The following is a 57,671-nucleotide window of genomic DNA, read 5'->3' as shown; positions in this document are numbered from 1 at the left end:
AGTTCCTTATGGTATTACCGTAGATAATGCATTGAAAGCTAAAATTTCAGGTTTGAAACAGTTGAAACGTGTTATGTACACTCCGTATGTGAAGACTTCTAAGGGTAATCTTTATATTACATTAGATAGCGAGGGTAGATACAAAATGACTTCTGATGAAGCTAAAGCTAAGAAGTTCTATCTGAAAGAAAATAATTTCTATAAAGCTGAATCTGTAGAAGCAGCTCGTCCTTACTATGCATTCATCAATGTCGCAGCAACTGATTCAACGAAAATTGGTTCGGCTGACGAAGATCTGAGCGTAATCTTGAAAGATAATGTGCTGGAAGAAACAAGAACTTCTGCATTTGCAATTGTAGAAAATAACGCTCCTCTGTATCGTCGTTTCAATACTGCATTAGATGGTGCTGTAGAAGGCCAGGAAGATGCAGCTAAGCTTCTGAAGTTCAAAGAATATTATCGTGGTGAATATCTGATGGATGAAAACAATGAGAAATTCAAGAATGAAGGAGTTTGCTATTTGGGTATCGAAAGAGAAGATAAAGTTAATCCGAAAGCAGGTTTGTCATTTGTGGTTGATACAGCGACAATTGAAAATGCTCCTAATGGAAAGATCAAACCGCAGTATTTCATCTATGTGAGTCAGAGTGAAAAGATTGCAGAACCGGCTAAACCTTGTGAACTGGATCACGAACACCTGAACGGTATTACAGAATGGACTTGTCCTCACGCTATTCCTGCAAAACCAGGCTTTACAAGAGCTAAATATCTGGTAAGTTTCGCTGATTCTCTGAAGGCTAAAGATGCAGATAAGTTGTATCAGTTTGGTGACTATACTCGTGTCGGTTTTGTGGATGCTATGCATATTGGTGATAGCTTGTATGTTTTGACAAATGGTTTCGAAGAACTGGCTAATGCTGATTTGGATACGGCAAAAATTAAGGCTGCTTACAAAGCTGCTAAAATAGACGCTGACTATATCATTGATTTGAAATCTGAATTGAAGAAGGATGCTCACAAGAATTATACTTGGTCATTCCGCTATATCAATCCGGATAAGGCAGCTACTGCAACAGTAGAAAACTTGGATGTTGCATTCCTGATTGAATCAGACAAGGAAGCAAGCGATTTGGATGTTGCTCCTATTAATGGTGCTTGGTTGAAGAGCCAGAACGGTTGTTTGGTTCTGTCGGATTCAAAATCATCTACATTTGAAAATGCAAGAACCGGTGGTGATAATGCATTGGTATTCAATGTCGAGATAGGTTCAGAGGATGATATGGCAACGGATAACGAAACAATTGCTACATCAACAGTATCAGTAGTTGCAACTAACGGTGCCGTAATCATCAAGGGTGCTGAAGGTAAGAAAGTTGTTATCAGCAACGTTCTTGGACAGACTATTGCTAATACGGTAATCACTTCCAGTGAGGCTACTATCGCTGCTCCGGCAGGTTATGTGACTGTGGCTGTTGAAGGCGAAGCTGCTGTAAAAGCAATCGTAAAATAATAGATAATTCTAAAATTACCACCATGCGGTCGGGTAGAGACACTGTATGCAATGTCTCTACTACCTGCCAATTAACCTGCGACGGGCGAACAAGTGGTAGTATTAATACTAAAGTAATAAAATAAAGTTCATCTGTCAGTATCCCTGCGAAGAGAGAAGCCAGATAAAAAAATATCCCCCGATGGAAATTCCGTCGGGGGATATCATTATTTAATGATGAGGTTACTTATTTAATCTCAATGTTTCTCTGTAATTTGGCCGTTTCTACAGGCGCTTTTTTAGGAATATCTACGGTCAATACGCCATGTTCTACTTTAGCGCTGATCTTTTCTTTGTCAACATCATCCGGCAATATCATTGTCTGCTGGAATTTAGAATATGAAAATTCGCGGCGTAGATAACGTCCGTTATGCTTTTCGTCTTTATTCTCGTTTTTCTTTTCCATTGAAACAACCAGGCAGTTGTCATCGTCAATACGGACATTGAAATCTTCCTTAGTCATTCCCGGGGCAGCCAATTCAATCTTATAATCTTTTTCGCTTTCAATTACATTGATAGCAGGTGCTGTTGAATTAGCTTTTTCCATCCAGTCGTTATCGAAGAAATCATTGAAGATACTCGGTAACCAATTTTGATTTTTTCTGATCGGCATCATAATTAAATCTCCTATTTTTAAGTTACACATTCAATAATTTACTGAACTCCGGGCTCTTTCCGAACCCTTCGTTCAGCTATCAATAAGCAAACTTTGTGCCAGTTGGATTTAATGCCTAATTCTGTCTTTTTGTCATTTATTTAAGCTGTATTTGACAGAATTGGTGACATATTGTAGTGATAATCCTTGAATAGCTATTAATTTGTTGCCCCTTTCTTGACTTTGTCGGTGATATGTTCGACACGGTCACCGATATATTCGGCTTCGTTAACGCCTTTATCGACTACGTCTTTGATTTTCTTTTTTGCTCTGTCGGCCAGCTCGCTCATGTCGTCGTGGATACATTTGAATTTACCGTCGTCTTCCATTTTGCGAAGCACATAGCCGATAGCGATACCGGCAGCAATACCAATCAATACATTTTTCATAATTGCTTAATTTTTAAATGATTCTTTTTGTTTAATGTCTCTTTGTTTATGAAACAGTGTGTCAGGCTGTATTGTTCAGGCTTTAAAAGTGAAAAAGATATATGAAATTGTAAAGTAACATTCCCCTGTCTCTTTCCGCTGAAAGGGGAGGGGAATGCTAAAGTTAGGAAGAAGGTTTGGTTGTTTTCTTAGTGTTTTTCAAAATAAGGAATAAAGTGTGTTTCATTTCGATAGCAAAAGTAGGGGGACGGCATTACAGAATTACTACATATGCTATACAGTTTTATTAAATAAAACCGGATTAATTGACTCCCGATATTGTTTGCTAATCGAAATACTGTATTTTTGCAGAAGAACAATTAAAAATCAAAAAACAGAAAGATGGCACAATACAAGAGAATTCTCCTGAAGTTAAGCGGCGAATCGCTGATGGGAGGTAAACAATATGGTATCGACGAAGTTCGTTTGAATGAGTATGCAGCACAGATCAAGGAGATTGCAGAGATGGGTGTCCAAATCGGCATTGTCATAGGCGGAGGTAATATCTTCCGTGGCCTGAGTGGGGCGTCCAAAGGGTTCGACCGGGTGAAAGGTGATCAGATGGGGATGCTGGCAACGGTAATCAATAGTTTGGCCTTGAGTTCTGCGCTGGTTGCACAGGGAGTAAAGGCAAAGGTGTTGACTGCTATCCGGATGGAGCCGATCGGTGAGTTTTATAATAAATGGCGTGCTATCGAATTGTTGGAACAGGGTAATGTGGTGATTATGTCCGGCGGGACAGGCAATCCGTTCTTTACAACCGATACAGGTTCTTCTTTAAGAGGTATCGAGATTGAAGCCGATGTGATGCTGAAAGGTACACGTGTGGATGGCATCTATACGGCCGATCCGGAAAAAGACCCGACTGCGACTAAGTTCTCAGATATTACTTATGATGAAATATACACTCGTGGCCTGAAAGTGATGGACCTGACAGCGACCACCATGTGTAAAGAAAACAATCTGCCTATCATTGTCTTTGATATGGATACCAACGGGAATCTGAAGAAGGTGATGAGCGGCGAGAATATTGGGACGTTGGTGCATAATTAGAAAAATGTGAAATACTTCCTATCCATATTATTCCTTTTATGCCTGTTGCTTGCCGGTTGCGACCGTGCCGATAGGGAAAAGAAATATGTGATAGGAATTTCCCAATGTATGCTGGATGATGCCTGGCGGCAGCAAATGATTCGGGAGGTGGGGATTGAGGCATCCAATTATGATAGTATTAAAGTTGTTATTAAGGATGCCGATAATGATAATGACCGACAAATCGAACAGATACGCGAACTGATTGCACAAAAGGTGGATGTCCTGATTATTTCACCCTTCGAGTCTGCGCCGATAACAGATGTGGCCGAAGAAGCATTCCGTGCAGGCATCCCAACGATTATCACTGACCGTAAAGTAAACACGAACCAATATACCACCTTTGTCGGAGCGAATAATTATGATCTGGGTTTTGCTGCCGGAACATATGCCGCCAAACATTTACCCCCTCATGCTACTATTCTTGAAATTTGGGGAATGATGGGTTCTTCTCCCGCCCAGGAACGTCACAACGGTTTTCGGGATGCCTTGCAGCAACGGACGGATTTAACCTTTCGCCCCGTGGAAGGCGACTGGCGGTATGATGTCGCAGCCAAGCGCTTGAAAGAGATAGACTTTTCACAACCCATCGACTTTGTATATGCTCATAACGATATGATGGCTATTGCCGCCCGTGAACATTTTCTGGCAATAGACCCGGTGCGCGGTAAGGAATTACATATTATAGGGATGGATGCCGTGGCCAATGCCGGACTGGAAGCGGTGGCGGATGGACGGATTAATGTCTCTTTCCTATATCCGACGGGCGGTGAACAGGTGATACGGACCGCCATGCAGTTGCTTAGAGGGGAGAAGGTGGATAAATATATTCCCTTGTTGAGCGGTTTGGTTGATAAATCGGCTGCCCAGACCCTGTTGCTTCAATCTGAACGGTTGAGCAATTATCAACAGCGTATCGAGACACAGCGGAGCCGTATGGATGAACTGCTGAACCGTTTTAATTTTCTCCGGGATTCATTGAGTGTTATCACGCTTTTGATGATTGGCTTCATTTCTTTGTCGGTCTATGTATTTTATATTAACCGTAAGATACGGCTTAAAAACCGCGAACTGCGTGAGATTAATAAGAAAGAGGAAGAACAACGCCGTAAACTGATATCCCTGAATGCGGAGATAGAAGAGGTGACAGCCTCCAAACTCCAGTTCTTTACAAATATATCCCATGAAGTACGTACCCCGTTAACACTGATATTGGGGCCGTTGGACAGGTTGCTTAACTTATTGCACGACTCCCCCTACCTTTCAGACCTGGAGTTGATTCATAAGAATGCGGGGCGTTTACTCCGCGTCATCAACCAACTATTGGATTTCCGGAAGGTGGAGAATAAGCAGGAGAAACTGAAGATACGTGAGACGGAAATCGTTTCGTTCAGCAGTGAGGTGAAGTCATATTTCAATAGTATGGCGAAGGTGCGCAATATTACCTATACTTTTGCCTCGGACATGAAGAACTGCCGTATCTGGATTGATGCGGATATGATTGAGAAGGTGTTGGTGAATTTGTTATCCAATGCATTTAAGTTTACGGCCGAAGGGGGAAAGATTGGGGTAGCGCTGGAAGAGTCGGACGAATGGGTGACGATACATGTCGAAGACAATGGCTCGGGTATCCAACCGGAGAATTTGCCTTATCTCTTCAACCGTTTCTATTCGGAGAACAGCCGGGTGGGGACAGGTATCGGTTTGCATCTGGTCCATGAATATGTGAAGATGCATAATGGAGAGGTAACAGTGGAAAGTGTCCCCGGACAGCGAACCGTTTTCTCCGTTTGCCTTCGGAAAGATAAGACGCAGCTGAACGGCGAATATATCACGGAATTGCCCGTTTCCCATTTGGCGTATGATGCTTCGAACCTGGATGATTCCGAAGAGAAAACGTTGCTGGCACAGAAATATCCTTATTCTGTTTTGGTCGTTGAAGACGATGATGAGGTCCGTGCATTCCTGGAAAAGGAATTATCGGAGAACTTTCGCGTACTTACTGCTGCCAATGGAAAGGTTGCTTTGAATCTTCTTCAGGAGGAAAATGAAATATCGCTTGTCTTATCCGATGTGATGATGCCGGAAATGAATGGCTTCGAACTTTGCCGCAGTATAAAAACGGATATCGCCATCAGCCATATTCCCGTTATCCTGTTGACAGCCTTGTCGGATGAACGTCAGCGTATGTATGGCATATCGGGCGGGGCGGACGGTTATATCCAGAAGCCTTTCCATGTGAACTTTGTAAAACTCCGTATGATCCGTATCCTCGATGAACAAAAAAAGTTGCGCGAAGCATTGCTGAAAAAGCTGCAAAGCAGTAATATGCTGATGGCGCAACCGGAGAAGGTGGAGAATATGGATGATCTGTTTCTTCGCCGGTTCCTGACACAGATTGAAGAGATATATACCGATTCTGAATTTAATGTGGAGAAGTTGAGTGATACGCTCGGTTTGTCGCGCGGCCATCTCCACCGTAAGATAAAAGACCTGACCGGAACCAGCCCGGTCGATTTTCTCCGTAACTACCGTTTAAAGAAGGCTGCCGTTCTTCTGAAACAAAAGCAATACAATATCAACGAGATTGCTTACCAGACAGGTTTTTCGTCTCCCGCCTATTTTGCCAAATGCTTTAAGACCGTTTATAACCAAACCCCGAAAGAGTATCAGAATACATCAGAATAGGCAACATTTTGTGAGTGCCGGTCACAAGAGGCTGTGAGGACGTCTCAAAGCCTGCTTCAACGCCTCCTCAAAGCCTGCTTCAACAGTCCCTCAAAGCCTGCTTCAACGAGCTCTCAAAGGAGGCTTTGAGGAGGCCTCAAAAAAACAACTTCTTTTTCCTATCACATTTGTCGCATTTATCTGACGGATATTATACTATTGGAATGAATTTCAGGGTATGTGACGAATGTGACAGGATTGGCTCGTTTTGTTATATCCGATTGTTTTCAGTGCCTCTACATTTGCTTCCGAAAACTTGTTAGCAAGAACAACATTAAAACATTCTATATGAAAACAGTTGCCATGATTACCATGAAGAAGTCTTTCCTTTTATTAGTTGCCGGCTGTACTTTGTCAGCCGCAACATATGCACAGGAAGCGGTAAAAGATACCGTTCAGGTGAATAAGGAAAAATCAAATGAAACGAACAGCCGCAATGTGATGCTGAATGCCTCCAGTGCGAATGGTCCCCGCGAGATATCCATCGGACTGCCCGGTGGGGATGTCAATGTCCTCGAAAATGGTTTGCCTGTCGTCTACAGTTCCAATCCTCATAATGTAAATACCCATTGGCGCGGTGACGGCAGCTTGGGGCATGTCGGATTATTGAAGATTTCGGAAACGGCTATTACAACCGGTACTGTTGGATATGCGGTAAACTCTCATACGCAACTCGGGACGGAAAAATTCCGGGGTAAACTGAATTATAATACGAATCATTTCGGCAAGCAGCAAATCGACTTGAATATCAGTGGTAATGCCGGAAAAGGTTGGTTTTACAGCGGAAGTATTTATCAGGATTTCGACCCGGGAACTTTCAAGCTGCGTTTTGCTTCCAATCAGGACCGTACCCAGATTTATAAAGCAGCCATCACCAAACGCTATAATCAGGACCGCGGTGAACTATCGGTTATTTATCATTACAGCAACAGCCGCTGGCCCTCGAATGCCGCGACCAATGCCCCTTTTATGTATGTGGGCGACGGAAGTGTGAGGGAGATTCCCGGTTTTAAACTGGGCACAAGTTCTTACCTGCCGACAACGGGCGAGATGGTTTATATGGATATGCGTTCCGGTGAATTGAAGAAGACCAACCTCTATGATGCCTCCCTGAATAAAGGCAACCAGATTAGCCTGCATCATGCTTATAAATGGGACAACGGACTGAAATGGATTGTGAATGCCAAATACGACCATGCTCTCGGCTCTTATGTCTATCAGACGCCGATGTCGCTGGAAAAGAAGACTTCGGTAGACGGCTACTCCCTGAAAGACCTGGAAGGCAATCTGACTCCTTATGAAGGCTATGTGCAAAGCCGCATGTCTTGTCTGAATCGCGGTAATATAGATGAAACCTTCCTGACTTCCGAACTGTCGCACGAATATAAAAACGGAACCTGGCGTATCGGGTTGAACCAGTGGCATTATAAGATTGATTATGCCTCCAATACCACCATGTACGACCATACAGTGGAAGAATATCCGAGCCGGCTGATGAAAGAAGGTTATACTGATGGCATTTACTACGACTTCAACAAGAATGCTTCCGAATATTACAAAGGATATGAAAATAAACTGGCCCTTTATTTTACCCACGATTGGGATATCAACGACAAAATCAATGTCTACTATGGTGCCCGTTTCGAATATCAGAAGATGCACGGTCAGAATGCAGCGGTCTATCTGAGGAATGACAGCGTATTGGGCCGTTTCCCTAACTATCATTTGGGTGCGGCTTATAATAAGAACGGACAGACCGGAACCGTCGCTCCGCAGGATTTCGATTATAACTGGTTCAATCAGGTCTATACGTTTGCCCTGACTTACAAGCTGACCGGGCAGTTCGGTTTTACAGGCGATTTCACTTATAATACGCAGCATCCTGCCATCTCCAGTTTTGCCCCGTCCGAATTGCCGAATGTGGAGAAAGTATCCATTCCATTGGGACGTGCCGGTATCTATTATAATAATAACTGGTTGAGCCTGACGTCTTTGTTTTCTTATATCGGAAAGACGAACAACAACTCTACCCTGAACTTGATTAATCCGAACAACTCGAAAGATATCAACGCTGCCCCACTCAGCTACGATATTAAAACTATCGGTTGGACGACCGACCTGATTGCCAAGTTGTTCAGAGGCTTCGACCTGCACTTCCTGTTTACTTACCAGAATCCGACTTATAAGAAATATGAAACAGGCGTGAATTTCTCGGACGGCAGCTACGCCGGTATCAATGCAACCGGCAACATCGTGACGGAAATACCGAAAGTCCTGCTGGAGATTGATCCGAGTTACACCTATAAAGACTTCCGGGTTTGGTTGAGCGCCCGTTATTTCAGCAAGACGTATGCCAATATCAACAATGCCTATTATTTTAATGGCCGTTGGGAAACATTCGGAGGCGTTAATTATAAGGTAAATAAGTATCTTAGCCTGGGAGCGACAGTCGTGAATATCCTGAACCAGACCGGAGCACGCGGCAGCATTTCGGGAGCCGAACTGGATAAGAAGGAGGATGCCTCCAAGCATAACGGGCAGTGGATGGCCGGCAGCTATATCCGTCCCTTCACCGTAGAATTTAGTGCAAACATTACATTTTAACAATTAATCTATTATCATATGAAAGCAACGATTTTAAATAACAGTAAGAATTTCCTGATGGGTTGTGCCGTATCAGTAAGCCTGGCCGCTTGCCAGTCCGCTTCTAAAGAAGGATTTACATTGGAACAGCAGGGCGATACACTAACGCTTGTCCATATTACGAATCCGGGCAAATACCTCTTGTTGCCGGTGGAAGAACATACCGGTGAAGGGCAGGTGTGTCTTGTGACGGGGAATCCGGCGGATACGGATATGGATATCCGTCTGGCTAAAAAGGAAACGGATTATTTCGTCCCTTTCGAACTGCCTGCCGGAGCAAAAGAGGTGGTTGTCCGTATCCGCAAAACGCCGAAGGATGCCGTGTGTTGGAAAGAGATGAAACTCTCCGACACGTTCGATACGGCCAACCGTGATAAATACCGTCCTCTTTACCACCATACCCCGTTGTATGGCTGGATGAATGATGCGAACGGACTGGTTTATAAGGATGGCGAATATCATCTTTACTTTCAGTATAATCCTTACGGTTCGGTATGGGGAAATATGCATTGGGGGCATTCCGTAAGCCGTGACCTGGTTCATTGGGAACATCTTCCGGTTGCTTTGGCCCGTGATACGATGGGGCATATCTTTTCCGGCAGTTCCGTTGTGGACAAGGATAATACGGCCGGTTACGGTGCCGGTTCGATTGTCTCCTTCTATACTTCCGCCAGCGATAAGAACGGACAGATACAATGTATGGCTCACAGTAGCGATAACGGGCGTACGTTTACCAAATATGAAAAGAACCCTGTCCTTACCCCGTTCGACGGCCTAAAAGATTTCCGTGATCCGAAAGTGTTCTGGTATGCTCCGGAAGAGAAGTGGGTGATGATTGTGTCTGCGGATAAGGAAATGCGGTTTTATTCTTCCAGGGATTTAAAAGACTGGACGTATATGAGTGCTTTCGGTGACGGGTACGGTGTGCAGCCGAGTCAGTTCGAATGCCCGGATATGGTGCAACTGCCGGTAAACGGAGATGTGAATATCAAGAAATGGGCGCTGATTGTCAATATCAATCCGGGCTGTTTGTTCGGAGGGTCGGCTACGCAGTATTTTATCGGGGATTTCGACGGAACAAAGTTTGTCTGCGATACGAAACCGGAAGTAGTCAAATGGATGGACTGGGGAAAAGACCATTATGCGACAGTCTGCTTTTCCAATACCGGCGACCGTGTCATTGCCGTGCCCTGGATGAGCAATTGGCAGTACGCGAATATTATTCCTACGCAGCAGTACCGTAGTGCTAATGCTTTGCCTCGCGAATTGACCATGTATTCCGAAGGGAAAGAGGTGTATGTGGCTGTGAATCCGGTCAGGGAACTGGAATCGCTCCGGAAAGAGACACGTGAGATTCCTGCTTTTACGGTTGAGGCGAATAAAGCTGTCAGCATAGATACGCTGTTTGCCGGAAATGATGGCGCATTCGAGATAAATATGAATGTAGCAACCGGTGAATCGAGTATCGCAGGCTTTCAGCTGGTGAACGGGAAAGGTGAGTATGTGGATATTTATCTGGACCTGAATGCGAAGAAGCTGGTTATGGACAGGGTGCATAGCGGTATCGTGGACTTTGGAAAGAATAGTGTTCCGCATGAAAAGGAAGCACACGATAACCGTATCGCCAACTCCATTAATTATGTGGACGATTTTGCTTTGGCGACCTGGGGACCGTTATCTCCGGCACAGGAACATACGCTCCGGATATTTGTAGATAAATGTTCTGTCGAAGTTTTCCTCGATGGCGGAAAGGTGGCTATGACCAACCTTGTTTTCCCGAACGAACCTTACAACAGTCTGAACTTTTACAGTAAGGACGGCTCCTGCCGGATAAATTCGCTAGTCCTTTACAAATTAGGGCTTTGATAATTGAAAATGATGTTTTTCAGGTGTTAAGTGACATTTGTTATACTTTATGTGCGTTTTGTTATCGTTTATATTATAAGTATCTCATACTTTTGTCAGACAACTTGTGAGTATAATTTAATAGCATGAAGAACAGTATGAATTACGGAAAATTGTTAACTTTATCAGGAATGATGTTGGTTCTCTCCGCCGGTATGAATGCGGAAGATATTACATTGAAGATTACGAAGAGATATTTGAATCTTCCGGTTTCCCATCAGCAGGAACGTGCGGTAATGACATTGGCTGTCGATGGGAAACGGGTCCGGTCCTTTGATATCCGACTGGCTCCGGCGCAACCGGATTACTGGGTGTTTTGCGATGTATCCTCTTTTAAAGGGAAACAGCTGAAAATCTCTTATCCGGGAGAAGTTGCCGGACTGGACAAGATTTATCAGGCAGATGAAATAGCCGGACAAGACAGTCTTTATAAAGAGACAAACCGCCCGCAAATCCATTATACCCAGCGCAGAGGATGGAATAATGACCCGAACGGCCTGATTTATTATGAAGGCGAGTATCATCTTTTCTATCAGCATAATCCTTACGAACGGGATTGGGGCAATATGCACTGGGGGCATGCGGTGAGCAAAGACCTGGTTCATTGGGAAGAATTACCTCTTGCCTTGTTTCCGGATGAACATGGAACGATGTTTTCCGGTTCGGCTGTAATCGACTACAACAATACTGCCGGATTTAACAAGGGAGGAACTCCTGCCATGGTAGCCATCTATACGGCCGACAGTCCGGAAAAGCAAGTCCAGTGCATTGCTTACAGTCTCGATAAGGGAAGGACCTGGACTAAATATGAAGGTAATCCCATTATTGATTCGAAAGCCAAATGGAACAGCCACGATACACGTGACCCGAAAGTCTTCTGGCATGAACCTTCCGGAAAATGGGTGTTGGTGCTGAACGAACGTGACGGCCATTCAATCTATAACTCGGATGATCTAAAAAACTGGACTTACGAGAGCCATATTACCGGATTCTGGGAATGTCCCGAACTGTTCGAACTACCGGTCGACGGGGATGTGAATAATACGAAATGGGTGATGTATGGTGCATCCGGTACTTATATGACGGGGACGTTTGATGGAAAAACATTTGTCCCCGAATCCGGAAAACATTATTATTCTACCGGAACAATCTATGCCGCACAGACTTATAATAACATACCGGCATCGGACGGACGCAGGATACAGATTGGCTGGGGTCGTATCTCCCATCCGGGTATGCCGTTTAACGGGACGATGTTATTGCCTACCGTCCTGTCTTTGCGGACAACCAAAGAGGGAATCCGTCTGTTCAGTGAACCTATAAAGGAGCTCGAAACCTTGCAAACGTTGAAAGGACAGTGGAAAGACCTGACAGCCGGGAAAGCCAATGAGTTAATGCAACCTTACAATCAGGCGGATTGCCTCCGCATTCGGGCTACTTTGAAATTGTCGCATGCGACGAGTGCCGGATTGAGCTTGTACGGACAGAATCTGTTGGATTATGATATGAACTTCAATAGGGTTAACGGCGTTTTTTATTCTCCGGAAGATATGACCAGCATGGAAATCTCTGTCGATATGATTCTGGACAGGACTTCTGTTGAAGTATTCGTAGACGGCGGTGCCTATTCATACTCTATGGAAAGAAGGCCCGACCACGCAAACAAGACGGGATTCAATTTCTGGGGAAATAACATTGAAGTCACGAACCTGGAAGTCTATTCGCTTAGTTCGATTTGGAATAAATAAAATATAAAATCATGGAAAAGAATAAACCTGTAGTAGTCGGTATCGGCGAACTCCTTTGGGATGTCCTGCCAACCGGAAAGCGTGCCGGAGGTGCCCCGATCAACTTTGTATATCACGCCACACAAATGGGAGCTGAGGGATATGCCATCAGCGCAGTAGGAAATGATTTGTCGGGAACGGAAATCGTTCAGGAATTGGAAAAGAATCATATCTCCAACAGCTTGGGAACAGTAGAATATCCGACCGGAAGTGTGATGGTGGAACTGAAGGACGGTATTCCGACCTACACAATCATTGAAGGCGTTGCCTGGGACCATATTCCTCTAACTCTGGGATCTATCGACCTGGTAAAGAGGGCGGATGCCATTTGTTATGGCACATTGGCTTTGCGTTCGCAGGCATCGAAAGAAACGATTCTGTCTTTATTGTCGTATGCACGTGAAGATGCTTTACGCTTTTTCGATATCAATATCCGGCAATCGTATTACTCCAAGGAACTGATTGGAACGTTGTTGCATAAAGCGAATGTCTTTAAGGTGAATGACGAGGAACTGGTATTGCTTCGCAGCATGTGTGATTTGGAAGGTACGGACGAGGAAGTGTGCCGTAAGATGTTGAGGAAATATAACCTCAGATATGTGGTTCTGACAGCCGGAAGCGCTTTCAGTTCGATTTATTCGCCGGATGAGCAGTCCACCATCCCGACTCCTAAAGTACAGGTTGCCGATACGGTAGGAGCAGGCGATTCCTTTTCCGGGGCGTTTGTCTATTCCATATTAACAGGGAAATCCCTGCGTGAAGCCCATCAGCTTGCTGTCGAAACGGCCGCTTTTGTTTGTACACAGGAAGGGGCATGGCCTCCTTATCCGAATAAAGAATAATCATGAAAGAAAAAGGTTTATATATAAAGTTGATCCCGGTCATGCTGGCGTTCTTCGCTATGGGATTTGTGGATCTGGTGGGAATTGCTTCCAACTATGTGAAGGCCGATTTGAATCTGACAGATTCGGAGGCGAATATCTTTCCGTCACTTGTATTCTTCTGGTTTCTGATTTTCTCTGTTCCAACCGGAATGCTGATGAACCGGATCGGACGGAAGAAGACCGTATTACTTAGTCTGATCGTTACATTCTTCTCTTTGCTGCTCCCAATCTTTGGCGATGGTTATATGCTGATGCTTATTTCCTTTTCTCTGCTGGGTATCGGTAATGCTTTGATGCAGACGTCTTTGAATCCGTTGCTTTCAAATATCATCAGTGGGGATAAGTTGGCCAGCAGTCTGACTTTCGGACAGTTTGTAAAGGCTATCGCTTCTTTCCTGGCTCCTTATATCGCGATGTGGGGCGCAACGGCTGTGATTCCTTCTTTCGGCCTGGGCTGGCGGGTGCTTTTCCCGGTTTATATGGTTGTTGCAGTTATTACAATCCTTTTGTTGGGAGCAACGCAGATAGAAGAAGAGAAGCCGGAAGGGAAACCTTCGACATTCGGAGAATGCTTTGCCTTGTTGGGTAAACCTTTTATTTTGTTGTGTTTTATCGGTATCATGTGCCATGTCGGTATTGATGTCGGAACGAATACAACGGCTCCGAAAATCCTGATGGAGCGTTTGGGAATGGGATTACATGATGCATCGTTTGCCACCAGTCTTTATTTTATCTTCCGTACGGCTGGTTGTTTTCTGGGTGCTTTTATCCTGAGTCGCATGTCGGCCAAGATATTCTTTGGCATTAGCGTTGCAATGATGGCGCTGGCAATGGTCGGATTGTCTTTGTTCCACAGCAAAGAAATCATATATATATGTATAGGGTTGATTGGATTCGGAAATTCGAACGTGTTCTCGATTATCTTTTCGCAGGCAATCCAGTCCATGCCCCAGCGTAAGAACGAGATATCCGGACTGATGATTATGGGGCTGTTCGGAGGTACTGTCTTTCCCCTTTTCATGGGCTTCCTGTCGGATGCAATGGTTTCGCAATTGGGGGCGGTGATTGTATTGAGCGTAGGAGTTTTGTATCTGGCATTCCTTTGTCCTAAACTGAAAGTTGCTTGATGATGAATCAGACATCTCATAAAGAAAAAATCAGGCCCGGATTGTACGGTTTGTATGATCCGGGCCTGAACTTAAAACTGTTTAACCGTTTTATTCCCAACTTATAGACAGAGCATTGTAACCTTTGGTCTCATCACTATTATAGTTGTAATGATATAAACGTCCTTTCTTTGTTTTTAGGTTCAGATACGTATAACTTGCACCTAAATAAAGATAGAAAGAATTGATGGAAATATCCGAGCCGGTCGGGAAACACGGAATAGGTATCTTTTCTGTATCGTTATTATAGAAATACCAGGCTGTAGCACTTGACTGATAGCCGCCCACCGGTGAAATGACATAAGTAGTCGGGTCTACTGTAAAGACTAGATCCGTCTTTGAATTTAGGTAATTTTCAATCTTATATTTGTCGGTTCCTTCCATTTGCAGAATGTCTTGTTTGAATTCAGGAAAGATTGAACCGAATTTGAATGTTGCATTTTTGATCGCAACCTGCCAACAGGCAACTAATACTGAGCCGATGAATTTATAGGAACCATCCAGTACTGCATAAGGATCGACATATTCATTGCCATCGATTTCGATACGGTAAGAATAAGTTGTCGCTGTTTTTGCATTTGGGAAACTGATTTTTACAGCAGAAACACTTTGCCCTGCCGTAAACTCGACATTTGTGGGAATGGAGAGCACTTCATCCTGACTGATTATTTTAATGGGAACGGAAGCTGCCGATGCTGTTTGTGTACGTCCTACTTCCAATGTTATGGCATATTCTTCTGATGCGTCGATAACTTTGGTTGCTTCATTTGTATTCAGGAAATAAACCTGCATGCAATTCGGAGATGTTTGCGGGCCGGGTTCGTAGGAGTCATCGTCGCTGCATCCTGTAAATGCAAGTCCGATCAGGCCGGTCAGCAGGTATATGATGTTTTTAATCGTTTTCATAAGATTATTCATTTACTGATTTGAAAATAAATAGATTGATTATTCGGACCATAGTTTGATCACCATCGTAGGATCCGGATTATTGATGATACCGATGTTTATCCTTTCTTCTGTTTCCGTGATATAAATATTCAGCCATGGGGCCACATAGCCAAGAATAGAATTGAAACGTTGTGAAGCAACATGATTAGTACCTTTGTATCCGCGAAGTACTTGCATTTTCAGACGTTTGTAATCAAAATAGACAATGCCTTCTCCCCAGAACTCAACACGTTTTTGTATCATGAGTTTATCTAAGAACTCATCTATACCGGCTAACTGTCCGCATTCATAGGAACCGTCCGTATAGCGATATTGATTCATGAATTTTTCCAAAGCAGATACGCCGGCTTCCATACTTTGTGTAAATGCAAGTGCTTCAGCTTCGATGAAATACATTTCTTCGATTCTCATGACCGGTACATCTGTTGCAGCCCCGGTTTTATAAGTATCCATTTCACCGGAACCCGGACGGAATTTAAAACCGGTATATGCCGGAGCCTTTGCCCAGATTTCATCACTCAATAACGTATGATATTTTGCTGTTGGAGCTTTACCGGCATCTTCGGGTGCAATCCAGGTTACTTTCCGCCAGTCGGCATCAGAGATTTGTTCAAAAAGACTTTTGCTGATCATTCTGTAGGTGTCATATTTATAGTTTGCAACACCAAATGTTGTCTCCGGCGAGATATTACCGATAAAGTTCTTGTAGTTTGAGTTTACTGAATTAGTTCCGATAATGATCCCCAGCATCCATGAGTTTTGCGAATCGCTTTTGTTAAAACCGGAAGTTGTATTATGCCATTGATCTTGCGTTAATGGTGAATAGACTCCGGAATTGATGGCCTTGTGTGCATATTCCAGGGCTTTGGCGTAACAACCTTCAGCCGAAGATACGCCCAACGGAGCCAGATCCTGTAGTTCGGAATCGCTTTCATGTGACATTTGTGTGGATAAATCTTCGGGATAGAGACGGAAACGTGTCGCTATTTCCAGCCAGGTACGGGCTTTTAGTCCGTAAACAACATTCAGATCCGGAGTATTTCTGGCTTTACGTGTGAAGTCAGCCAGATATTCTTCTGCTCTATTCAAATCATTCAGGATAAAGCGATACATCTTATAAAAAGGTGCACGGGGATTGTTTTGCGAATTTTCTTCAGTAGTATTTTCGGAAACAATCGGAACGGTCAGACCATAAATCTTCTCGGCAGAGGCTTTGCTATCCAGATTAGATACACCGGTCTGTTTATATTCAAACATGCAGGATAATTCCAGGTAGGCCATTGCCCGATAAGCCAGTGCACTACCCAGATATTGTTTAGCCGCTTCGCTGGCTTCCGCCGGGTCGACGGTTCTGATCGTGCTATGCGCATTATTGATCAATCCGTAATAAAAATACCATATAATTTGTTGATAGGTATAATTTCCCAAATAATTTGTACTGGCCCATGGATTATTAAAATAATCATATCCTGTTTTACTTACGGGGAAATCGTTGCACATCACATCCCGTGAAGTCATAATAGCGGGATAACCGTAATCTGTAGATCCGGCACTTGATGCATTGAGAATATTATAGGCATTCATATGAGCTGCCGTTGCATTTGCCAAGGCTTCCAGTGCGGTAGTCGATTCGGCTACTTGTTCTGTTGATGCCACATCTGTGGGAAATGTCTCTTCGATACAGCTGTTGAATAAAGAAGCTGCTGCGCAAAAGGCGATTGTTGTTAGATATCTTTTTTTCATCTTTACTCTCTTTTTCAAATTAGAACTGAACACTTATACCTCCTGAGATACTCCGGATTGGAGAATAGGATAGCAGGGTTGTACTTCCACTGAAGCTGTTACGAGGATCGAATCCTTTACGTTTTGACCAGTAGAAGAGATTGTCTCCGGCTACATACACACGCAATTTGCTTAAGTATATAGATTTAACCAGTCTGGTAGGAAACGTGTATCCTACATTAATATTTTGCAAAGTGAGCCAACTGGCATTGGTCAGCCAACGATCGGATGCGTTTGATGTATTGGTATCCGCATATTGCCAGCGAGGTATATTAGATGTTGGGTTATCTTCCGACCAGGCGTTTTGTACATCTTTATGAATATTCTTTCCTGTTGATCCGGCAATAGGGGAGCCCATTAAAGAAGCATAAGCTCCATCGTATGATTGTCCTCCGATGGAATAAGTGAACGATACTCCCAAATCAATTCCTTTATAAGAAAAGTTTGTTCCGAAACCACCATACAGGTCGGGAAGAGCATTTTTGCAGAGATGATAATCGGCATCACTGTATGAAGTTGTTTTCTGCTCATTTCCATCTTTGTCGGTATAATACCACATCTGCTGGCCTTCTTCGGATACACCGGCATATTTTTTCAGACGCCAGCTATACATTGGGAGACCTTCTCCATAGAATTGATTACCGCTTACATACCCTTTATAGCCATCAAGTTCAGCTCCTTTTCTGCCTTCTGCCAGATAAGTGATCTTGTTTTTATAATGAGTCAGATTCAAATTGACAGACCAGTTGAGGTCTTTAGTCCGTATAGGGGTGACTGTCAGGTCCAGTTCGACTCCTTTGTTTGTCATATCGCCGATGTTATCGTAATATCCGCTGTATCCCATGGAAAGAGGAGTCCCTAGCCAGCACAGCATATTGGTTGTTTTACGATAGAAATAGTCGACGCTTCCGTTTAAACGTCCCTTGAATAGTTCGAATTCCAGACCTGTGTTGAAGTTACCGTTCGTTTCCCAGGTAATATTCTTGTTTCCTTTTGTTTTGAAAACGAGAGAGATAGATCCATCGGAGTCCTTGATGTCATATGTGTCCGTATATCTGTTGTATCCAATATCGTCATTACCTTGTGATCCGTATGAGGCTTTATATTTCAACATATCGATCCAGTCTTGCTTGAACCAGTCTTCTTTGGTGAGAATCCATGCGCCGCCCACCGACCAGAAATTACCCCAGCGGTTATCCGGATGGAAACGGGAAGATGCATCCCGGCGATAAGAACCGGACAGGAAGTATTTTTCTTTATAATCGTATTGGGCACGTAAAAAATAACCTTCTGTATTATAGTCCTTTGTTTCTGAATCGGTACTATTGAGTGTAATGGCACCTCCTAATTCCTGGTTCCCAAAATAGGAATACATATTTGTTTTACCTCCCCATACGTAAGCATAATTATATTTGTAATTTTCATGTCCGATCAAAGCGGAAATGCTATGATCGCCAAACGTCTTGCTGTAGTTCAATAACTGTTGGAAATTGAATGTGGTAGTACGATAATGATATATATAGACGTATCCGCCTTGTCCGGCATAATAGCCATAGAAAGGTTGGGTAGTATATGTTTTACGTCGTTCATAATCCGAAACGCCCAGGTTCAGCGTGAATTTGAAATCGTTTAAGAATGAAACATCCATAAATCCGCTGGCATTGACAGAATTGCCGTTTGTTTTGTTTGTCTCTAACCTGTCTGTTTGCAATGAGTTCGTGTTGGGGAGTACAGATCGTTCCAGACCTGCGTTATTGCCTTTTCCGTAATCATATACGTTTCCATTTTCATCCTGCATGATATTTCCTTGTGCATCGCGGACATAAACCGGATAAATGGGGGCAATTGTGGTGACATGTCCGAATATGTTGGTAGAGCTCAGATCGGAGGCGTCTCCGCCTGCAATGCCGTTTGTTATATTATGGGTATAGCTGATATTACCTCCGGTTTTTAACCATTTTTTTGCCTGATAAGAGGCTTTCAGACGACCGGAATAACGTTCGTAATCGGAATTATAGACTACCCCTTCATTTTTCAGATAACCTAGTGACAGGTAGAACTGGAGTTTCTCCGTACCTCCGTTTATGTTTAAATTATATTCCTGACGCAGGGAGGAGCGATAGGCTTCATCCAACCAATCATCAGGAGTTAATAAATAATCTTTGCCATTGTAGTTGACAATATTTCCTAACGTGGCGTTCGGATTCAGCCGGCCGTTTTCACCGATCAGATATTGTCCTTCCGGTACGTTAAATACTGAATAACCTAACCCTCCGTTGGCAGACGATTGTGGTATCATTTCATTGGCCTGTTTGTGTGCGTCATAAGCGCTTAGACCTTGTCCGCGCAGATAATAATTATAAAGACCCAGGTAATGTTGTTCATAGTATTGCCCGGGATCGGTAATATAATCGTATGTTCTGGCAGCGTTCGTATTGACGCCCCATTTGGCATCTAAGGAAACAACTGCATCTCCGGCCTTAGCTTTCTTGGTAGTGATCATAATCACGCCGTTCGCACCGCGGGCACCATATAAGGCATTCGAGGCAGCATCTTTCAGTACAGTCAATGATTCGACATCTGCCGGATTGATATTATTCCAACCGCCCTCATAAGGTATTCCGTCGAGAATAACCAAGGGATCTTTGCCTGCATTAATTGAACTTAGGCCACGGATACGAATACTTGGAGTTGCTTCAGGTGCTCCCGTTGCATTTATCATTTGTACACCGGCAACTTTACCATTTAGCGCGTCTACCACATTGGTAACTTGCCGCGTGCCTATATTTTCTGCTTTTACTACACCGGCAGAACCGGTAAATGCTGATTTTTTTTGCTCTCCAAAAGCAACGACAAGTACTTCGCCCATTTGTTGAACATCTGTTTGTAAGGAGATTTTCAAGTTCGGTTTAACTGTAACTTCCGCAGGCAACATTCCCAGAAATGAAATGACCAGAGTCTGTGCAGAACTTGGTACATTTGATAAACTGAACTTTCCGGCTTCGTCGGTGATAGTTCCAATACTTGTACCTTTTATCTGTACTGTAGCACCTTGGATAGGCTCATTGTCTTCCTCAGAGAAAACGATGCCGTTTACTGTGATTTTTTGGGCAAGGGCCAGAGTAATACTAGCTAAAAGGCTTCCTAACAATAAAATAAGTTTTTTTTTCATAATGGATTATTATAGTTTAATATATTCTTCCTTTCTGTGCTTATCAAGGAACTACTAGTGTATATTCTTTCATATGCAAATATAAAAGTTTTTATTATAAAACAAATTTATTTTTATAAAATGATATTGTTTTTCTTGTTTTACTTATTATTTGTCTTTTTCTACCGTATTGGTGTTTCAATATTTTTCGTGGCATAAAAAACATATTGTGTAGCGTGATTGATTGAGGGATATGTATTTTGTGTACCAAGTTCTGCACAGACTAATTCAAATTTTATTTAAATAAAAAGAGTAAAACGCCAATTGTTTTGTAAGTTTGTTCACTACTGTTTGTCTCTTCTTTTTTAGTTATTACTATTCTTAAATATATTCCCTTGTTTGTGAATAACTTATCGCTTATTTTCTTATATTGGACTCTGTACATTTTAGCGGCCGATAATTATCAGCCTTATGGCTTATAATTATGAGCCAAACGGTTGACAATTGTCAGCCAATCGGCCGATGGTTATGAACCATTGATTACTTAGGCAACTAATTTGGATTAGTACCTATAGTAATAGAAAATATATAGGGGAGAAAATATAAAAGATGCCGAATCATTTTATACTTGTTTGCTAGGTTCAAAAACTTTACTACTTTTGTTTATCGAAAAAAACAGAAAACAAAATATCAATCAGTTATGGCAGATATCAAGCAGTATGTAAATGCAGCAGAAGAGAAAATGACGTTCGCAATCGATTATCTTGACGAACAGTTGGCTCATATCCGTGCCGGAAAGGCTAATCCGAAGATCCTTGACGGAGTGAAGGTCCCTTATTACGGAGGTCTTGTTCCTCTGACTAATGTGGCTTCGGTAAATACACCGGATGCAAAAACGATTATCATTACTCCGTGGGAAAAGCCGCTTATCAAAGAGATTGAAAAGGCGATCATGAACTCGGAAGTAGGTATCACTCCTGAAAATAATGGCGAAATAATCCGCTTGGGGATTCCTCCTCTGACAGAAGAACGCCGTCGCATGTTGGCTAAACAATCTAAACAGGAAGCCGAAACGGCAAAAATTAGTGTTCGTAATGCGCGTCGTGATGCGATCGAGGCAATAAAGAAAAGTGTGAAAGCCGACGGAACTCCCGAAGATGTGGCAAAAGATGCGGAAGCGGAAGTTCAGAAGGTGCACGATAAATTTATAAAGAAAGTAGATGACCTCTACGCTGCTAAAGAAAAAGAAATAATGACTGTATAACTTGTAGGGGCGAAACATTTTTCGCCCTTCTTTTTTTATAAGAAAAAAATTAGGAATGAAAGGACTGGTAATAAAGAATACAGGTAGCTGGTATACCGTACGCACCGATGACGGGCGTGATGTGGAAAGTAAGGTAAAAGGAAATTTCCGTTTAAAGGAGATACGCAGCACAAATCCTGTCTCTGTCGGTGACCGGGTTGATATCGATATCAATAATGAAGGTACGGCGTTTATTACCAAGATAGAAGACCGTAAGAACTATATTATCCGGCGGGCTTCCAACTTATCTAAACAGTCGCATATCATTGCGGCCAATCTCGATCAGGCCATGCTGATCGTAACTGTCAATTATCCGATTACTACAACTGTTTTTATCGATCGTTTTCTGGCCACGGCTGAGGCTTATAGTGTGCCGGTAAAGTTGGTTTTCAATAAAATCGACCGTTATAAAGGGGAAGATAAGGAATATCTCGACGCCTTGATTAATTTATACACAACGATCGGTTATCCCTGTTCTACCCTATGTGCTAAAACGGAAGAAGGTCTCGATGCGCTTAAAGCGGAACTGAAAGATAAGATAACTCTTTTATCCGGTCATTCGGGAGTCGGTAAATCAACGATTATCAATAAGTTAGTTCCCGGTGTTAATCTCCGGACCGGTGATATTTCCGAATATCATAATAAAGGGATGCATACGACAACTTTCTCTGAAATGATCCCGCTGCCGGAAGGAGGCTACCTGATTGATACCCCCGGAATCAAAGGTTTTGGTACGATAGAGATGGAGACTGCTGAAATCTCCCACTATTTTCCGGAGATATTCAAATTCTCCGAAGATTGCCGGTTCAATAACTGTAGCCATCGTCATGAACCGGGCTGTGCTGTTTTGCAAGCGCTTGAAGATCACTATATCAGCGAGTCCCGCTATAAGAGTTATCTCAGTATCTTGGAAGATAAAGAAGAAAGCAAATATAGGGAAGAGTATTAAACGGCCGGGAGGCTCATCCCTGTGATTTTGCGGTATAGGTCGAGTGCATAAACATCCGTCATTCCTGAGATATAATCAAGTACACATTGTATTTTGCCATAAGTTGTTGGTGCATTCGTGTCATATTGTTCCGGGATGCGCTGTAACAATAATTTACTGTATGCATGGCTCTGATTCATGACAGCTTCTGTCAGGCTGTCGATCAGGTGGCTGAAAATATGGTAACCGGCCAGTTCTATGTCGAGTACTTCTTTGGCGCGGTAAATCTTTTTGTAAGCCGTTTTTGAACAGGTGGCATAGGCTTGTTTGGCTTGTTCTTCAATCTGTTCAATAAGTGGGGAGTTGTAAGTCCCATCAAGTATCCCGTTTTCATTTTCAAGGAAGACACGTGAACATTCATCCACCAGTAGTCCGATGATGCAGGAGCGTAGATAGGCGATCTGTTCGTTCGTATCGTCTACCATTTTCATGACACGGATGATATGGTCCAGTCGTTCTCCTTCAAAAAAGTTGAGCAATAGTTGAATGGCTTCTTCTGTTGTAAGGATGTGTAGTTTGCAGGCATCTTCTATATCCATGATCTGATAACAGATATCGTCGGCTGCTTCTACCAGATAAACCAGCGGGTAACGGACAAATTTATTCTTGTCTTCCGGATTGTGGTTTATTCCCAATTCGGTCGCTATGCGCATATAAGTCTCTTCTTCCGACTGGAAAAAACCAAACTTCCCTTTTTTACCTGAATGAACCGATGCATAAGGATATTTGACGATAGAGGCCAATGTGCTGTAAGTTAAAGCAAATCCGCCTTTTCTCCGGCCGATAAACTGATGGGTAAGCAGGCGCATGGCATTGGCATTGCCTTCAAAATGAAGAAAGTCTTCCCAACGGCCGCCGGCGGAACGAATTTCATCTTCCAGATAACTGCCGTTCCCTTCCAGGAAGTAAGCGGAAATAGCTCTCTCTCCGGAATGTCCGAATGGCGGGTTGCCCATGTCGTGAGCCAGGCAGGCTGCGGAAACAATGGAACCTATTTCCGGAAAGTTAATACTTCCGTCGGGATATTTTTGCATCAATCCCTTTGCTACATTATTACCTAACGAACGACCTACACAGGAAACTTCCAGGCTATGTGTCAGACGATTGTGGACAAAGATACTGCCCGGCAAAGGGAATACCTGCGTCTTGTTCTGTAATCTGCGGAAGGGGGAGGAGAAGATCAAACGGTCATAATCCCGCTGGAAGTCTGTACGTTCATGTTTACGTTCATGATATTCTTCCATTCCGAAACGTTTACCTGATAATAATTGGGTCCAGTTCATATTGCTATATTAAAAGTCTTATTTACAAAGGTAGATATTTTGAGAGAGAATTGAGGATTTAAGGACTTAAATAAATATTTAAATTGAGTTCTGTCAGAACTCTGTTCGTTAAGGTTAAAATTGTGTGAATTAAAGTATTTGTGTGTTGGTAGACTCTTTCGAATTGTGTTAAAATAAGGGAAAAGATATATTTTATTTGAACAATTTACATATTAGGCGGTTATATAATCACAGTTTTATAGAAAATGAGATGCTATGTTATATGAGTTCTGACAGAACTTAGTTCTTGTATTTGAAAAATCTAAGAAAGTGTTAATCTATTAGTTAAACTTATGATTTTGTATTATGAAAATTTTAATTATTAACTTGCCTAAACAATCTATTTTATGAGGAAGAGCTTAATTTTATTTGTGCTGTTCTGTATAGGAACATGCATAAATGTGCTGTGGGCACAGAAGCAAGTGTCAGGTGTGGTGATGGATAAAGATCTTAATGAACCGTTGCCAGGAGCAAATGTTGTTGAGAAAGGAACAACAAATGGAACGATTACCGATATGGACGGTAAATATTCGCTGCAAGTTGCAGATAATGCGATATTGGTGTTTTCTTATATTGGAATGGAAACGCTGGAAGAACCTTTGAATGGGCGTTCGGTAGTAGATGTAACTATGACTACAGGTGCACAAAAAATTAATGAAGTTGTAGTGACTGCGATGGGTATTCAGCGTAAAGCAAAAAGTTTGACTTATGCTACCCAAAATGTCGGAGGAAAGGAGTTGACCCGGGCGAAGGAAACGAATATGATCAACAGCTTACAGGGGAAAACTTCCGGTTTGGTTATCACTCCGAATGCCAGTGGTGCCGGTGGTTCTTCAAAAATCCTGTTGCGCGGTAATAAATCTGCTCAGGGAAATAACCAGCCTCTTATTGTTATTGATGGTATTCCTATGTCAAATCCGGAAACAAGCCAGCAGGGAAGCGAGTATGACGGGCGTGATGGTGGTGACGCTCTATCCAATTTGAACCCTGATGATATTGCGAGTATCAACGTTCTGAAAGGTGCGTCTGCTGCTGCGTTGTATGGTAGTATGGCAGCCAACGGTGTAATCATGATAACAACGAAGAAGGGACGTGAAGGGGCTATTCGTATCGATTTCTCCAGTAATATAACAATGGAAACGACATTGGCTGCTCCTAAGTTGCAGGACCGTTACGGTGCTGTAGTTACGGGTGACCAGTTAAGTGCCAAGAGTTGGGGGGAGAAAATTACAGGAAAAGCTTCCGGGGCAGACCGTTTGGGTGAATTTTTCCGTACTGGTGCCAATTATATAAATTCTATTTCTATAAATGGTGGTACAGAACATAGCCAGAGTTACATATCGTATGCTAATACAACGACTAAAGGTATCATGCCTACGAATGATTTTTATCGTCATAATATGACAGCCCGTCAGACATTTAATGCTTTTGATAATAAGTTGAAGATCGATGCTTCTCTTAGCTATATTACTCAGAAGATTATCAACCGGCCTCATGGCGGTAACTATTTCAACGCTTTGACCGGCTTGTATTATTTTCCGGCGAATGGAGATTTCAAGCATTATAAAAATAACTTCGAAGTCTATGATCCGTTGAATAGTTGGAATGCACAGAACTGGTATACATCTTTAGATGCCGATCAACAGAATCCATATTGGGTATTGAATAGAAATAAACGGACAGATAAACGTGATCGTTTCATGGCTTCGGGTACTGTGAAATACAATATCACAGATTATTTGAATGTACAGGGACGTTTGAGCCTTGACCAAACGAAAGACTTTTATGATATGAAGGTTTTTGCAACGACCACATCGGTATTGGCGCCTCCTAATGGCCGTTATAAAAGAGAAACCTTCGATGCAAAACAATTTTATGGTGATTTACTGGTTAACTTTAATAAGACATTCAACGAACAATGGGAAGTGAATGCTTCTGCCGGTACCAGCTTTACAGACTTTAAGACACAACGTTTGTATATAGACAGTGACAAAGGTGGATTGGTTTTGCCGAATTACTTTGTTCCGGAAAACGGTGCGACAAATGGTATTCAGCGTAGCGAATCTCCGCGTAAACGTCTGAACTCCGTATTCTTTACAGCTCAGGCAGGGTATAAAAGTATGATTTATCTGGATGTAACCGGACGCAATGACTGGTCGTCTACTTTGGCTTATACCAATAATATCTCTTATTTCTATCCTTCTGTCGGTTTGACTGCCTTATTAAATGAAATGATCCCGATGTCGGAAAAGATTAATTTATTGAAGTTCCGCGGATCTTATAGTATAGTGGGTAATGATATGCCGGCTTATATTACAAAACCGAAAGATGGATTCAATTTAGGACAGTTGGAGCCGAATAATAAAGTGCCTTTCAAGGAAATGAAACCGGAAAAGCTGCATTCTATGGAGTTTGGTGCTGATTTGGCTATGTTTGACAGTCGCCTGAACTTTGATATTACTTACTATAAGACAAATAGTAAAAATCAGTATTTTCAAGTTTCTTCTCCGGTTGCCAGCGGATATGACGCATTCTATATTAATACCGGTAATATCCAAAATCAGGGTTTTGAATCTTCTGTCAGCTGGACACAGGATTTAGCGGCCGATTTAAGTTGGAAGACTGATTTTAATATTTCTTTCAATGATAATAAAGTGAAAGAACTGGATCCTGCTTTAGGTAAATACGTAACTATCGGTGAAGGGGCCGGTTTCCGTTTTATTCTGGAAGAAGGCGGTTCTTATGGTGACATTTATACCCGTACACTAAAACGTACGGATGATGGTGTTGTTGATCTGGATGAAAAAGGGAATATCCAGTTAACCGATTATGAATATGTTGGTAACGTAAATGCTAAATGGCAATTAGGATGGGGCAATACATTTAATTATAAAGATTTCTCTCTCTATTTCCTGATTGACGGAAAGATCGGTGGTAATACCGTAGGTATGACACAGAGTTATCTGGATAGTTATGGTGTTACGGAAACTACAGCCGATGCCCGTGATAATGGTGGTGTCGACTTAGGAAACGGACAGAAGATGGATGCAGAAAAATATTATTCTGCTGTAGCCGGAAAAGATAAAGCCGGTGACCAATATGTATACTCGGCTACCAATTTTCGTTTGAGGGAACTTTCTTTAGGTTATACATTCCGCAATTTGTTTGGTGTTTCTAAAAATCTGAGTTTATCACTGGTTGCGCGTAACCTCTTCTTTATCTATAAGGATTCGCCGCATGACCCGGATATGTCTATTTCTACCAGCAATGGATGGCAGGGCTTTGATATTTTTGGCTTGCCTGCTACCCGTAGTTATGGATTCAATTTGAAAGCAACATTCTAAAAAGGAGAACAATTATGAAGAATATAATAAAACAAATCATAGGAATAGTTCCGGCTACACTGTTTTGTGCAGTGCTGGGATTTACAGCTTGTACTGATAACTTTGAGAGTCTGAATGATAACCCGAATGGATTGAATCCGGAAAATATTCCGTTGGTTATGCGTTTTGCACAGCCGCAGCAGTCAATCTATCTGAATTATCTGAATCGTGATTATGAATATCAGTTGCAACAGAACCTGAATGCGGATTTGTATTCCGGGTATTTGGGTACACCGAACGATTTCGGCGGAAATAACAACAATAATACCTATGTAATGAATGACGGTTGGAATAATCAGGCATTCACCACCGGTATGATTAATATTCTTAAACCAATCAGCCAGATTCTGGATCTGACGGAAGAAACTGATTATATTGCTATTGCAAAAATCATCCGTGTTGCAGCTATCCACCGTGTATCGGATATGTACGGACCTCTGCCATACAGTAAAGCGATGAAAGGCGGAACAGTAGTAGGTTACGACAGTCAGGAACAATTATATAAGACATTTTTGGAGGAACTGACCGAGTCAGTGAACGCGTTGACAACATTTGTCGATACTAACGGAGATCAGCCGGGACGTATTACTTTCGACGTAATGTGTGGTCAGAGTCATACCCGTTGGATTCGTTTTGCAAATACACTTCGTTTGAGATTGGCAATGCGTATGGTAAAAGTAGATCCTGCAACAGCAAAGAGAGAAGCTGAGGCGGCTGTAAGTCAGAAATATGGCGTCCTGACAAGTGCAGATGCAAATATAGAGGTGAAGGATAAGGGATTGACAAATCCTCTCCGGACAATTGCCGTGGATTACAATGACAGTAGCCTCGGAGGTTCTTTTGAATCAATAATGAAAGGATATGATGATCCTCGCTTGCCGGAGATGGCTCTTCCTGTAGGATGGAACGGTGATCTTGATATTCATGGAAAAGACGGTAAGCCTTTGAATAAAATAGGGCAATATGTAGGTATCCGCCAGGGAATTCCTATTGACGATAAGAATAACTATAAAATGTATTCTATCCCTAAGTTTGATGTGAAGGATGCAGATAAGTTAACGACAAAATACCCTTTACCGATCATGAAGGTTGCGGAAGCTTATTTCTTGCGTGCAGAAGGTGTTTTAAGAGGTTGGAGTATGGGCGGCGGCACCGCACAATCTTTGTATGAAGAGGGTATAAAGGCCTCGTTCGATGAATATGGCATTTCTGCCGATAAATATGCTGCATATATTGCTGATGATGTGAAGATGGCTGCCGATTATGAAAATCCTTACGATCCGGAATATAGTTGTCCGGGTGTTAACAAGGTTACAGTGAAATGGAATGAAGCTGCTGATAATGAAACTAAATTGCAGAAGATTATAACTCAGAAATGGATTGCTATGTTCCCGGAAGGGCAGGAAGCATGGAGTGAATTTCGTCGTACTGGTTATCCGAAACTTCTTCCGGTAGCAGACAATCGTAGTAAATTTATTCCGAAGGGTGAATTTATTAAACGTTTGCCGTTTACATTAAATGAACGTAATACAAATCTGGAAGCTGTCGAAGAGGCCCGTACTATGCTAAAAGGACCGGATGATCCTTCTACCCGTTTATGGTGGGATGTTGAAGGTGGTAACTTCTAATCAGGAAATATAAAAAAGAGGTCCGTATTTCAATTGAAATGCAGACCTCTTTTTTATGTAGTTACTTTTAATAGATCAATTCCCCTTTCCCTTGGCGTACAATCTCAAACTCATCCGTGGTACAATCTACAACCGTTGAGGCTTCGAAACCACCGTAGCCACCGTCGATAACGATGTCCACCGTATTTTCATACTTTTCATGGATCAGTTCCGGATCGGTCGAATATTCGATCACGTCATCGTCGTCATGAACAGACATGGTCAGAATAGGGTTTCCCAGCTCCTTTACTAGGGTCCGGATAATATTGTTATCCGGTACACGGATACCGACTTCTTTCCTGTTTTTGTATATTTTCGGCAATTCGCTGCTTGTCGGCAGGATGAAGGTGAAAGGACCGGGCAGGTTCTTCTTCATCAGCTTGAATGCCGTGTTGCTCACTTTGGCATATTCGCTCAAATTGGAAAGGTCGTAACAGATGATGGAAAGGTTGCTCTTTTGAGGATTGATACCTTTCATCTGGCAGATCTTTTCAACTGCGCGGACATTCAGCGCATCACAGCCGATCGCATATACTGTGTCGGTCGGGTAAATGACCAAGCCTCCGTCGCGAAGGACGTCGATAACCTTGTCTATTTCCCTCGGATTGGGATTTTCAGGGTATATTTTTATTAGCATAACTGTCAGCTATTTACGGCTGGTTAGCCGTAAATAATATTTCCGTTCTCGTCGGTAAATTCTTCTAATCCTTTGCTGTACTGGTTCATGGCGCGAAGGCTCATGCCCATGCTTGAGAAGCCACCATCGTGGAAAAGGTTCTGCATAGTAACCTTGCGGGTCAGGTCGGAGAACATCACGATGCAGTAATCTGCACATTCTTCGGCCGATGCATTACCCAGCGGACTCATCTTATTGGAGAAATCCATCAGATGATCCATACCTTTCACTCCGCTACCGGCTGTTGTCAGGGTTGGCGACTGAGAGATCGTATTGATACGTACTCCCTTCTCGCGTCCGTAAATATAACCGAAGCTGCGTGCAATCGATTCCAGCAGGCTCTTGGCATCCGCCATGTCGTTGTACCCGAAGAAAGTGCGTTGTGCTGCCACATACGATAAAGCAAGTACCGAACCGCAATCGGCGATAGCATCCTGCTTTTTGGCTACCTGGAGCATCTTGTGGAAAGAGACGGCGGATATATCCAATGTCTTTCCCAGCATATCGTAATCCAGGTCATCGTATGTACGTTTTTTGCGCACGTTCGGACTCATACCGATAGAGTGCAATACGAAATCTATTTTTCCTCCCAGTATTTCTACTGATTTTGAGAATACCATTTCCAGATCTTCCACGCTAGTGGCATCTGCCGGCAGCACTTCGGCGTTCAGCTTTTTAGCCAGGGCGTCAACTTCACCCATACGTACGGCAACCGGCGTATTACTTAATGTAATAGTTGCCCCTTCTTCCACAGCCTTTTCTGCCACCTTCCAGGCAATCGACATCTCGTTCAGCGCACCGAAGATAATGCCTCTTTTACCTTTCAATAAATTATGACTCATACCTTTATTTAATTTATTTACGGCACAAAAGTACATAAAATGTGCAAGATGGGCAACTTCTTTATCATAAACAGCGGTTTCAGTCCAAGAATACTGACAAGCATGTATCTTTTTCTGAAAAAAGACTCCCAAGAAGTATTTAATGAAAAAGATCTTCTTGGGAGGTACATTTTTATTCCGATTGTAATGCGGAATAAGGATCAATTATGCTGAAAAAGCGTAAAAGTTAATATCATAATTAATAAATCGATTAATATCCTTCGGTTTGTTTCACCAATGGATCTTTTGTCATAGTTCCCGTATCAATCGGCCAAAGTAATTTATAAGCTTCTGATTGGCTTAGTCCGCTTTGTGTGAATGCTAACGGATTACCAGAGGCATCATGCATACGGCGTACATCAAACCATCTTTTGCCTTCACGTACAAATTCTTTATCTCTTTCAGAAAGTATTGCCAACTCGTTTTCTGCAAAACTCTTATTTGTATAGCTGGGATAAGCATTTCCTGTATATGCTCTTTCTCTGATTTTATTGATTTCAACAGAAGGGTCTGATCCTTGCATGTTTTTAATTTCAGCTCTCATCAGTAATAAGTCGGCATAACGGTACAGAGGCATGTCGTCGCTGTAGTTACGTATATTATTGTCAACTGTTCCCAGAAATTTACGTAATACGACACCGTGTTGTGTTTTATCCTGATTATAGAAATCCATGAATGTCGTATATTTTCTAGTGTCATTTTCATCGTATGATTCAAACAAATCCCATTTGTATTCGTTCGCCAGAATACATCTATCACCTACATTTAATGGGTCGTTCATCGGAATCCCTTCTTTATCATACCAACTGGCCATCATTGGGATATCATACATGAATCTTCTCAAATTCTGTTCTGCTTCTCCTTTCTCATAATGTAAAGTAAGGATAATTTCATTGTTCCCTTTATTGTTGTAAGCAAAAATATCTTGAAATGAAGAGAGTAAACCAAACTTACCGGAAGCCTCCACTGCGGTGAGGGCCTGTGCGGCTGTAGTAAGATCATCAGAGGGGGATGCAGGAGGGTTCCCGTCGGTTTTTACTTTTGCCGCCCACAAGTATATCTCTGCTTTTAGCATTAGCGTTGCTGCCTTCGACCATGTTTCGCGTTTGGATGTTAATGTGAAATTATCATCCTTGAAATAACTTTCGGATAGATTGATTTCTTTTTTCAAGAAATCTAAAATTTCAGCTTCTGTACTTCTGGCTGTGTATAATTCATTCGGACTAGTTGCACCTGTTGCAACTTTCGGTTCAGTAACCAGAGGAACTCCACCCCAGGTTCGGAGCATATAGAAATAGTAATATGCCCGGATTCCATGAGCTTGTCCTAAATAAAAATCTGTTTTCTCTTTGGATAAGAATGGTAATCCGCTTTCCACTTTGTAGATAAACATATTTACATTAACCAAATTGCCATAGAAACCGTCCCAGTTGGAAAATCCGGGAGAACTTTCCTTTAAATTGTGAATAATCATATTCACATTATCCATGCCTGTTCCAAAAGTACCGTTTTCAATAAAGAGGCCGCCTCTTTGTTCTCCCATTAGAAAGAATGTGTTGGCTTTATTCCTTAAACTTGTATGCATACCGGACATGAATCCGTTAACCTGTGATTCGTTTTTCCAGAAATTGCCTTCCGCATAGTAATCTTCCGGAGCGATATCCAGTGAGTCACATGATGCAAGTATCAGCATTATACATATAGTGAGATAGTTAATAATATTTTTCATAATTCTTCATTTTTAGAAAGTTAATTGTGCACCAAATACAATTGAAATAGGTAACGGATAACCGGAGTTTGCGAATCCGCGTCCTTCCGGAGTATATACATTGGATTTCAGATAGCCCAGATTTTGTCCCGTGACAGAAAAGGTAAGTCCTTGTACGTTCACTTTACTTATCAGACTCTGTGGAAGGGCATAGCTAAGCGTAATATCACGAAAACATAAATAATTGCCTTTATGAGCAAAGAGAGTGCTACCCCTGTAGTTGTTTTTTATAAGACCGTCAGCACGATCGTATCGTGGATATTTGGCGCCAGTGTTTTCTGGTGTCCACGTATCTTTTACATCTTCCAGTGTATTAAATTCTCCCTGGTTATTCGACAAGAATCCGGGGCGGATATTATCGTAGATCGTATGCCCTAAAGCAAAATCTAATTTAGCGTAAAGAGTTAACCCTTTCCATGCAACAGTAGTGTTGATACCACCTGTCCATTTAGGGACCTGGTTGCCAAGAGACGCTTGGTCATACTGGTCGATAATGCCATCTCCGTTTATATCTTTCCATTTGATATCCCCAGGGGCGAGTTTGTAATTTTTTGCTTGATCCTCAGGAGATAGTTTGGCATATTCTTCCGGGCTGTAGGCATCTCCATAATAGGTCGTAATATCTTGTTTTATACCTGACCGGTTGATTTCATCTTCACTTTGGTAAATGCCTTCAGCTATATAGCCTACCATTTGACCGACACGTTGGCCTTCCTGGGTTCCACCGATCCAGATCTTTTCGTAAGTGCCGTCTTCCAGCTTTTTGCCGCTGTAAACCTGCTGACCTCCCTGACGGTTGTTCAGGTTGCCATTGTCCGGTAATTTTGTAACAATACTTTTGATGAAAGTGATATTGCCACCAATATCCCATTTCCAGTCTTTTGTGTTGATAATCTTTACACTTGCATCTATTTCCAAACCATTGTTGCGGACGGAACCGTTGTTTGTCAGAATTGTATTGTAGCCTGATGATCCGGGAAGATCTACATTGGCGTACAGGTCGGAAGTTATGCGATTGAAGAATCCTACACTTAGATTGTATTTATTCTCCATAAAGCTGGCATCGACAGCTGCATCAAATGTTGCGGACTTTTCCCAGCGGATTCCCGGTGTTGGCAAATTACCCATTCCAAAACCTAAAGTCCCGTTATATTTACTACTTGTTCCATAAGAACCTTGTAATGTATAACTACCGATATAATCCGGGTTTACATTTCCGTTTTGGCCGTAACCTGCACGCACTTTCAAGAAAGAAAGTACATTTCGGCTATTTTCCATAAAGTCTTCTTTTAGAATATTCCAACCCAATGATACTCCGGGGAAAAATCCCCATCGGTTATCCAACAGTTTTGAATAGCCGTCTTCTCTGAATGTAAAAGAGAGCAGGTATTTGCCATCATAATCGTAGTTGATTTTACCGAAAGCTGACATAATACGTTGGCGTTCATGCCAGGAGTCAACACCTCTTTTATTCGCTTCCGAACTGGTATATCCCAGGTCCATGAAATCATCTGTCGGAGCTTGCTGGCCGGATGCAGAGAATCCTTTTTTTCTCCAGTCATAAAATTCATAGCCTACTAAAGCATCGAAATTATGCTTCTGAAAACTCTGTTGCCAACCGGCAAGTACATTATAGGTTTGAGTCAATTCTCTTTCGAATTTGGCACTGGTGGATCGGGTTGTATTGATTGTTCCCGGTCTTTCCATGTAATCCCTATCCATCGATTCATAAAAACCTTCGTTATAATACCAGTTACCGACCAGTTTTAAATAAATATGTTTAGTAATATCGAATTTGAATGTTTGTGAGAAAGACATTTTGTCTGTATTATTTTTTCGGGTGAATTTGCCGGCGTTAAAATTGGGATTACCATCTTTAGAGTGTACCCCCATTAACAATTCTCCATCTTCATTATATCCACGCATTGTAGGCGGTACACTCAACATGCGACCGAAATATTCAGCAATGCTTTGGTTCATATTGACCGGATCACGCCAACGTGCATCTGCAAAAGAAAAGCCGGAGTATGAAGTAAACCAATCAGTCACTTTGTAATCAGCATTTAATGTAGCGTTAAGTCGTTTGTACCAGGTGTTGATAGGAAATCCTTTTTCATTATAATATCCCAGTCCTAAATAATAAGAAGCCTTGTCGTTTCCACCGGTGATTGAAATATTATAGTCTTGTGTCAGTGCTACTTTACGGAAAGCTTCGTCACGAAAATTTGTTTCGGTGTACAGTAATTCATCACCGTATACCGGATCTGTCATCGTTCGCCACCCTTGATTTAATTTGTAACGGTTTTGATCATTTAAGATCATCGTGCTATAGATGGCTCTGGCATCCTTGTTTCCGTCCAGAACAACTCCTGTGTTCGGGTCATAGATTAAGTTGCCGGTACCGTAACCGTTGGCTTGTTTTAATAAAGACATCCAGCTTTCGGTAGTGGAGTTTCCCGAAGAGGCCGCATTTTTAATGCCCATACGCTGCCAGTGAAGGTAATCTCCTGCATTCAGGAATTCAGGTAAATATCCCATATAACTCAATCCTTCTTTCGCTTTAAAAGAAACTTCCGCCTTCCCTTTTTTACCTCTTTTAGTTGTGATGAGGATTACACCATTATTAGCACGGGCACCATAAATGGAGGTTGCAGCAGCGTCTTTTAAAACTTCCATCGATTCTATGTCTTCCGGATTGAAGTCACTGATTGTACGTACAATACCATCAATAACATATAGAGGGCTTCCACTTCCGTTTAACGAAGCTCCTCCACGTAGAACAACAGTAGGTACACTTCCTGGTTTTCCTGAGTTTTGTTGTACAACCAGTCCGGAAACAGTTCCTGCTAATGCTGCTGCCGGGTTAGCCTTTATGCCAATGACCAGGTCTTTTTCATTTACTTTAGATATTGCCGAGGTTACTTTAGAGCGAACCTGTGTTCCTCCGTAACCGGTAACGACCACTTCTTCCAGTTGTTGTGAATCTTCCGCTAAAGTTACTTTTAGTATTTGTTTGTCGGTAGCAGTTACTTCCATCGTTTTATATCCGATGAAAGAGACCTCTATTTTGGAACCGGCATTTACTTGTATCGTAAAATTACCGTCCATATCTGTGACAGTTCCGTTCTGTGTCCCTTTCTCGACGACAGATGCCCCCGGTATGGTCATGTTATAGTTGTCATAAACAATTCCTTTGACGCTTATTTTGTTTTGTCCCCATGCCATAACAGGTAGTAGGGTAATAAGCAAAAGAATCCATGCATTTCTTTTCATAATATTTTTATATTTAGTTTATAGTAAAAAGTTTTTTATCTTTTTCTTTGATTGATAATATCAATGGATTAAGCCAGCATAATTTATCGCTGTGTGAACAATTCATTTAATTTGTTTTGCTAGGAATGATGTTCTATGATTTTTCTAATATCCATAGGCATAGATTTTTAGTGAGACAATATGATTTTTATGTGTATTCTTTATTCCCTTTTGTTGGGTAAAAATAAATTTCTTAAAACCTAATCGGTTTGGATATTTGTTTTCAAATCCTAAAAACTTCTTGGCTGATAGTATAAATGATATTTCCGGTAACTTATAGGTAATTATTCTGAACGTTAAGGGCAATGTGTTTTGGGTATTATTGTATAAAATATTATATATTTTGAAGGAGGTATTTGTTCTGTTATTCCTCCGATTGTGTTGATAAATACTTAATTCTTTTAGTGTGTATAGTTTGTGTGTCAGAGATATTATTTGTTTTGTTATTTGAGTATTGAAACAAATAATATTAAATATTAAATTAACATAGTTCACACAAGACTCTGGTATAGTGCGAACCTTAAAGTTGATTTTGTGGATATTTTAGGCGATTGTTTATATACGCTTTGTATTTCAAGTAGTTTGTGTAGGAGTGTGTGATATCTGAGGAGATGTGTCTGCATATGATATACTATTTTTTGTCTTTGGAGTATTCTTCAAGAAAGCCTTTTAAAGGTAAATATGAAATATATTTTCATTTAAAGTATTTATTATTAAAAATATTTATTTATATTTGCATTGTATTTAAATATTAAATATGATATTGACGGGGCAAAGTAAAAATGAAGAAAAGTTCCAGTTAGTACCTGATTCCTACTTAAGTAATACAACAATCTGATTTTTTTTGTAAAATGAGACTTATGAATAGGAGAGTAGAATATTATTCAATTTCGTGTAATTTGCTTTGTATCAGCGCTCTGACGGGATGTCCTAATGGCGGAATACAGCCTTTTTTATTCTTGATAAAGGAGAGGGCTTGTAATGATCGACCAGAGTCTTGTGTGAACTACGTCTAATTAGTTGTTTAAAGAACTAATTGGCTTCTGGTTGAAAATTGTTATTGATAATATGTCAGAATTGTTTTTGGGAGAAGAATAAAAAATAAAATCCCGGGTATAACCAATCTTATATCCGGGATTTTATTATTTGATAATGTACAGTTATTCCCTGTAATAAACTCTTTTTACCCGTGGAGAAATTGAAGTAAGTATCTCGTAAGGTATAGTTTTCAGTTTGTCGGACAGTTCGCTTACCGGAAGTTCTTCGCCGAAGACGATGACCGGGTCGCCTTCCTGGGCGTCTGTGTCGGTCACGTCGATCATGCAGGCATCCATACAGATATTTCCGACGATCGGACAGCGTTTTCCACTGATGGAGACTTCGCCTCCCCGGTTACTGAAATGACGGTCCAGGCCGTCGGCATAACCGATCGGGATAATGGCGATACGTGAATCACGGTCCACATAAGTACGGCGGCTGTAACCGATGGAGTCGCCAGCCGGGACATGTTGTATCTGAAGGATGGTGGTACGCAGGGTACTGACATTGCGCAGGCCTTTTATGCCGGAAGCACTTACACCGTATAGTCCGATTCCCAGACGGACCATATCCATTTGATAGTCCATGAAACGTTCGATGCCGGCAGAGTTCAGGATATGTTTGATGACTTTATACTCCAGGCCGTTTTCCAGTTCGGCAGCCGCCAGGGTAAATGTATCCAGTTGTTTCTTTGTGAAATCATCGAAGATGGATGAGTCGCTTCCCACCAGATGGGAGAATACAGAACGTGCCGTTACGCCACTTTGTTCTTTCAGTCGTTCACAGATCGCGGGGACGTCATCCGGTTGGAATCCCAGACGGTGCATTCCTGTGTCTATCTTGATATGGATCGGGTAGGAGGTGATTCCCCGGCGTTCCGTTTCCTTTATCATGGCATCCAGCAGGCGGAAGCTATATATCTCCGGCTCCAGATTGTTTTCAAACAAGACATTGAAACTGCTGAACTCCGGATTCATTACGATAATAGGGATTGAGATGCCCTCTTTACGGAGTTCCGCCCCTTCATCGGCAACGGCAACAGCCAGGTAATCGCAACGATGTTCCTGTAACGTTTTAGCCAGTTCGTATGAACCTGCCCCGTATCCGAACGCTTTTACCATACAAACCATCTTGGTTTCCGGTTTCAGCTTCGAACGGTAATAGTTGAAGTTATGCACAACCGCGTCCAGGTTTACTTCGAGGATCGTTTCATGCACTTTCTTTTCCAGCAACTCGGAGATACGTTCGAAGTGGAAGTGGCGTGAGCCTTTTATCAGGATCAGTTCGTCTTTGAACTTCTTGAATGTCGGTGATTTGAGGAACTCATCCGTGCTGAGGTAAAATTCCTTTTCGATATCGAATGCACTGCCGTATTCTTTCAGGTCCCGTCCGATACCGATAATCCGGTCGATGTTTTTACGGCGAACCAGGTCGGCAACCTTTTTGTAAAGCGACTTGGGCAAGGTGCCTGATTGCAGGATATCGGAGAGGATCAACGTACATTTCAGGTTCTTGTCCACATGACGGCTCTGTTGGAAGTCGAGGGCGATATCCAGCGAGTTGATATCAGAGTTGTATGTGTCGTTGATCAGCATGCAATTGTTGATGCCTTGTTTTACGTCGAGACGCATGGCGACAGGCTCCAACCTGGCAAATTTGTTTGCATCATTTACGCTGGTCGGCTTTAAATAAAGCATTACTGCCAGACAATGGATCACATTTTCGATGGAAGCATCGTCGGTGAAAGGAATGACATATTTCTGAGTTAGCCCGAGCAGTGTGCAAAGGATGACTGTTTCCGCCTCTTTCTTTTCGATCTTCTCGATGTAAAGCGGCGCTTCGGAATCTGTCCGGCTCCAGGCAATCGCCTTATGTGAAAGGCAGGCCGATTCGATACAGTTGGATATAAACGCATCATCCCCATCATATATAATGGCTTCGCATTCATTGAACAACGTCAGTTTCTCCAGGCATTTCTGCGTGGTGGAAATGAAATTTTCCTGATGTGCTTCTCCGATATTGGTAATAACACCGATAGTCGGTGAAATGATCGGGCGCAGGTTTTCCATTTCATCCGGTTGGGAAATGCCGGCTTCAAAGATTCCCAGCGTATTCTTGTCGCTTATCTGCCAGACAGATAGCGGCACGCCCAACTGTGAATTGTAACTGCGCGGCGAGCGGACAATATTGAATTCCTTGTGCAATAGTTGATAAAGGAACTCCTTTACAATCGTTTTTCCGTTACTGCCTGTAATGCCGATCACCGGGATATTGAACTGTTTCCGGTGATGGGTAGCCAGTTTCTGAAGGGCTTTCAACGTATCTTTTACCACCAGGAAGTTTGCTTCTCCGAGCGATTCGAACTCCGGAAGCATTTCGCTCACTACAAAATTGCGGACGCGCAGTTTGTAGAGTTCCTTTATATATCTGTGTCCGTCGTTGGTCTTTGTCTTAAGGGCAAAGAAGAGACTTTGTTCCGGAAAAGAAAGCCGGCGACTGTCAGTCAGCAAAATGCTGATGGTACTATCCTGCAAGTTGTTTGCCTGCGCACCGATAATTCTGACGATTTCTTTTATTGAGTATTCCATTCTTTACATTAGTTTAGACTTTATTATTTCCATCTCTTTTGTACTATCAAAGGAAGGAAATTTCTCGTTAATTCGTTTCATCTTTAACAAAGTTTGCGAGATGAAGCGTTTATAGGCTTCACTTTCGGGCTGGAACGGGCGGTGATTAATAGCCTTTTGGATCTCTGCCCATTCTTTAAGAAAGCCTTTCGTTTCATCGGATAAGAAATTTTCTGTAAAACGTTGCCAAATATAATCAACAGCGAGCTCCGAAGGATGCAGCATGTCGGTTGCATAGAAGCGGTAATCGCGCAGCTCGTCCATCATGATTTCGTAGGCGGGGAAGTAAGCGATCCGTTCCGAATAGGCCGTCTGGAGCGTATCGGCTGCCAGTAGCAAAGTGGCCTTACTGAGTTGATTGCCATGTGCCCCGTCCTTCCAATGGCGTATCGGACTGACGGTGAAAAGTATCTTCAGGTCCGGGCATTGCTTCCATAGAGAGAGCAATAATTCCTTCCATTCCGACACAATCTCCGCCACGGATAGCATCGAGCGGTCAAACATTTTCTCCGGTAGCTTATGGCAGTTTGCCACCACCTGGCCGGAGCTTTTCAGCCGGTAGACATAGGCAGTCCCCAGTGTAATCACCATATATCCGGTCCTCCTGATTTCTTGTGCCGAGGCAAACAACCTGTCGTTAATATTTTCCAGGCACTCTGTTTCCGAGGTGGAAGAGAAACGGCTGTGGTGCGTAAAACTATGATATACGCCTTCGTGCCGGAATAAATTATTTGCTGTAAACCGCTCCGGATGCAGCAGCATTCGCAATGCGGCAGCGATGGATGCCGGATTATACAGTGTTCCGAACGGATTAATATCGACATTGAACTTGTTCTCAGCCAGCTTCGCCCCGATATTTTCCGCAAAACAGGAACCGAGCAGTAAGATGCGTTTCTGCCAGGAAAACCGGAAAGGGGGCTTGGGGATTTTGATAGCGGTGTATAGTTCCATATTATTCCGTTGGGTCGTTAGGTAACGGGCCGGCTGTTGGTTGCTGGGGCGAACGCCTGGTGTAGAAAGCCCGTTTTCCGCACCAGCTCTTTTGTATCTGATTGTCTTCAAGCAGCTGTTCCAGATCTTTTTTAGTCTTTTGCCGCGTGCATTGGTTTAGGCTGGCAGCAACCGTCAGGTTGATTGTCCCATAGTTTTTTATATACCACAGGATACGTTTCTGCCGGATATCGGCATTGTAGTTTTTTTTCTCGCTGGTCCCTTCCCGCCGTTCGATACGAACGCCCCGGAAACGTTTCTTCAACTCCGGATCAGCACGGAACTCCACGTTCTTAAACTCAATGGATGCCGAGCGTATATCTTTTTTGTTTTCCACCTGCTGCTTGCATCTCAGCGTCACCGAAAACGTACCGATCCCTTCCAGATGTACGCTCTGGCTATTACTGAGGCAGAAGTACAACCGTTCGCTGATTGCCTTGATTGCCCCTTTGATATCGGCCGTCGTGAAAGTGCTCATGCTCTCGATCATCCGCGCCAGTTCGTTGGTATTGACGGTCTGGATATTGATAGCTCTGGCATGTAACGTCGGCTTCTCTTCCCCATTTTTGGGGGGATTGGCAAATAAGTCGTATTCAATACTCATATTCCTCCTGATATTTAAGGTTTAACGTCATGACTATTAAGGATTTTTCTCCCTAATCTTATTTATGAAACAATTTCTTTTCATAAATGTAAGGTTAGGAATACAAATATGTAAGGAGTACTTTACTTTTCTGTAATGTATTCCTTGCATATTTAAAAGTCCGTACCAAAGGTAATAAATCTCCTGATATAAAGAATTAATTATCCAGGGCTTTTTTCTTAGTTCCGTTGGATGATTTGTGAAGTATTGTAAAGTGCTGAAAGAAAAGCTATATAGTTATATATATAGATGTACGGGCGTACATTATATTATTCGGTGCAAAATATGCGAAAAATGATATATAAATAGTTGATGAGTAGTGAGATGAGTGGAAAAATGGTGTGACGAGAAAAATCGTTCCTTTTTTCTCGTCAACAAAAGTAAGAATTAGTTTCATACCAACCATTCTTTTTAAGATATTTTTTATCTGTCTATATGCTTTCTTATCAATTGAATAGCAAACAAAGTACAAAATAGGGGCTTTCACAAACGAAAGGAAATGCCCTCCCCAAAAATGGCGAGATTAAAGGAACGATTAAACTCGCCATTTATCAAGAAAGCGGGGCGTTTCAATTGTGAATTGAACTTATTACACTTTAGTATTAATATTAAATTTTAAATTATGAACAAAAAGTTTTCTACTCTTTTGGCAGGTGTAGCATTGTTAGGTGCAACATCTGTTTTTGCAGCAGACAACGTTACTTCTTTAGTTGAAGGAACCAATAGTGGTTTGTATCAACTGAAAACAGACGGCGGTCAGTTCTTGTCGATTAATGAAGACGGAAAGTTAAGTGTTGTTGATGCTATTGAAGCTGACAATGTGGCAAGTACTTTGTGGTGTGTCACTGTTACAGAAGAAAATAAGGGAAAAGCTCCTTATTTTGATTTTGTAAACAAAGGCGCTGAAGCATTGCTGTCTATTACAATGGAAGAATTTGCTGCTGGTGCTACAGCAACAACTGTTGCTCCTGAAGTTGGTGGTGAGGTCAGTGGTTGGGCATTTTCTCCTACTTATGAAACTCTGGTAAATGAAAAGCCTCTGTATTCTTATTTTACAACAGACTCTGTAGTAGGATTCGTTGTTGATAATGGTACTGTAGTTTTAAAGAAAGACTTAGCAAGTAATGCAGCTACAACTTTTACTACTACTTTCTCTTTGGTTAAAGCTGATGCTGTTACTTTGAATGCAAAGCAGATCAACACTAAACTGGGTATTCAGAAAGAAGATGCTGGCGTTAAGCTGACATTTACTCCGGATGCAAACAAAACAAGTTTGAAAAATCCGTTCAGCCAGGAATTTTTCTTAGCTGCTGATGCAGAAGACGAATTTGTTTATATTACAAGAAAAGAAGACGCTAAAGCTTTGTTTGTTGATACTGCTTTCATCAACACAACTGGTTCTATGTTCCTTGCATTTAATTATATGAATGATCTGGATGCATTGAAAGCTAGCTCTTTGAAAGAGCATGGTCAATTCTTATTCACTTATTTCCCGACAAATGACTCTTTGGTTATTCAGGTGAAGACTATCATTGAAGCTCCGACTGCTGATGGTTGGAAGGCAGCAACACCGACTACTATCACTGCTAATGCTGATGACAAGAACTATGTAACAGTTCAGGATTTGGTAAAAGAAGATCAAATTCGTGTTGTAACAATCGGTGAAAAGAAAGAAACTGATATCGTATTAGGTTTCACTTCTTGTAAAGAAAGCGATACAGACAGAGTATCTTTGGAAGACGGTGTATATTTCATCCGCAATGCTAAAACTAATAAATATTACGCATCTCCGATCCATATCGATGGCGCAAAAGAAGAATGGGTGAGCGTTGACGCTGACGAACAGAATGTTGACCACATGCCGGCTTACCAGTGGGTTGTTCTGAAAACTAAGACTTCAGAATACTTCGCTGCTACTTCTCCGGTGGAAGTTGTAAACCGTGAATATGCAAGCTTGAATGGAACTTATCAGTTTACTCAGGCTACCGGTTCTTCTAAATATTTCTGTGCAGATCTTGCAGCTGACTCTTTAGTTATTACAAAAATTACAGATGCAAATATCTTAGGAGATGAACATCTTGGTTACAAATATCTGACTAAGGATGAGTTGATGATTACTAACTATGCATTCAACTACTTCAACCCTTATACAATGGAAAAATACATTGCTCAGGTGGCTGGTAGCAACAAATTGAATGTATTGCAGGATACTCCGACTTATTTCGAAATCAAACCGGTTAATGGTAACGTAGCAGCTGATTATGGTTATAAAGTAACAGCAGACGTTAAAAAGAGAATTAATGGTTTGGCTCAGTTGAAGAGAGAGTCTTATACAATCCACACTAAGAATGCTGTTATTGCTTTAGGTGAAGAAAATAACTTTGTGATCACAGATAAAACTGCTGCAAGCAAATTCTTCTTCAAAGAAAACAATCAATTGGATGCTACTTGCTATTATGCATTTATTGATGCTGCAAATCTGGAAGAAACAGATAAATCATTTAAATTTAAAGCCGGTGTTGCTGACCAGAGCTTAACTGCCCTGTTGCAACAACAGGTTATTGATGAAGTTAGAACATCTGCTTTCTCTATCGGTTTAACTGACCAACCTCTGTATCGTCGTTTCAACAATGTTAAATTGGATGGCGCTGTAGAAGGTAATGAAGATGCAACTAAGCTCTTGAAGTTCAAAGAAGCATACGTAAACGACTACTTGATGGACGAAACTAACGTAAACTTCAAGCGTGAAGGTATGAGCTACTTAGGTATCGGTGCTGCTAATATTGCTGAAGCTGGTCTGTCATTCAATGTACGTCCGTACAACATTGGTAAATCTGCACAGTATAATATCAAACCGCAATACTTAATCTATGTAAGCGAAACTGTAAACGAAGGTTCTGAAAACATTCCTTGTGATGCAACTAACCACAAGCACATGAATGCTGCTGGCGAAGAATGCGGACCAGAAGATTGTATCCACGCAACTCCGGCTGTAGAAGGCTTCAACCGTTACAAACTGTTGGTTAGCTTCGCTGACTCTACAGATGCAGAAGTTGTTACGGAAAAACAACTTTACAAATTCGGTAAATATGTTCGTGTAGGTTTCGTAGATGCAGTAGAACAGGATAGCGTAATCTATATCTTGGGTAACACATTTGCAAATATTGCAACAAAAGATCTGAATATGGATGATGTTAAGAAAGCTCTTGAAGCTAAGAAGATCTCTTCTATTAACATGAAAGCTACTGTTAAGGAAGACAAACATCACAACTACACTTGGTCATTCCGTTATATCGACCCGACTAAGGCTGCTAACGAAGTAGAAGAAGATCGCGCATTCTTGATCGAATCAAATGCTGTAGCTCCTATAGCTCCGAAGAATGCAGCATGGATCAAGAACCAGAATAACTGCTTGGTATTGTCTGCTATGGATGCTTCTTTCGATGATGCTAAGACTGGTGGTGATGCTGCTTTGATCTTCAACATCGAAAAGGGTGCTGCTGACGATATGGCAACAGACAATGAAAGCATCAGCGCTTCTGAAGTATCAGTAGTTGCAACTAACGGTGCCGTTATCATTAAGGGTGCTGAAGGTAAGACTGTTGCTATCAGCAATGTTCTTGGTCAGACAATTGCTAACACAGTAATCACTTCTAGCGAAGCTACAATCTCTGTTCCTGCAGGTGTAGTTGTAGTAGCTGTTGAAGGCGAAGCTGCTGTTAAGGCAATCGTAAAATAAGATAATTTATAATCAAAAATAAATTCTAAAATTTCCACGAGTTGGAGTCTAGGCGTTGCATGCAACGCCTAGACTATCCATCAATTACCCTGTGACAGGCGAACAAGTGGTTATTAATATTAAGTAATAAAATAAAGTTCTTACTGTAATTTCTCCCGTGAGGAAGGAATACAGAAAAAAAACAGCCTCTGCGATCTTGTGTCGTAGGGGCTTTGTTGGTTGTGTTTGGTTGAATATTATCGAATGACTAGAAAAAACGGTCGTTTTTTTTAGTCACGCAGCTAAGGTAAAGACATTTTTTTAGTTCTCATTAATGATTAACACAAAAAGTACTGTAAATAGGTGATTTAGCCCCTACTTCTAAAGTTTTTTTATCGCAATATTTCACTTATCCCTTCATCCGATTTCATGACTAATTAAAACGACCGATTAATTTAGTCAGTTAATTTAAGTAAAAAACGTCTGATAAGTGATTTATAATGAGTAAACTAGATTCGTCGCAAGAGCAATATTTGTTGTCCGCAATTAAGCAGGATAATGAAGAAGCTTTCTCATTAATCTTTCAGTCATATTATGTTGATTTAGTGCTGTTTGGCGGGAACTTTATAAAAAATGAACAAGTCTGTGAAGATATCGTCCAATCCATCTTTTTGAAGTTATGGAACGAAAGAAAGAACATTCAGATAGAAACCTCATTAAAATCTTTCCTGTTAAGATCTGTTCGAAACAGTTGCCTGGATGAATTCCGACATTTGGAAGTTGTGCGTCAGTATGAGGAAAATTATAAGGATAGTGTACTGGATTGCTATGATACAGAAAATTATATATTGTATTCCGATTTACATGATCATCTTCATAATGCATTGCAACAAATCCCTGACTTATATCGAGAAGCATTTGAGTTGAATCGTTTTGAAGGTTTGAAATACAGGGAGATTGCAGAGAAATTGAATGTATCGGAACGAACAGTAGAGGTTCGTGTGAGTAAGACATTAGAACTGTTGAGGAAACAATTGAAAGATTTTTTTATCCTTTTACTTTCAATCGGTATTCCCTAAAAAAAGTTACAAACGATGTGGAAAAAAGTTTTCGGGACGTCTTAATACTATAAAAAAGAAATAATGACAGATAAAGATCAAATACAATCTATTATAACCGCTTATCTTTCAGGAAAAGCGACAAATGAAGAGCGTCGTGAACTGGAAGATTGGGTGAGTCAATCTTCTGATAATGAACGTTGTTTTCAGGAAATGCGTAACATTTGGCAAGTAATGAATCCCGCTTTTAACCCTTCTGAGATTAACGTATTTGAAGCCAGGAAAAATATTCTTGCAAATATCGCAGCTACAAAGAGGAATATGGTTCGCAGATTGGTAGTTTATTGGCAACGTGCGGCAGCGATTCTCATTATACCTTTATTGATATTCTGCACTTATTTGTATCTGGATAAAGACAGCGGTTTGTATGATACAATAGAATATCAGGAGGTAAAGTCGCCTCATGGAACTTTCTCTGAAGTCCGTTTACCTGATGGAACCAATGTTTGGTTGAATGGCGGAAGTTCGTTGAAATATCCTTTGGTTTTCCGAAAAGGAGAACGGGATGTGTATTTGAATGGCGAAGGTTATTTTGAAGTACAGTCGGACAAGGAAAATCCTTTTATTGTAAAAACCGGTCAAGTAATCCTTAAAGCTACTGGAACGGCTTTTAATATAGAAGCCTACAATAAGGATTCTATCACTTCTGTCACAATGGTAAACGGAAAGATTGACGTTGCTTTCGGGAACTCTTCGCCTGTTGCGATGGTACCGGGAGAACGTGCCTCTTTTAACAGTCTGACAAATCGTTGCCAGATAATAAAGACAGATCCTTATAAATGGTGTGCCTGGAAGGATGGATTGATGATATTCAGGGATGATCCTCTTTCATACGTCTTTAAGCGTCTGGGGCTGACCTTCAATGTGAATATAGAACTGAAAGATTCGACTTTGGCGGATGCTCCTTACCGGGCTACTTTCGAATATGAGTCGCTGGACGAGATTTTACGATTATTACGATTAAGTGCCCCTTTATCTTTTAAACAAAATAAAAGAGTGAAGGATAAGAATAATACTTATGAAAAACAAACGATAGAAGTTTATAGAGATAAAAGGTGATTCATTCACCTTTTATTTTTTTGAAAAAAAACATTATCCCTTATGTGGGAAAAAATAGCTGAAACGTCTTTTATATGATGAGAGGATATAAAACGAGTTGTTCACCCTAAAATCTAATTGCCTATGACATAAAGATGTTGTGATATATATGATTAATATGTGATTAAACAAAAAAAGGAAAGGTCTCGCACACCTTTCCTTTTGGTAGTTCAGTCATTAAAAAAGTTTTTAGTCAACCTTATTTTTCTAACTAAACAAACAAAAGTATGAATTCCATTTCGGATAAAAAAATCGAAAGGCAAAGTTTTGTCATAAAAATTTTTCGTGTTATGAGATTGTTCGTTTTATTTCTTTTTACGAGTGTAACATTGGCTATGGCAACGAATACATATTCTCAAAACGCCATCTTAAATTTACACATGGAAAATGCCACAATAGAAGATGTGATAAATAGTATTGAAAAACAGACTGGATATCATTTCCTCTACAATAAAAATATTGTGGATGTAAACCATAAAGTGACTGTATCTACAGTAGGAAAGCCTATTGCAGAAGTTCTGGACGGCCTGTTTGAAAATGCCGATATCTCTTATACCATAAGCGATAAGCACATAGTACTGAATAAGAAAGGTATATTTATGCAGGTAACTCAATCGAAGGCTATAACAGGTAATGTGGTCGATATGAATGGAGAGCCGATAATCGGAGTGAATGTTGTTGAAAAAGGGACAACGAATGGTACGGTTACCGATTTGAACGGTAAGTTCTCGATTAATATCTCTCCTTCTTCCACTATTGTTGTTTCTTATATCGGTTATGTTTCTCAGGAAATTAGGGTCGGAAACAATACAAATATTGTTATCGAATTGAAGGAAGATACTCAAACACTGGATGAGGTTGTAGTAGTAGGTTACGGTACGATGCGTAAGAAAGACCTTACGGGAGCGGTTTCCCAGGTTCGTCCCGACAAATTGCTCAAAGAAGGTATTACTACGGTGCAGGATATTTTGCGTACTGGGGTTCCCGGACTGAATGTCGGAGTCAGTTCTTCTGCAAAAGGCGGAGGTTCCTTGCAGGTTCGTGGCCAGCGTTCGTTATCTGCAAATAATGATCCTTTGATTGTGGTTGATAATGTTATATTCTTTGGTGAACTATCAGAAATTAATCCTCAGGATATTGAACAGGTAGATGTTTTGAAAGACGCTTCTTCCGCAGCCGTTTTTGGTGCTAAGTCTGCAAATGGTGTTATCATTATTACTACAAAGAAAGGGAAATCAGATAAACCGAGTGTTCGTTTCGATGCTAACTGGGGGGTGACTGCCATGGGCAGACAGCGTAAAGTATATGATGCTGACGGATATTTGGACTTCCGTTCTGATTGGTTTGATAGCCAGACAGGTTTTGTTAATCCCGGAAAGTATAGACAACCTACTTCTGAAAATTTGGCAAAATATGGATTGACGCTTGATGAGTGGAGAGCGATGTCGGTCGACAAGGGCACAGATGATGAAATATGGTTAAGCCGTTTAGGATTATTCGATAAGGAAAAAGAAAACTATTTTGCAGGTAAGACCTATGATTGGTACGATGAAGCATATCGTACAGGTTTTAAGCAGGATTATAATGCCAGTATTTCCGGTCGCGGTGAGAAAATGAATTATTATTTTTCAATGGGCTATCTGGATTCAAAAGGTCAGGTTATCGGAGATGATTATAAGAGCATTCGTTCTAATTTGAAATTGGATGCAACTGTAAGTAATTTCCTGACATTAGGTGCTAATGTGAATTTTCAGGATCGTACCGATGGTAATTTGGCGGTGGCTCCCGGAGATGTTTTACAGAAAAACTCGCCATATTCTACTCCGTATGAAGATGATGGAAGTTTAGCATGGCATCCGATGGGTGAGAATCCGTTGAATATGGGTTATAACTATCGTTTTGACAAACAGTATAAAGATTTGGAACGAGGCTATACAACGTTAAATACTATTTTAACTGCAAAAGTCAAACTGCCGTTCAATATTAATTATACATTGAATTTCACTCCGCGTTTCCAATGGTATCATAATCGCTACCATGAATCTTCACAACACCCTGAGTGGAAGAGTAAACATAACGGCGCGGTAGACAGAGAACAGACGTCGCGATTTGAATGGCTGGTGAATAATACAATTAACTGGGATTATACATTCGTAGAAAAACATAAAGTGAATGTAACATTAGCGCAGGAAGCGGAAGAACATAGACGTTGGACCGATAAAATAAATGCCCGGGATTTTACTCCTACCGATGCATTGGGTTTACATTATGTAAATAGTGCCGATAAATTGAAAAGTTCTTTCTCTACTGACGATACTCACAGTACGGGTGATGCGTTGTTGGCACGTTTATTCTATGCCTATGATGATAAGTATATGACAACGTTATCTGTCCGTCGTGACGGATATTCTGCATTCGGTACATCAAATCCCAGAGCAACCTTTTGGTCGGCAGCTTTGGCCTGGACATTCACGGAAGAAGATTTCTTTACCTGGGAGCCGATGAGTCGTGGCAAATTAAGAGCTTCTTGGGGTTCGAACGGTAATCGTGGTGTCGGAATATATGATGCACTTTCTAACTTGACAACCGGATCGGGTCCTTATGCTTATATTGGTTCAAACGGTTCTTTAGAAGAAATCTCTATGTTGTATGTCAGCCGTATGGCAAATCCGAATTTGCGTTGGGAAAGAACGACCTCCTGGAACTTTGGTCTGGATTTTGGTTTCCTGAATGATCGTATCACAGGTAGTTTAGAGTACTATCAAATGCCTACAACGGACTTGGTAATGAGCCAGAGTTTGCCGAGTATTACCGGCTTCTCCAATATTACGACCAATTTAGGTGAAGTTCAAAATAAAGGTTTTGAGTTGACTTTGAATACGCTGAACATTCAAAACGAAAACTTCGAATGGAGTTCTAGCATCAATCTTTCTTTGAACAGAAATAAGATTGTTCATCTATATTATACTTTTGAAGATGTGGTGGATGAAAATGGCAATGTGATAGGACGTAAAGAAGTGGATGACCAGAAAAATAAATGGTTTATTGGTAAGGATATTAATGAAATATGGAATTATCAATACGAAGGAATCTGGCAGGTCGGCGAGGAAGAGGAAGCCGCAAAGTATAAACAAGTACCGGGAGATCCTAAATTTAAGGATGTATATGATGTTGAAAATAGAAGATATTCAAACGAAGATAAAGTATTTCAGGGTTCTACCTCTCCGCGTTTCCGCTGGTCGTTCAGAAATGATTTCACTTTTTGGAAGAATTTCAATGTGTCCGTAAACATTTATTCCAAATGGGGGCATAAAGGTTCTGAAGAATTTATAAATAGTGGGTATCAGGCTGAACGTCAGAATGTTTATCGACTGAAATATTGGACTCCTGACAATCCGACCAATAATTATGCACGTCTGGGGGCCTCGAATGTGGCCAGTGGAGGAGAGCGCATTATTGATAAATCGTTTATCCGTTTAGAAAGTATTGCTTTGGAATATAATGTTCCTAAAAAGTACTTGTCTAAATTCCATATCGGAGGTTTGCGTGTATCGGGAAGTGTCCGCAATGTTGCTTGCTGGACAAAAGAATGGCAATATAATGATCCTGAATACGGAAGTTTAGTTCCTGTTTCATTCAATTTCGGTTTAGGTGTAACTTTATAAAAAAACAGTGAAATATGAAAAATAAGAAATATATCAAACATATATTGATTGCAGCAGTATCTTCTACTGCCTTGATAATGTCGGGATGCTCTGAAGATTTTTTGAAACCGGACCCGCTTTCTTTCTATGAGCCGTCAAAGACTTTTACAACGAAAGAAGGTCTTGAATCTGCTTTGGCTACTTGTGATAAACATTTGAGAAATATGTTTTTTCACTGGGAAAATGCCGATGGAGCTCCTTTCACATCAGAATATCTCTTTTCGGAGATGGCTGTTAATGGGACAACGGATCAACCTTCAATTCCGGGTGTTGGCGTTGACCTTATCACATTGATGCAGCCTTCTGCAGCGGACAATGCTTCTACAATAAGATACGGATATTTTTGGGATCAAACCTTCTCGGGTATTAAATATGCGAATTCCATAATAACAAATATTGATAATGTAGAAGGGTTGGATCCTCAGTTACACGACGAAATGCTGGGGAGAGCTTATTTCCATAGAGCCTATAGATACTTTAATGTGGTATTTCAATTCAAAGATGTACCTTTGTTTACCAGAGAGGTTCAAGGTCCTAAATTTGATTATAAATCCACGCAACGTTCGGTTATTCTGGATATGATTACAAAAGATTTGGAGTATGCAGTCCAGCATGTACCGGAAGTAGCCGATTTAGCCGGTATGGTTAATAAAGGTACTTGCCGTCACTTGTTAATCAAATGTTATTTGGCAACAGGACAGTTTGATAAAGCTATTGCGGAAGCTGATTTATTAATTAATGATTCAGGATATTCTTTGATGACTGATAATTTCGGAACATTTATTAATCCGATGCCGGATGTTCATCCTGTTACGCGTAATGTTATTTGGGATTTGCACAGGCCTGAAAATAAAATGGCTGCTACAAACAAAGAAACAATATTCTGTATGATTAGTCGCAACGAATCAGCTTCAAGTAGCATACGTATTAAAACAATGCGTAATGCCGTTCCTTTTTGGCCGGCAGCCGGTGCTATCGGAATTATGACTCCGGATGGAAAACAAGGTATGGATATTACAACTACTTACTTTAACTATAAGAAAACTTATGGTCGTGGAGTCGCTCGTATGCGTCCGACTAATTATAATCAATATGGCTTGTGGTTGGATGATCAGACTGATTTGCGCCATAATGTTGAATCGGGTAACTGGATGGTTATGGAGAAATTTAAATACAATCATCCTAAATTATTCACGGACGGGAATCCGTATGCCGGAAAAAATATTCGTTTGTATGGTGATAACGGGGAATTGCTGTGTACTGATACTATACGAAACTGGTTCAACTGGCCTCATTACAAAACTTGGGTAGAAGATCCTAATTATGAAACAAGTAATAGTTATGAAGGAGGTGAAGCTGATTGGTATATGTTCCGTCTGGCAGAAACATATCTTTTGAGAGCAGAAGCCTATATGTGGAAAGGTGATGCGGCTAAAGCGGCTGAAGATGTTAATGTAATCCGTAAAAGATCCCATTGCTCAAAACTCTTTACAGCCGGCGAAATGAATATGGGAGTTGTCATGGACGAAAGGGCGCGTGAACTGTATCTGGAAGAATGGCGTCATACAGAATTAAGCCGCGTATCTTACATTTTTGCATTGACCGGACAAACGGATGAATTTGGACAGACGTATACAGAAGAAACATTATCTGATAATAGCTATTGGTGGCAACGAGTTTCTAAATACAATAATTTCTATAACTCAGGTATAAAAACACGTTCCGGTGTGGAATATACGATTGCTCCTTATCATATCTTTTATCCGATACCTCAAGGAACTATTGATGCAAACAGAGAAGGACGTATTAACCAGAATAAGGGATATGCCGGTTATGAATACAATGTTGCTCCGTTTGATAACTTAGAAGAGGCTATGGCGGCAGAAACAGAATATAGCAATTAATCGTATGATTTAATTGGATAGAAATGATATTCGGGAGCATGTATTTTAAGTATATTTGCTCCCGAATCATATTGGATAATCTTAAATAAAAGTATAGATGAAAAAAGTTTTATTTACTGTCTTCTGCTATCTCTTTATTGCAGGAGTAGCGGTAGGAAAGAATAAACAGAATGACCGGGAGCTTATCGACCGGGTTGCCGGCTGGCAAATAGACAACTTCGCTAAAGTTAAACATAAGAATCTCGATTGGACAAACGGCGCCCTTTATCGTGGCATGATTGAATGGGCTGACTATACCAATGACAAAAAGTATTATGATTTCCTGATGGGAATAGGTCAAAAGAATTCCTGGGATTTTTTGCCAAGAGTGTATCATGCGGATGATCTTTGTGTGGCACAAATGTATGTCGGTATGTATCGGAAATATAAAGATCCTGCAATGATCGACAATGTCCGGAAAAGATTGGATCAGATAGTATGGTATCCTTCGGACGAGCCTTTGTGGACTGCCGAGAAAGTCGCTAATAAACGTTGGTGGTGGTGTGACGCACTTTTCATGGCTCCGCCCGTATTTGTGGAAATGTATAATCTGACCAAGGATGAAAAATATCTTCAGTATATGGACCGTGAATACAAACTGACAACCGACTCTTTATTCAGTAAGGATGACGGACTGTATTTCAGGGACAAGAACTATCTGGGTAAAAAAGAGAAAAACGGTTCAAAAGTATTCTGGGGACGTGGTAATGGATGGGTTTTCGGAGGATTGGCACTTATACTGGAACATCTTCCCAAAGATCATTATACATATAATTATTATTTGAATATTTATAAAGAAATGGCTGCCGCTGTTATCCGTTGTCAGGATAAGAAAGGCTCATGGCACGCCAGTATGTATGACCATAAAGCTTATCCACAGGCAGAAAATAGCGCTTCCGGCTTTTTTGTCTATGGTTTGGCTTGGGGGATAAATAATAATATACTGGAAGGCAAGGATTATAAGAATGCTGTCGTAAAAGGATGGAAGGCTCTAAAAAGTTATGTCAATGAAGAAGGAAAACTCGGTTCTGTCCAACCGATAGCGGCAGCTCCTCAGGATGTTACATCTGATATGACTGAAGTTTATGGTGTGGGAGCATTTCTGTTGGCAGGAAAGGAAATGTTGAAATTTAATAACGAAAAATAGAAGAAATGAAATCGAAAATAATAATAGGGCTCCTTTTATATTTAGTTATATTTACTATTCCCGAAGGTCAAGCCCAATCGACAGGGAAAGATGCTAGAAAATATTGGGTGGAGACAATGTTGCAGATTGTAAGACCTGTATATGTAAATCTGAGTGAGAATACATTAAGGAAAAACATGCCGGTCGAGATGTATCATGAAAGACAGCGGGCTGGTGTAACTCATCTGGAAGCGTTGGGACGTTCATTCTGTGGTATTGCTCCCTGGTTAAATTTGCCGGATGATAATACGGATGAAGGACAACAACGGAAAGAGTTTCGTGCATTGGTCATAAGAGCAATAAAGAATGCGATGGATCCGGCTTCGCCCGATTACCTTCGTTTTGATGGGCCGGGTGGACAGCCGTTGGTCGATGCCGCCTTTTTTGCTCAAGGTTTATTGCGAAGCGAAGAAGGAATATGGTTACAGCTGGATGATGTAACCCGGAAGAGAATCATAGAGAATTTTATATCTTCCAGAAAAATCAAACCGGGTGAAAGTAATTGGCTGATGTTCTCCGCTACGATAGAAGCAGCTTTACTTCATTTTACCGGAGAATGTGAAATGGGACCGATTGAATATGCCTTGAAGAAACATAAAGAATGGTATAAAGGGGACGGTTGGTATGGAGATGGTCCTAATTTCCATTTTGATTATTATAACAGCTATGTAATCCAACCGATGTTGATGGATGTTCTGGAAGTATTGCGTGAGAAGAATATGGATCCGGAAAACTTCTATGACGTACAACGGAAGAGGCTGATAAGATATGCAGAACAACAGGAAAAAATGATATCACCGGAAGGTACTTATCCCATTATCGGTCGATCGGTTGCTTATCGTTTTGGTGCATTCCAGGCGCTTTCGCAGGTTGCATTAAGAAAAGAACTTCCGCTCTATATTGCACCAGGACAGGTTCGTTGTGCTCTTACTGCTGTGATGAAACGCCAGCTTATTCCTGGGACATTTGATGAAAACGGGTGGTTGACACTTGGTGTTTGCGGCCATCAGCCGGAACTTGCCGATAGCTATGTCTCTACCGGTAGCACGTATTTATGTGCATTTGTCTTCTTGCCTTTAGGTTTACCGGCAGATGATCTTTTTTGGTCTCAGCCTTCGGCAGAATGGTCGTCGCAGAGAATATGGTCGGGCAAATCGATGCGGCGTGACGGCGCAATTAAATAGAATCAAGTTTTAGAAGGATAATGAAGTTGCAGGAAAAGTCTGTGTGTTATTTACAGACTTTTCCTATAGCTTCATTTTTTTTGTGAATACTTTTTCATACATTGCACAATTAAAAGATAAACAGAGCAATAGTATTATGAAGAAGTTATTTTTATTTGTGTTTTTATTCTGGACCCTTGTTTGTGGCGGAACTCTTTCTGCTCAAAACCGTTGGTCGATCAATCCCGACGGCAGTATCTCCTGGGATGTCAAAGACTGTATCCCTCATTATGACCATATTGAGATGAGCGGGCTGAAAGTTTCGACTGTGCTCCGTTACGGGGTGAATGCGGACGGCTCTTTTGAACTGAATAAAAGTATGGTTTGGCCCATGTTGCGTACTATCCCGAACAATACACATGCTAGCCTGATGCGCCGTTTTGCCTGGAATGCAACGGACATGGTGTCGGTGAACGGACAATCGTTATCCGGAGAAAAGGTGAATAAGATTACGCTGGATGGAAAAATGACGGTAGAGAGTACTATCGGATTATCGCGTAATGCAAAGGCTGAACTGACACGCATCATTTTCCCGGCGGTGGCGAAACCGGCCATTTATGAAAAGTATATCCTTCGGAATACAGGCAGTTCGCCTCTTATGGTGGAAGTCCCCGAATCGCGTGCCATGATTAACACAGACCCGGAAAAAGGAGTGGACGGCAGTTATAAATTAGTCTCGGAAATTATCGGGGCAGCGACCAAGCTGCTTCAGCCGAAAGAAGAACTTGTTTTCTATGCTGCCATCACCGGCTATAAAAACGGTGAAGCAGAATTGAAACCCGATGTGGAAAAAGAACTTCAGGAGCGGAAAGAACTGATTGCAGGCTTTTGGGATAACCTGATTCTCGAAACACCGGACCCTGTTGTCAATACCATGTTTGCCTTTGCCAAAATACGTGGTGCTGAAAGTATTTACGATACTAAAGGCGGATTGATGCACGGCCCTGGCGGTGAGTCGTATTATGCCGCTATCTGGGCAAACGACCAGGCGGAATATATCAATCCCTTCTTCCCTTATCTCGGATATGAAGCCGGAAATGGCTCGGCCCTTAATTCGTTTAAACATTTTGCCCGTTTCATGAATCCGGAGTACAAAAAGATACCGAGTTCAATCATCGCAGAAGGTATTGATGTCTGGGGTGGGGCCGGCGATCGTGGTGATGCGGCAATGGTCGCTTACGGAGCTTCCCGTTATGCCCTGGCAAGAGGTGACAAGGCGGAAGCCGAAGAGTTGTGGCCTCTGATTGAATGGTGTCTGGAGTATTGCCATCGTAACCTGAATGATAAAGGTGTGGTTGCCTCTGATTCGGATGAACTGGAAGGACGTTTTCCTGCCGGAAAAGCCAATCTTTGTACCTCTTCATTGTATTACGATGCGTTGCGTTCGGCTGTCTATCTGGGAAAAGATTTGAAGAAGCCTTTTTCTGTATTGAGTGCTTATGAAAAACAGGCAAGAGACCTTCGGGAAAATATGGAAAACTATTTCGGAGCCAAAGTCGAAGGTTTTGACACGTATCAATATTATGAAGGAAACGATATCCTCCGTTCCTGGATTTGTATTCCTCTGACTGTTGGAATCTTTGACCGCAAAGAAGGTACGATTAATGCCCTGTTCTCTCCCCGCCTGTGGACGGAAAACGGTTTGTTGACCCAGGCAGGAAGTGAAACATTTTGGGACCGTTCCACCCTTTATGCTTTAAGAGGCGTATATGCCTGTGGGGCAACCGAGAAGGCAACAGAATATCTGAAATTCTATTCCAATCAACGTCTGTTAGGCGAGCACGTACCTTATGCTATCGAAGCCTGGCCGGAAGGAAGTCAGCGCCATCTTTCCGCAGAAAGCGGATTATATGGGCGTATCATCACAGAAGGAATGTTTGGCATCCGTCCGACAGGACTGAAATCCTTCACTTTTACTCCCCGTTTGCCGTCGGAATGGAACAGTATGAACCTGCGTAAAATAAAAGCATTCGATACAACATTCGATATCGAAGTGCTCCGTGAGAATGGAAAACAGTTAGTTACTGTCAAATCCGAGGGAAAGACACTATTACATAAAGCCATAAAAGAAGGAGAAATCGTTTCTGTTAAACTTGACTGATTACTAATTCATTACAGTTTCCTCGTAGTTCCCTGCTTTGGATACTGGCGTTCCCTGCCTGGGAAACTACAATTCCCTGGGCAGGGAACTCTGATTTCCTCCCGAGGAAACTTCGGCTTCTTGGGAGGAAATTGTATTTATCTCTGTATGTTAACGTTTTTAGTTGACTACTTTCAGTCTTATATATATAAAAGGTTGACTCGGTTTAAACTTAATAATAATAACGGTTGACTTATTTCTTGCTTATTTATGAAACAGGTTAACT

At 41.5% G+C, this 57,671-nt stretch carries 33 protein-coding genes (1 of these 33 running past the window's edge); 20 read left to right on the top strand and 13 right to left on the bottom strand.

Annotated elements, in window-relative coordinates:
* Nucleotides 1-1,510 carry the 3' end of a DUF6383 domain-containing protein gene (locus NBH14_RS21555; protein ID WP_250817751.1) on the top strand. 1,865 nt of this gene lie to the left of the window's left edge, so only the last 1,510 of its 3,375 coding nucleotides appear in the window; its start codon lies beyond the left edge, outside the window; its stop codon occupies nt 1,508-1,510.
* Nucleotides 1,511-1,736: 226 nt separating this feature from the next.
* Here NBH14_RS21555 and NBH14_RS21550 read toward each other — a convergent pair whose 3' ends face one another.
* A complete protein-coding gene (locus NBH14_RS21550) occupies nt 1,737-2,165 on the bottom strand; it encodes an Hsp20/alpha crystallin family protein (RefSeq protein ID WP_186961083.1) in 429 nt (142 codons plus the stop codon).
* A 197-nt stretch (nt 2,166-2,362) separates the two neighbouring features.
* Nucleotides 2,363-2,593 carry a hypothetical protein gene (locus NBH14_RS21545; RefSeq protein ID WP_009859943.1) on the bottom strand — a complete coding sequence of 77 codons (231 nt, stop codon included), beginning with the start codon at nt 2,591-2,593 and terminating at the stop codon, nt 2,363-2,365.
* Between the two features lie 381 nt (nt 2,594-2,974).
* On the opposite strand from NBH14_RS21545, the gene pyrH reads away from it, so the two are divergent.
* The 7 genes from pyrH to NBH14_RS21510 all read left to right on the top strand — a co-directional run bounded on the left by pyrH (nt 2,975) and on the right by NBH14_RS21510 (nt 14,797).
* Nucleotides 2,975-3,685 (top strand): UMP kinase, encoded by a 711-nt coding sequence (gene pyrH, locus NBH14_RS21540; RefSeq protein ID WP_005867363.1) that lies wholly within the window; start codon nt 2,975-2,977, stop codon nt 3,683-3,685.
* A 6-nt stretch (nt 3,686-3,691) separates the two neighbouring features.
* Nucleotides 3,692-6,412 carry a substrate-binding domain-containing protein gene (locus tag NBH14_RS21535; RefSeq protein WP_186961084.1) on the top strand — a complete coding sequence of 907 codons (2,721 nt, stop codon included), beginning with the start codon at nt 3,692-3,694 and terminating at the stop codon, nt 6,410-6,412.
* Between the two features lie 327 nt (nt 6,413-6,739).
* Entirely contained in the window at nt 6,740-9,055 is a 2,316-nt protein-coding gene (locus tag NBH14_RS21530; protein ID WP_436277987.1) for a TonB-dependent receptor, read from the top strand.
* 18 nt (nt 9,056-9,073) lie between these two features.
* Nucleotides 9,074-10,960 carry a glycoside hydrolase family 32 protein gene (locus NBH14_RS21525; RefSeq protein WP_186961085.1) on the top strand — a complete coding sequence of 629 codons (1,887 nt, stop codon included), beginning with the start codon at nt 9,074-9,076 and terminating at the stop codon, nt 10,958-10,960.
* A 170-nt stretch (nt 10,961-11,130) separates the two neighbouring features.
* Nucleotides 11,131-12,747: a glycoside hydrolase family 32 protein gene (locus tag NBH14_RS21520; RefSeq protein ID WP_250817752.1), complete on the top strand. Its 1,617-nt coding sequence runs from the start codon at nt 11,131-11,133 to the stop codon at nt 12,745-12,747.
* Between the two features lie 11 nt (nt 12,748-12,758).
* Complete coding sequence (locus NBH14_RS21515) at nt 12,759-13,628, top strand: carbohydrate kinase family protein (RefSeq protein WP_186961086.1); 870 nt, start codon at nt 12,759-12,761, stop codon at nt 13,626-13,628.
* Nucleotides 13,629-13,630: 2 nt separating this feature from the next.
* Nucleotides 13,631-14,797 (top strand): MFS transporter, encoded by a 1,167-nt coding sequence (locus NBH14_RS21510; RefSeq protein ID WP_186961087.1) that lies wholly within the window; start codon nt 13,631-13,633, stop codon nt 14,795-14,797.
* Between the two features lie 90 nt (nt 14,798-14,887).
* Here NBH14_RS21510 and NBH14_RS21505 read toward each other — a convergent pair whose 3' ends face one another.
* From NBH14_RS21505 to NBH14_RS21495, 3 genes are read right to left on the bottom strand one after another with little or no spacing between them, the layout of a single operon-like run.
* Entirely contained in the window at nt 14,888-15,742 is an 855-nt protein-coding gene (locus tag NBH14_RS21505) for a hypothetical protein (protein ID WP_186961088.1), read from the bottom strand.
* 39 nt (nt 15,743-15,781) lie between these two features.
* Complete coding sequence (locus NBH14_RS21500) at nt 15,782-17,527, bottom strand: RagB/SusD family nutrient uptake outer membrane protein (protein WP_186961089.1); 1,746 nt, start codon at nt 17,525-17,527, stop codon at nt 15,782-15,784.
* Nucleotides 17,528-17,546: 19 nt separating this feature from the next.
* Nucleotides 17,547-20,738, bottom strand: coding sequence for a SusC/RagA family TonB-linked outer membrane protein (locus NBH14_RS21495; RefSeq protein ID WP_186961090.1), 3,192 nt, complete (start codon nt 20,736-20,738; stop codon nt 17,547-17,549).
* Nucleotides 20,739-21,417: 679 nt separating this feature from the next.
* Here NBH14_RS21495 and frr point away from each other — a divergent pair.
* Both frr and rsgA read left to right on the top strand, forming a co-directional pair.
* Nucleotides 21,418-21,981, top strand: a complete 564-nt coding sequence (frr, locus tag NBH14_RS21490) for a ribosome recycling factor (RefSeq protein WP_128132998.1) — start codon at nt 21,418-21,420, stop codon at nt 21,979-21,981.
* Between the two features lie 55 nt (nt 21,982-22,036).
* A complete protein-coding gene (rsgA, locus tag NBH14_RS21485; RefSeq protein WP_122326873.1) occupies nt 22,037-22,969 on the top strand; it encodes a ribosome small subunit-dependent GTPase A in 933 nt (310 codons plus the stop codon).
* On the opposite strand, the gene dgt is transcribed toward rsgA, so the two are convergent.
* Entirely contained in the window at nt 22,966-24,291 is a 1,326-nt protein-coding gene (gene dgt, locus NBH14_RS21480) for a dGTP triphosphohydrolase (RefSeq protein WP_128132996.1), read from the bottom strand. The genes rsgA and dgt overlap by 4 nt on opposite strands.
* Before the next feature lie 386 nt (nt 24,292-24,677).
* On the opposite strand from dgt, the gene NBH14_RS21475 reads away from it, so the two are divergent.
* Nucleotides 24,678-27,674, top strand: coding sequence for a SusC/RagA family TonB-linked outer membrane protein (locus tag NBH14_RS21475; RefSeq protein WP_186961091.1), 2,997 nt, complete (start codon nt 24,678-24,680; stop codon nt 27,672-27,674).
* A gap of 14 nt (nt 27,675-27,688) precedes the next feature.
* Nucleotides 27,689-29,341 carry a SusD/RagB family nutrient-binding outer membrane lipoprotein gene (locus NBH14_RS21470; RefSeq protein ID WP_186961092.1) on the top strand — a complete coding sequence of 551 codons (1,653 nt, stop codon included), beginning with the start codon at nt 27,689-27,691 and terminating at the stop codon, nt 29,339-29,341.
* 67 nt (nt 29,342-29,408) lie between these two features.
* On the opposite strand, the gene NBH14_RS21465 is transcribed toward NBH14_RS21470, so the two are convergent.
* The 7 genes from NBH14_RS21465 to NBH14_RS21435 form a co-directional block, all read right to left on the bottom strand.
* The gene (locus NBH14_RS21465) at nt 29,409-30,017 is read right to left on the bottom strand and encodes an L-threonylcarbamoyladenylate synthase (RefSeq protein ID WP_186961093.1); all 609 of its coding nucleotides are present in this window, start codon (nt 30,015-30,017) and stop codon (nt 29,409-29,411) included.
* A 23-nt stretch (nt 30,018-30,040) separates the two neighbouring features.
* Nucleotides 30,041-30,898 carry an enoyl-ACP reductase FabI gene (locus NBH14_RS21460; RefSeq protein WP_046146122.1) on the bottom strand — a complete coding sequence of 286 codons (858 nt, stop codon included), beginning with the start codon at nt 30,896-30,898 and terminating at the stop codon, nt 30,041-30,043.
* A 250-nt stretch (nt 30,899-31,148) separates the two neighbouring features.
* Entirely contained in the window at nt 31,149-32,666 is a 1,518-nt protein-coding gene (locus NBH14_RS21455; protein ID WP_186961094.1) for a RagB/SusD family nutrient uptake outer membrane protein, read from the bottom strand.
* 12 nt (nt 32,667-32,678) lie between these two features.
* The gene (locus NBH14_RS21450; protein ID WP_186961095.1) at nt 32,679-35,978 is read right to left on the bottom strand and encodes a SusC/RagA family TonB-linked outer membrane protein; all 3,300 of its coding nucleotides are present in this window, start codon (nt 35,976-35,978) and stop codon (nt 32,679-32,681) included.
* Between the two features lie 1,199 nt (nt 35,979-37,177).
* Nucleotides 37,178-39,643: a bifunctional UDP-N-acetylmuramoyl-tripeptide:D-alanyl-D-alanine ligase/alanine racemase gene (locus NBH14_RS21445; protein WP_128132993.1), complete on the bottom strand. Its 2,466-nt coding sequence runs from the start codon at nt 39,641-39,643 to the stop codon at nt 37,178-37,180.
* Nucleotides 39,644-39,646: 3 nt separating this feature from the next.
* The gene (locus NBH14_RS21440) at nt 39,647-40,633 is read right to left on the bottom strand and encodes a GSCFA domain-containing protein (protein WP_128133001.1); all 987 of its coding nucleotides are present in this window, start codon (nt 40,631-40,633) and stop codon (nt 39,647-39,649) included.
* Nucleotide 40,634: 1 nt separating this feature from the next.
* A complete protein-coding gene (locus tag NBH14_RS21435; RefSeq protein WP_128132992.1) occupies nt 40,635-41,276 on the bottom strand; it encodes an HU family DNA-binding protein in 642 nt (213 codons plus the stop codon).
* A gap of 661 nt (nt 41,277-41,937) precedes the next feature.
* Here NBH14_RS21435 and NBH14_RS21430 point away from each other — a divergent pair.
* The 8 genes from NBH14_RS21430 to NBH14_RS21395 all read left to right on the top strand — a co-directional run bounded on the left by NBH14_RS21430 (nt 41,938) and on the right by NBH14_RS21395 (nt 57,406).
* Nucleotides 41,938-45,054, top strand: coding sequence for a DUF6383 domain-containing protein (locus tag NBH14_RS21430; RefSeq protein ID WP_128132991.1), 3,117 nt, complete (start codon nt 41,938-41,940; stop codon nt 45,052-45,054).
* A gap of 479 nt (nt 45,055-45,533) precedes the next feature.
* A complete protein-coding gene (locus tag NBH14_RS21425; RefSeq protein WP_128132990.1) occupies nt 45,534-46,112 on the top strand; it encodes an RNA polymerase sigma-70 factor in 579 nt (192 codons plus the stop codon).
* A 63-nt stretch (nt 46,113-46,175) separates the two neighbouring features.
* Nucleotides 46,176-47,210 (top strand): FecR domain-containing protein, encoded by a 1,035-nt coding sequence (locus tag NBH14_RS21420; protein WP_128132989.1) that lies wholly within the window; start codon nt 46,176-46,178, stop codon nt 47,208-47,210.
* A 329-nt stretch (nt 47,211-47,539) separates the two neighbouring features.
* The gene (locus NBH14_RS21415) at nt 47,540-50,914 is read left to right on the top strand and encodes a TonB-dependent receptor (RefSeq protein ID WP_250817750.1); all 3,375 of its coding nucleotides are present in this window, start codon (nt 47,540-47,542) and stop codon (nt 50,912-50,914) included.
* 14 nt (nt 50,915-50,928) lie between these two features.
* Nucleotides 50,929-52,857 carry a RagB/SusD family nutrient uptake outer membrane protein gene (locus tag NBH14_RS21410; protein WP_128132988.1) on the top strand — a complete coding sequence of 643 codons (1,929 nt, stop codon included), beginning with the start codon at nt 50,929-50,931 and terminating at the stop codon, nt 52,855-52,857.
* 97 nt (nt 52,858-52,954) lie between these two features.
* The gene (locus tag NBH14_RS21405; RefSeq protein WP_128132987.1) at nt 52,955-54,043 is read left to right on the top strand and encodes a glycoside hydrolase family 88/105 protein; all 1,089 of its coding nucleotides are present in this window, start codon (nt 52,955-52,957) and stop codon (nt 54,041-54,043) included.
* Nucleotides 54,044-54,048: 5 nt separating this feature from the next.
* Nucleotides 54,049-55,266, top strand: coding sequence for a DUF2264 domain-containing protein (locus tag NBH14_RS21400; RefSeq protein WP_186961096.1), 1,218 nt, complete (start codon nt 54,049-54,051; stop codon nt 55,264-55,266).
* Between the two features lie 136 nt (nt 55,267-55,402).
* Entirely contained in the window at nt 55,403-57,406 is a 2,004-nt protein-coding gene (locus NBH14_RS21395) for a glucosidase family protein (RefSeq protein WP_128132986.1), read from the top strand.
* The last annotated feature ends 265 nt before the right edge of the window (nt 57,407-57,671 follow it).

The sequence above is a fragment of the Parabacteroides caecihominis genome (assembly GCF_023656785.1).
Taxonomy (GTDB): domain Bacteria; phylum Bacteroidota; class Bacteroidia; order Bacteroidales; family Tannerellaceae; genus Parabacteroides; species Parabacteroides segnis.
Note: the sequence above shows the minus strand (reverse complement) of the source record. Positions and strands in the feature narration are given on the sequence as shown.

What these genes read in the sequence shown, in the direction of transcription:
- NBH14_RS21550 (WP_186961083.1), bottom strand. Translation starts at nt 2,165, where the DNA reads ATGATGCCGATCAGAAAAAATCAAAATTGGTTACCGAGTATCTTCAAT.
- NBH14_RS21420 (WP_128132989.1), top strand. Translation starts at nt 46,176, where the DNA reads ATGACAGATAAAGATCAAATACAATCTATTATAACCGCTTATCTTTCA.
- NBH14_RS21405 (WP_128132987.1), top strand. Translation starts at nt 52,955, where the DNA reads ATGAAAAAAGTTTTATTTACTGTCTTCTGCTATCTCTTTATTGCAGGA.
- frr (WP_128132998.1), top strand. Translation starts at nt 21,418, where the DNA reads ATGGCAGATATCAAGCAGTATGTAAATGCAGCAGAAGAGAAAATGACG.
- NBH14_RS21520 (WP_250817752.1), top strand. Translation starts at nt 11,131, where the DNA reads ATGATGTTGGTTCTCTCCGCCGGTATGAATGCGGAAGATATTACATTG.
- NBH14_RS21525 (WP_186961085.1), top strand. Translation starts at nt 9,074, where the DNA reads ATGAAAGCAACGATTTTAAATAACAGTAAGAATTTCCTGATGGGTTGT.
- NBH14_RS21445 (WP_128132993.1), bottom strand. Translation starts at nt 39,643, where the DNA reads ATGGAATACTCAATAAAAGAAATCGTCAGAATTATCGGTGCGCAGGCA.
- NBH14_RS21515 (WP_186961086.1), top strand. Translation starts at nt 12,759, where the DNA reads ATGGAAAAGAATAAACCTGTAGTAGTCGGTATCGGCGAACTCCTTTGG.
- NBH14_RS21505 (WP_186961088.1), bottom strand. Translation starts at nt 15,742, where the DNA reads ATGAAAACGATTAAAAACATCATATACCTGCTGACCGGCCTGATCGGA.
- NBH14_RS21440 (WP_128133001.1), bottom strand. Translation starts at nt 40,633, where the DNA reads ATGGAACTATACACCGCTATCAAAATCCCCAAGCCCCCTTTCCGGTTT.
- rsgA (WP_122326873.1), top strand. Translation starts at nt 22,037, where the DNA reads ATGAAAGGACTGGTAATAAAGAATACAGGTAGCTGGTATACCGTACGC.
- NBH14_RS21465 (WP_186961093.1), bottom strand. Translation starts at nt 30,017, where the DNA reads ATGCTAATAAAAATATACCCTGAAAATCCCAATCCGAGGGAAATAGAC.
- NBH14_RS21425 (WP_128132990.1), top strand. Translation starts at nt 45,534, where the DNA reads ATGAGTAAACTAGATTCGTCGCAAGAGCAATATTTGTTGTCCGCAATT.
- NBH14_RS21435 (WP_128132992.1), bottom strand. Translation starts at nt 41,276, where the DNA reads ATGAGTATTGAATACGACTTATTTGCCAATCCCCCCAAAAATGGGGAA.
- NBH14_RS21460 (WP_046146122.1), bottom strand. Translation starts at nt 30,898, where the DNA reads ATGAGTCATAATTTATTGAAAGGTAAAAGAGGCATTATCTTCGGTGCG.
- NBH14_RS21410 (WP_128132988.1), top strand. Translation starts at nt 50,929, where the DNA reads ATGAAAAATAAGAAATATATCAAACATATATTGATTGCAGCAGTATCT.
- NBH14_RS21500 (WP_186961089.1), bottom strand. Translation starts at nt 17,527, where the DNA reads ATGAAAAAAAGATATCTAACAACAATCGCCTTTTGCGCAGCAGCTTCT.
- NBH14_RS21395 (WP_128132986.1), top strand. Translation starts at nt 55,403, where the DNA reads ATGAAGAAGTTATTTTTATTTGTGTTTTTATTCTGGACCCTTGTTTGT.
- NBH14_RS21455 (WP_186961094.1), bottom strand. Translation starts at nt 32,666, where the DNA reads ATGAAAAATATTATTAACTATCTCACTATATGTATAATGCTGATACTT.
- NBH14_RS21430 (WP_128132991.1), top strand. Translation starts at nt 41,938, where the DNA reads ATGAACAAAAAGTTTTCTACTCTTTTGGCAGGTGTAGCATTGTTAGGT.
- pyrH (WP_005867363.1), top strand. Translation starts at nt 2,975, where the DNA reads ATGGCACAATACAAGAGAATTCTCCTGAAGTTAAGCGGCGAATCGCTG.
- NBH14_RS21545 (WP_009859943.1), bottom strand. Translation starts at nt 2,593, where the DNA reads ATGAAAAATGTATTGATTGGTATTGCTGCCGGTATCGCTATCGGCTAT.
- NBH14_RS21510 (WP_186961087.1), top strand. Translation starts at nt 13,631, where the DNA reads ATGAAAGAAAAAGGTTTATATATAAAGTTGATCCCGGTCATGCTGGCG.
- NBH14_RS21450 (WP_186961095.1), bottom strand. Translation starts at nt 35,978, where the DNA reads ATGAAAAGAAATGCATGGATTCTTTTGCTTATTACCCTACTACCTGTT.
- NBH14_RS21415 (WP_250817750.1), top strand. Translation starts at nt 47,540, where the DNA reads ATGAGATTGTTCGTTTTATTTCTTTTTACGAGTGTAACATTGGCTATG.
- NBH14_RS21495 (WP_186961090.1), bottom strand. Translation starts at nt 20,738, where the DNA reads ATGAAAAAAAAACTTATTTTATTGTTAGGAAGCCTTTTAGCTAGTATT.
- NBH14_RS21475 (WP_186961091.1), top strand. Translation starts at nt 24,678, where the DNA reads ATGAGGAAGAGCTTAATTTTATTTGTGCTGTTCTGTATAGGAACATGC.
- NBH14_RS21470 (WP_186961092.1), top strand. Translation starts at nt 27,689, where the DNA reads ATGAAGAATATAATAAAACAAATCATAGGAATAGTTCCGGCTACACTG.
- NBH14_RS21530 (WP_436277987.1), top strand. Translation starts at nt 6,740, where the DNA reads ATGAAAACAGTTGCCATGATTACCATGAAGAAGTCTTTCCTTTTATTA.
- NBH14_RS21400 (WP_186961096.1), top strand. Translation starts at nt 54,049, where the DNA reads ATGAAATCGAAAATAATAATAGGGCTCCTTTTATATTTAGTTATATTT.
- dgt (WP_128132996.1), bottom strand. Translation starts at nt 24,291, where the DNA reads ATGAACTGGACCCAATTATTATCAGGTAAACGTTTCGGAATGGAAGAA.